The sequence below is a fragment of the Streptomyces sp. NPDC057565 genome, from assembly GCF_042801455.1.
GTDB classification, from domain to species: Bacteria; Actinomycetota; Actinomycetes; order Streptomycetales; family Streptomycetaceae; genus Streptomyces; species Streptomyces yanii.
The window spans coordinates 1-55,846 of record NZ_JBHVFU010000018.1 but is presented as its reverse complement, the minus strand read 5'-3'; the positions used below and the strand labels follow the sequence as shown (position 1 = coordinate 55,846).

The 55,846-nt window shown below is 69.9% G+C and carries 53 protein-coding genes (1 of these 53 cut by a window edge); 32 read left to right on the top strand and 21 right to left on the bottom strand.

The window, feature by feature from the left end; genetic code table 11:
• From ACFU8W_RS27595 to ACFU8W_RS27545, 11 genes are all read left to right on the top strand, one after another.
• Positions 1-875, top strand: partial view of an MraY family glycosyltransferase gene (locus tag ACFU8W_RS27595; protein ID WP_384042433.1) — the 3' portion only. 502 nt of this gene lie to the left of the window's left edge; only the last 875 of its 1,377 coding nucleotides appear in the window; the start codon falls outside the window, past its left edge; its stop codon occupies positions 873-875.
• Positions 876-1,137: 262 nt separating this feature from the next.
• Positions 1,138-1,575, top strand: coding sequence for a hypothetical protein (locus ACFU8W_RS27590; protein WP_384042430.1), 438 nt, complete (start codon positions 1,138-1,140; stop codon positions 1,573-1,575).
• A 210-nt stretch (positions 1,576-1,785) separates the two neighbouring features.
• Positions 1,786-2,622, top strand: coding sequence for a F0F1 ATP synthase subunit A (gene atpB, locus ACFU8W_RS27585; protein WP_266990472.1), 837 nt, complete (start codon positions 1,786-1,788; stop codon positions 2,620-2,622).
• A 72-nt stretch (positions 2,623-2,694) separates the two neighbouring features.
• Positions 2,695-2,922 (top strand): ATP synthase F0 subunit C, encoded by a 228-nt coding sequence (atpE, locus tag ACFU8W_RS27580; RefSeq protein WP_030386954.1) that lies wholly within the window; start codon positions 2,695-2,697, stop codon positions 2,920-2,922.
• Positions 2,923-2,960: 38 nt separating this feature from the next.
• Complete coding sequence (locus tag ACFU8W_RS27575; protein WP_384042427.1) at positions 2,961-3,506, top strand: F0F1 ATP synthase subunit B; 546 nt, start codon at positions 2,961-2,963, stop codon at positions 3,504-3,506.
• Entirely contained in the window at positions 3,503-4,318 is an 816-nt protein-coding gene (locus ACFU8W_RS27570; protein ID WP_384042423.1) for a F0F1 ATP synthase subunit delta, read from the top strand. The genes ACFU8W_RS27575 and ACFU8W_RS27570 overlap by 4 nt, the downstream gene beginning before the upstream one ends.
• Positions 4,319-4,451: 133 nt before the next feature.
• Positions 4,452-6,023, top strand: coding sequence for a F0F1 ATP synthase subunit alpha (gene atpA / locus ACFU8W_RS27565; protein ID WP_124716362.1), 1,572 nt, complete (start codon positions 4,452-4,454; stop codon positions 6,021-6,023).
• Positions 6,024-6,026: 3 nt separating this feature from the next.
• A complete protein-coding gene (locus tag ACFU8W_RS27560) occupies positions 6,027-6,941 on the top strand; it encodes a F0F1 ATP synthase subunit gamma (protein ID WP_384042411.1) in 915 nt (304 codons plus the stop codon).
• On the top strand, positions 6,941-8,383 hold the full coding sequence (atpD, locus tag ACFU8W_RS27555) for a F0F1 ATP synthase subunit beta (protein WP_384042408.1): 1,443 nt from the start codon (positions 6,941-6,943) through the stop codon (positions 8,381-8,383). The genes ACFU8W_RS27560 and atpD overlap by 1 nt, the downstream gene beginning before the upstream one ends.
• Positions 8,384-8,493: 110 nt before the next feature.
• Positions 8,494-8,868 (top strand): F0F1 ATP synthase subunit epsilon, encoded by a 375-nt coding sequence (locus ACFU8W_RS27550; RefSeq protein ID WP_345510301.1) that lies wholly within the window; start codon positions 8,494-8,496, stop codon positions 8,866-8,868.
• Between the two features lie 143 nt (positions 8,869-9,011).
• Complete coding sequence (locus tag ACFU8W_RS27545) at positions 9,012-9,458, top strand: DUF2550 domain-containing protein (RefSeq protein ID WP_345510299.1); 447 nt, start codon at positions 9,012-9,014, stop codon at positions 9,456-9,458.
• Between the two features lie 214 nt (positions 9,459-9,672).
• On the opposite strand, the gene ACFU8W_RS27540 is transcribed toward ACFU8W_RS27545, so the two are convergent.
• The 3 genes from ACFU8W_RS27540 to ACFU8W_RS27530 form a co-directional block, all read right to left on the bottom strand.
• The gene (locus ACFU8W_RS27540; protein ID WP_384042403.1) at positions 9,673-11,547 is read right to left on the bottom strand and encodes a glycosyl hydrolase family 18 protein; all 1,875 of its coding nucleotides are present in this window, start codon (positions 11,545-11,547) and stop codon (positions 9,673-9,675) included.
• A gap of 169 nt (positions 11,548-11,716) precedes the next feature.
• On the bottom strand, positions 11,717-12,367 hold the full coding sequence (locus ACFU8W_RS27535) for a response regulator (RefSeq protein ID WP_384042400.1): 651 nt from the start codon (positions 12,365-12,367) through the stop codon (positions 11,717-11,719).
• Entirely contained in the window at positions 12,364-13,560 is a 1,197-nt protein-coding gene (locus ACFU8W_RS27530) for a sensor histidine kinase (RefSeq protein WP_384042601.1), read from the bottom strand. The genes ACFU8W_RS27535 and ACFU8W_RS27530 overlap by 4 nt, the downstream gene beginning before the upstream one ends.
• 151 nt (positions 13,561-13,711) lie before the next feature.
• Here ACFU8W_RS27530 and ACFU8W_RS27525 point away from each other — a divergent pair, with 151 nt between their 5' ends.
• On the top strand, positions 13,712-14,254 hold the full coding sequence (locus ACFU8W_RS27525) for a hypothetical protein (protein ID WP_345510296.1): 543 nt from the start codon (positions 13,712-13,714) through the stop codon (positions 14,252-14,254).
• Between the two features lie 57 nt (positions 14,255-14,311).
• On the opposite strand, the gene ACFU8W_RS27520 is transcribed toward ACFU8W_RS27525, so the two are convergent.
• Positions 14,312-14,884: a cob(I)yrinic acid a,c-diamide adenosyltransferase gene (locus tag ACFU8W_RS27520; protein WP_266981430.1), complete on the bottom strand. Its 573-nt coding sequence runs from the start codon at positions 14,882-14,884 to the stop codon at positions 14,312-14,314.
• 312 nt (positions 14,885-15,196) lie between these two features.
• Here ACFU8W_RS27520 and ACFU8W_RS27515 point away from each other — a divergent pair, with 312 nt between their 5' ends.
• From ACFU8W_RS27515 to ACFU8W_RS27500, 4 genes are all read left to right on the top strand, one after another.
• Positions 15,197-15,838 carry a TetR/AcrR family transcriptional regulator gene (locus ACFU8W_RS27515; RefSeq protein ID WP_384042395.1) on the top strand — a complete coding sequence of 214 codons (642 nt, stop codon included), beginning with the start codon at positions 15,197-15,199 and terminating at the stop codon, positions 15,836-15,838.
• Positions 15,839-16,011: 173 nt separating this feature from the next.
• Positions 16,012-16,860, top strand: coding sequence for a 3-hydroxyacyl-CoA dehydrogenase family protein (locus ACFU8W_RS27510; protein WP_384042392.1), 849 nt, complete (start codon positions 16,012-16,014; stop codon positions 16,858-16,860).
• A gap of 237 nt (positions 16,861-17,097) precedes the next feature.
• Entirely contained in the window at positions 17,098-17,421 is a 324-nt protein-coding gene (locus ACFU8W_RS27505; protein ID WP_327244317.1) for an STAS domain-containing protein, read from the top strand.
• A gap of 212 nt (positions 17,422-17,633) precedes the next feature.
• On the top strand, positions 17,634-20,111 hold the full coding sequence (locus tag ACFU8W_RS27500; RefSeq protein ID WP_384042389.1) for an ATP-binding protein: 2,478 nt from the start codon (positions 17,634-17,636) through the stop codon (positions 20,109-20,111).
• A gap of 77 nt (positions 20,112-20,188) precedes the next feature.
• Here the strand turns inward: ACFU8W_RS27500 and nucS are convergent, their stop codons facing one another.
• A complete protein-coding gene (gene nucS / locus ACFU8W_RS27495; protein ID WP_030971518.1) occupies positions 20,189-20,860 on the bottom strand; it encodes an endonuclease NucS in 672 nt (223 codons plus the stop codon).
• A gap of 271 nt (positions 20,861-21,131) precedes the next feature.
• Between nucS and ACFU8W_RS27490 the strand changes: the two genes are divergently transcribed.
• Entirely contained in the window at positions 21,132-21,524 is a 393-nt protein-coding gene (locus ACFU8W_RS27490) for an SCO5389 family protein (protein WP_345510292.1), read from the top strand.
• Between the two features lie 77 nt (positions 21,525-21,601).
• Here ACFU8W_RS27490 and ACFU8W_RS27485 read toward each other — a convergent pair whose 3' ends face one another.
• Entirely contained in the window at positions 21,602-22,654 is a 1,053-nt protein-coding gene (locus ACFU8W_RS27485) for an LLM class flavin-dependent oxidoreductase (RefSeq protein ID WP_384042385.1), read from the bottom strand.
• A 198-nt stretch (positions 22,655-22,852) separates the two neighbouring features.
• Here ACFU8W_RS27485 and ACFU8W_RS27480 point away from each other — a divergent pair, with 198 nt between their 5' ends.
• Positions 22,853-23,182, top strand: a complete 330-nt coding sequence (locus tag ACFU8W_RS27480; protein ID WP_384042382.1) for an ATP/GTP-binding protein — start codon at positions 22,853-22,855, stop codon at positions 23,180-23,182.
• A 21-nt stretch (positions 23,183-23,203) separates the two neighbouring features.
• Here ACFU8W_RS27480 and ACFU8W_RS27475 read toward each other — a convergent pair whose 3' ends face one another.
• The 3 genes from ACFU8W_RS27475 to ACFU8W_RS27465 form a co-directional block, all read right to left on the bottom strand.
• Positions 23,204-24,076 carry an ABC transporter permease subunit gene (locus tag ACFU8W_RS27475; RefSeq protein WP_384042379.1) on the bottom strand — a complete coding sequence of 291 codons (873 nt, stop codon included), beginning with the start codon at positions 24,074-24,076 and terminating at the stop codon, positions 23,204-23,206.
• Positions 24,073-25,218: an ABC transporter ATP-binding protein gene (locus ACFU8W_RS27470; RefSeq protein ID WP_384042372.1), complete on the bottom strand. Its 1,146-nt coding sequence runs from the start codon at positions 25,216-25,218 to the stop codon at positions 24,073-24,075. Before ACFU8W_RS27470 ends, ACFU8W_RS27475 begins: the two co-directional genes overlap by 4 nt.
• 108 nt (positions 25,219-25,326) lie before the next feature.
• Positions 25,327-26,190 (bottom strand): hypothetical protein, encoded by an 864-nt coding sequence (locus ACFU8W_RS27465; RefSeq protein ID WP_384042365.1) that lies wholly within the window; start codon positions 26,188-26,190, stop codon positions 25,327-25,329.
• Between the two features lie 153 nt (positions 26,191-26,343).
• Between ACFU8W_RS27465 and ACFU8W_RS27460 the strand changes: the two genes are divergently transcribed.
• On the top strand, positions 26,344-27,327 hold the full coding sequence (locus tag ACFU8W_RS27460; protein ID WP_384042361.1) for a hypothetical protein: 984 nt from the start codon (positions 26,344-26,346) through the stop codon (positions 27,325-27,327).
• Here ACFU8W_RS27460 and ACFU8W_RS27455 read toward each other — a convergent pair.
• The 5 genes from ACFU8W_RS27455 to mce all read right to left on the bottom strand — a co-directional run bounded on the left by ACFU8W_RS27455 (position 27,308) and on the right by mce (position 34,738).
• Complete coding sequence (locus ACFU8W_RS27455) at positions 27,308-28,087, bottom strand: ABC transporter permease subunit (protein ID WP_266981409.1); 780 nt, start codon at positions 28,085-28,087, stop codon at positions 27,308-27,310. The genes ACFU8W_RS27460 and ACFU8W_RS27455 overlap by 20 nt on opposite strands.
• A gap of 5 nt (positions 28,088-28,092) precedes the next feature.
• Complete coding sequence (locus tag ACFU8W_RS27450) at positions 28,093-29,106, bottom strand: ABC transporter ATP-binding protein (RefSeq protein WP_384042357.1); 1,014 nt, start codon at positions 29,104-29,106, stop codon at positions 28,093-28,095.
• 86 nt (positions 29,107-29,192) lie between these two features.
• Positions 29,193-30,131, bottom strand: a complete 939-nt coding sequence (locus ACFU8W_RS27445; protein WP_345510284.1) for a cellulose-binding protein — start codon at positions 30,129-30,131, stop codon at positions 29,193-29,195.
• A 185-nt stretch (positions 30,132-30,316) separates the two neighbouring features.
• Positions 30,317-34,144 carry a polarized growth protein Scy gene (gene scy, locus ACFU8W_RS27440; RefSeq protein ID WP_384042354.1) on the bottom strand — a complete coding sequence of 1,276 codons (3,828 nt, stop codon included), beginning with the start codon at positions 34,142-34,144 and terminating at the stop codon, positions 30,317-30,319.
• 165 nt (positions 34,145-34,309) lie between these two features.
• On the bottom strand, positions 34,310-34,738 hold the full coding sequence (mce, locus tag ACFU8W_RS27435) for a methylmalonyl-CoA epimerase (RefSeq protein ID WP_384042351.1): 429 nt from the start codon (positions 34,736-34,738) through the stop codon (positions 34,310-34,312).
• Between the two features lie 135 nt (positions 34,739-34,873).
• Here mce and ACFU8W_RS27430 point away from each other — a divergent pair, with 135 nt between their 5' ends.
• The 4 genes from ACFU8W_RS27430 to ACFU8W_RS27415 all read left to right on the top strand — a co-directional run bounded on the left by ACFU8W_RS27430 (position 34,874) and on the right by ACFU8W_RS27415 (position 41,971).
• Complete coding sequence (locus tag ACFU8W_RS27430; RefSeq protein WP_345510280.1) at positions 34,874-36,076, top strand: acetyl-CoA C-acetyltransferase; 1,203 nt, start codon at positions 34,874-34,876, stop codon at positions 36,074-36,076.
• Positions 36,077-36,117: 41 nt separating this feature from the next.
• On the top strand, positions 36,118-37,077 hold the full coding sequence (gene meaB / locus ACFU8W_RS27425) for a methylmalonyl Co-A mutase-associated GTPase MeaB (RefSeq protein ID WP_266981398.1): 960 nt from the start codon (positions 36,118-36,120) through the stop codon (positions 37,075-37,077).
• Positions 37,078-37,245: 168 nt separating this feature from the next.
• Positions 37,246-39,732: a protein kinase gene (locus ACFU8W_RS27420; protein ID WP_384042346.1), complete on the top strand. Its 2,487-nt coding sequence runs from the start codon at positions 37,246-37,248 to the stop codon at positions 39,730-39,732.
• A 13-nt stretch (positions 39,733-39,745) separates the two neighbouring features.
• Positions 39,746-41,971 carry a protein kinase gene (locus tag ACFU8W_RS27415; RefSeq protein ID WP_384042343.1) on the top strand — a complete coding sequence of 742 codons (2,226 nt, stop codon included), beginning with the start codon at positions 39,746-39,748 and terminating at the stop codon, positions 41,969-41,971.
• A 32-nt stretch (positions 41,972-42,003) separates the two neighbouring features.
• On the opposite strand, the gene ACFU8W_RS27410 is transcribed toward ACFU8W_RS27415, so the two are convergent.
• On the bottom strand, positions 42,004-42,621 hold the full coding sequence (locus ACFU8W_RS27410; RefSeq protein WP_384042340.1) for a PepSY domain-containing protein: 618 nt from the start codon (positions 42,619-42,621) through the stop codon (positions 42,004-42,006).
• 120 nt (positions 42,622-42,741) lie between these two features.
• On the opposite strand from ACFU8W_RS27410, the gene ACFU8W_RS27405 reads away from it, so the two are divergent.
• Both ACFU8W_RS27405 and ACFU8W_RS27400 read left to right on the top strand, forming a co-directional pair.
• Positions 42,742-43,401: a response regulator transcription factor gene (locus tag ACFU8W_RS27405; RefSeq protein ID WP_345510276.1), complete on the top strand. Its 660-nt coding sequence runs from the start codon at positions 42,742-42,744 to the stop codon at positions 43,399-43,401.
• Complete coding sequence (locus tag ACFU8W_RS27400) at positions 43,398-44,888, top strand: sensor histidine kinase (RefSeq protein ID WP_384042336.1); 1,491 nt, start codon at positions 43,398-43,400, stop codon at positions 44,886-44,888. Before ACFU8W_RS27405 ends, ACFU8W_RS27400 begins: the two co-directional genes overlap by 4 nt.
• A 92-nt stretch (positions 44,889-44,980) precedes the next feature.
• Here ACFU8W_RS27400 and ACFU8W_RS27395 read toward each other — a convergent pair whose 3' ends face one another.
• The 4 genes from ACFU8W_RS27395 to ACFU8W_RS27380 all read right to left on the bottom strand — a co-directional run bounded on the left by ACFU8W_RS27395 (position 44,981) and on the right by ACFU8W_RS27380 (position 47,642).
• Positions 44,981-45,457, bottom strand: coding sequence for a MarR family transcriptional regulator (locus ACFU8W_RS27395; protein WP_327244300.1), 477 nt, complete (start codon positions 45,455-45,457; stop codon positions 44,981-44,983).
• Between the two features lie 138 nt (positions 45,458-45,595).
• Positions 45,596-46,363, bottom strand: coding sequence for an AIM24 family protein (locus ACFU8W_RS27390; RefSeq protein WP_327244299.1), 768 nt, complete (start codon positions 46,361-46,363; stop codon positions 45,596-45,598).
• A complete protein-coding gene (locus tag ACFU8W_RS27385; RefSeq protein ID WP_384042328.1) occupies positions 46,360-47,010 on the bottom strand; it encodes an AIM24 family protein in 651 nt (216 codons plus the stop codon). Before ACFU8W_RS27385 ends, ACFU8W_RS27390 begins: the two co-directional genes overlap by 4 nt.
• Entirely contained in the window at positions 47,010-47,642 is a 633-nt protein-coding gene (locus tag ACFU8W_RS27380; protein ID WP_345510593.1) for an AIM24 family protein, read from the bottom strand. The genes ACFU8W_RS27385 and ACFU8W_RS27380 overlap by 1 nt, the downstream gene beginning before the upstream one ends.
• A 211-nt stretch (positions 47,643-47,853) precedes the next feature.
• Between ACFU8W_RS27380 and ACFU8W_RS27375 the strand changes: the two genes are divergently transcribed.
• On the top strand, positions 47,854-48,204 hold the full coding sequence (locus ACFU8W_RS27375) for a DUF3817 domain-containing protein (protein WP_327244297.1): 351 nt from the start codon (positions 47,854-47,856) through the stop codon (positions 48,202-48,204).
• Positions 48,201-48,494, top strand: coding sequence for an MTH1187 family thiamine-binding protein (locus ACFU8W_RS27370; RefSeq protein ID WP_030971479.1), 294 nt, complete (start codon positions 48,201-48,203; stop codon positions 48,492-48,494). Before ACFU8W_RS27375 ends, ACFU8W_RS27370 begins: the two co-directional genes overlap by 4 nt.
• A 55-nt stretch (positions 48,495-48,549) precedes the next feature.
• Here ACFU8W_RS27370 and ACFU8W_RS27365 read toward each other — a convergent pair whose 3' ends face one another.
• Complete coding sequence (locus tag ACFU8W_RS27365; RefSeq protein WP_327244296.1) at positions 48,550-49,548, bottom strand: DUF5937 family protein; 999 nt, start codon at positions 49,546-49,548, stop codon at positions 48,550-48,552.
• A gap of 74 nt (positions 49,549-49,622) precedes the next feature.
• Between ACFU8W_RS27365 and ACFU8W_RS27360 the strand changes: the two genes are divergently transcribed.
• From ACFU8W_RS27360 to ACFU8W_RS27345, 4 genes are all read left to right on the top strand, one after another.
• Positions 49,623-51,104, top strand: coding sequence for an MFS transporter (locus tag ACFU8W_RS27360; RefSeq protein WP_384042323.1), 1,482 nt, complete (start codon positions 49,623-49,625; stop codon positions 51,102-51,104).
• Positions 51,105-51,114: 10 nt separating this feature from the next.
• Positions 51,115-51,624 carry a MarR family winged helix-turn-helix transcriptional regulator gene (locus ACFU8W_RS27355; RefSeq protein ID WP_384042320.1) on the top strand — a complete coding sequence of 170 codons (510 nt, stop codon included), beginning with the start codon at positions 51,115-51,117 and terminating at the stop codon, positions 51,622-51,624.
• 62 nt (positions 51,625-51,686) lie between these two features.
• The gene (locus tag ACFU8W_RS27350) at positions 51,687-52,019 is read left to right on the top strand and encodes a DUF3817 domain-containing protein (protein WP_037689368.1); all 333 of its coding nucleotides are present in this window, start codon (positions 51,687-51,689) and stop codon (positions 52,017-52,019) included.
• A 75-nt stretch (positions 52,020-52,094) separates the two neighbouring features.
• Positions 52,095-53,795 carry a methylmalonyl-CoA mutase family protein gene (locus ACFU8W_RS27345; protein ID WP_345510269.1) on the top strand — a complete coding sequence of 567 codons (1,701 nt, stop codon included), beginning with the start codon at positions 52,095-52,097 and terminating at the stop codon, positions 53,793-53,795.
• 19 nt (positions 53,796-53,814) lie between these two features.
• Here ACFU8W_RS27345 and ACFU8W_RS27340 read toward each other — a convergent pair whose 3' ends face one another.
• Positions 53,815-54,444: a TetR/AcrR family transcriptional regulator gene (locus ACFU8W_RS27340; RefSeq protein WP_384042316.1), complete on the bottom strand. Its 630-nt coding sequence runs from the start codon at positions 54,442-54,444 to the stop codon at positions 53,815-53,817.
• A 318-nt stretch (positions 54,445-54,762) separates the two neighbouring features.
• On the opposite strand from ACFU8W_RS27340, the gene ACFU8W_RS27335 reads away from it, so the two are divergent.
• Positions 54,763-55,740: a tetratricopeptide repeat protein gene (locus tag ACFU8W_RS27335; protein ID WP_384042313.1), complete on the top strand. Its 978-nt coding sequence runs from the start codon at positions 54,763-54,765 to the stop codon at positions 55,738-55,740.
• The last annotated feature ends 106 nt before the right edge of the window (positions 55,741-55,846 follow it).

Genomic DNA, 55,846 nt, shown 5'->3' with positions numbered 1-55,846 from the left:
TGGACGGTCTGGCGGCCGGCATGGTGTGCATCGCCTCCGCCGCGTTCTTCCTCTACACGTACCGGCTCTGGTACGGGCACATGATCGAGGCGGCCGCCCCCGCGACGCTCTTCACGGCGATCCTGATGGGCATGTGCCTCGGCTTCCTGCCGCACAACATGCATCCCGCCCGGATCTTCATGGGTGACTCCGGCTCGATGCTCATCGGTCTCGTGCTGGCCGCCGGTGCGATTTCCGTCACGGGGCAGGTCGACCCGGACGCGATGAAGCTCTTCGCGGGCAGTGAGCGAGAGGCCACGCACGCGATGCTGCCGGTCTTCATTCCGCTGCTGCTGCCGCTGACGATCATCGCGATCCCGGCCGCGGACCTGGTGCTGGCGATCGTCCGGCGCACCTGGAAGGGCCAGTCGCCGTTCGCCGCGGACCGCGGCCATCTGCACCACCGGTTGCTGGAGATCGGCCATTCGCACAGCAGGGCCGTGCTGATCATGTATTTCTGGTCGGCCCTGATCGCCTTCGGTGCGGTCGGCTACTCGGTGCACTCGGCGTCGCTGTGGATCGTGCTGGTGGTCATGGGGCTGAGCGCGGTGGGACTGGTCCTGCTGCTGATGCCCCGCTTCACGCCGCGCGCCCCGCGCTGGGCGGAGCGCTTCGTGCCGCCCCGCTACCGCCGCTGGGACCGGCGGGGCAAGAGGTCCTCAGCCGCGTACGAGGCAGAACGGGAGCCCCAGGAGGCGCAGATGGGGCAGCAGGACGAGCACGAGCCGCGGGAGCCGGCACGTGTCGTCGTCGGTGTCTCCGGCGTCAACGGAGCGACCGCGATCGGACCCCGTTCGCGGTCCTCGGAAAGTCGTAAGGCTGATTCCGCCCGCTGACAATTCGGATACCGAGGGGCAATACCGGACAGGATATGGAGTTGTCTTGCTCACACGCGCGGATTAACTCTCATGTGTGACAGCAAGCACACTTTCTTGGTAAAGACCTCATCAAATAGTTTGTGATACCGTTCACTAAGCCCGGTGACACAGCCGAAGGACCCTAGTGAGTCGGTCCATTGGCCCGAGGCATCGACTCGGACCGGGCCTACGCTCGTCCATGACGACACACTGCCCATCCCCTGCAAGCGGAGCTGCCGCCATGCCGTCCAACGACGTCCGGACTCTCCTTCAAGCCGCCGTACCCACCGCTGTCGCCGGCGCCGTCGCCGTTGCTGTCAGCGCTGGTGTCGCCGGTGGCAAGGGAGCCCTCGGGGCGCTCGTTGCGACCATCGTGGTGGTCCTCTTCATGGGGATCGGCCTCGTGGTTCTGCAACGGACCGCCAGGTCCCTGCCTCACCTGTTCCAGGCGATGGGGCTGATGCTGTATACGGCTCAGCTTCTCCTGCTGTTCATCTTTGTCGCCGCATTCAAGAACACGACGATGTTCAACCCGAAAGCTTTCGCGATCACTCTGGTCGCGCTGACTCTCGTGTGGATCGGCGCGCAGGCGCGTGCGCATATGAAGGCCAAGATCCTTTACGTCGAGCCCGAGTCCGACCAGGGCGACAAGCCCACGAACACGGGCCCGAAGGCGTGAAGGGTAGGGGCGGAATAAGTGCAGGTTCGAGACCCTGCTATCGTCCGGTTCCAACTGCGGCACTGCGGGCGCGGGCATGTGAGCTGACGCCTGCTCGATCGCGAGGCTCAATGCCTGACTGCCGCTCACACATCCGTAACACCAGTCCAGTGCCGAACCGCGGCTGCGCGCCGCGCCGACACAACGAGGTTGCCGTACCTATGCGCCACGCTGAAGGAGCCCGCGGTGAGTGCTGACCCGACACAGGTGCTCGCCTTCGAGACCGATTGCCACATCTTCTCCGGTTGTGGTTTCCCGGGTCCTGGCTTGCACTCTTTCCTGTTCGAGCCGATCTTCGGTGACGCGGACAGCAACGTCTACTTCAACAAGACGATGCTGCTGGCGCTCCTCGGTACGGTCATCATCGTCGGCTTCTTCTGGGCCGCCTTCCGCAAGCCGAAGGTCGTCCCGGGCAAGCTGCAGATGGTCGCCGAGGCCGGTTACGACTTCGTCCGCCGCGGCATCGTCTACGAGACGCTCGGCAAGCGCGAGGGCGAGAAGTACGTCCCGCTGATGGTGTCGATCTTCTTCTTCGTCTGGATGATGAACCTCTGGTCGATCATCCCGCTCGCCCAATTCCCGGTGACGTCGATCATCGCGTACCCGGCGGGCCTGGCGGCGATCGTCTACGTCCTCTGGATGAGCATCACCTTCAAGCGCCACGGTTTCGTCGGCGGCTTCAAGAACCTGACGGGCTACGACAAGTCGCTCGGCCCGGTGCTGCCGCTGGTCATGGTCATCGAGTTCTTCTCGAACGTCCTGGTCCGGCCCTTCACGCACGCGGTCCGACTCTTCGCGAACATGTTCGCCGGTCACACGCTGCTGCTCCTCTTCACCATCGCCAGCTGGTACCTGCTGAACGGTATCGGTATCGCCTACGCGGGTGTCTCGTTCGTGATGGTCATCGTGATGACCGCCTTCGAGCTGTTCATCCAGGCTGTTCAGGCGTACGTCTTCGTGCTCCTGGCGTGCAGCTTCATTCAGGGCGCTGTCGCCGAGCACCACTGATCGCGCCTCCCCTCCCCCCAGTCGTCCGGTGGCCAACCCCCACCGGTCCGTGAAAGAGAAGGAAGAACTGGCATGTCCCAGACCCTTGCCGCCGTCACCGGTTCCCTCAGCTCCGTCGGATACGGCCTGGCCGCCATCGGCCCCGGCGTCGGCGTCGGCATCATCTTCGGTAACGGCACGCAGGCTCTCGCTCGTCAGCCCGAGGCTGCCGGCCTGATCCGCGCCAACCAGATTCTCGGCTTCGCCTTCTGTGAGGCGCTCGCCCTGATCGGTCTGGTCATGCCGTTCGTCTACAGCTGACGAACTGCGACTAGTCCGTTCCGACGAAAGGCACTGATGTGAACCCCCTGGTTCAGCTGGCGGCCGAAAAGCCTGAGAATCCGCTCGTTCCGCCGCTCCCTGAGCTCGTCATCGGTCTGATCGCCTTCGTCATCGTCTTCGGCTTCCTCGCCAAGAAGCTCCTCCCGAACATCAACAAGGTTCTGGAAGAGCGCCGTGAGGCCATCGAAGGCGGTATCGAGAAGGCCGATGCGGCCCAGACCGAGGCCCAGAGCGTTCTTGAGCAGTACAAGGCTCAGCTCGCCGAGGCCCGCCACGAGGCCGCGCGCCTGCGCCAGGAGGCTCAGGAGCAGGGCACCGTGATCCTGCAGGAGATGCGGGCGGAAGGTCAGCGGCAGCGCGAGGAGATCATCGCCGCCGGCCACGCCCAGATCGAGGCCGACCGCAAGGCCGCGGCTTCCGCGCTGCGCCAGGACGTGGGCAAGCTCGCCACCGACCTGGCCGGCAAGCTCGTCGGCGAGTCCCTCGAGGACCACGCCCGGCAGAGCCGCACCATCGACCGTTTCCTCGACGAGCTCGAGGCGAAGGCCGAGGCTGTCCGATGAACGGCGCGAGCCGCGAGGCACTGGCTGCCGCACGTGAGCGTCTCGACGCGCTGACCGACAACACGTCGGTCGACGCGGCGAAGCTCGCCGAGGAGCTGGCCGCCGTCACGGCGCTGCTCCACCGCGAGGTCTCACTGCGACGGGTCCTGGTCGACCCGTCGCAGGGCGCCGAGGCCAAGGCGGAGCTGGCCGGACGACTGCTGCGCGGTCAGGTGGGCGGCGAGACCGTCGACCTGATCTCCGGCATGGTCCGCTCGCGCTGGTCGCAGTCGCGTGACCTGGTCGACTCGGTCGAGGAACTGGCGAGCACCGCAGATCTCACCGCCGCCCAGCGCAGCGGGGATCTCGACGACGTCGAGGACGAGCTCTTCCGGTTCGCCCGGATCGTCGCCTCCGACAAGGAGCTGCGCGCCGCGCTCACCAACCGGTCCGCGTCCGTCGCTGCCAAGGCTGAGCTGCTGCGCAGCCTGCTCGGCGGCAAGGCACGGCCCACCACCGAGCGCCTCGTCGTGCGGCTTGTGACCCAGCCCCGGGGACGTAGCCTGGAAGCGGGACTCGAGTCCCTCTCCAAGCTTGCCGCGGAGCGCCGGGACCGCATGGTCGCCGTGGTCACGTCGGCAGTGCCGCTGAGCGATCAGCAGAAGGAGCGCCTCGGCGCCGCACTGGCGACGATCTACGGTCGGCCGATGCACCTGAATCTCGATGTGGACCCGGCGGTCCTCGGCGGGATCGCGGTGCGGGTCGGTGACGAGATCATCAACGGCAGCGTCGCGGAGCGCCTCGACGAGGTGTCCCGCCGCATGGCCGGCTGACACAGCGCAGCAACAGAACAAGCAAGACCAGCGGCCCGGTTGGGCCGTGCAGAAATTGCAGAAGATTCCTGGGGGTCGGCCCCCAGACCCCCTTAAGAAACTTCGGGCCCAACAAGGAGAGCAGGGAACCCAGATGGCGGAGCTCACGATCCGGCCGGAGGAGATCCGGGACGCGCTGGAGAACTTTGTCCAGTCGTACAAGCCGGACGCGGCCTCGCGCGAGGAGGTCGGTACGGTCAGCGTTGCCGGCGACGGCATCGCGAAGGTCGAGGGTCTTCCCTCGGCCATGGCGAACGAGCTGCTGAAGTTCGAGGACGGAACCCTCGGTCTCGCCCTCAACCTTGAGGAGCGCGAGATCGGTGCGATCGTTCTCGGCGAGTTCAGCGGAATCGAGGAGGGCCAGCCGGTGCAGCGCACCGGTGAGGTGCTCTCCGTCGGCGTCGGCGAGGGTTACCTCGGCCGCGTCGTCGACCCGCTCGGCAACCCGATCGACGGTCTCGGCGAGATCGCGACCGACAGCCGCCGCGCCCTCGAGCTGCAGGCCCCTGGCGTCATGGTCCGTAAGTCGGTGCACGAGCCGATGCAGACCGGCTACAAGGCCGTCGACGCCATGGTGCCGATCGGCCGCGGCCAGCGTCAGCTGATCATTGGTGACCGTCAGACCGGTAAGACCGCTCTGGCCGTCGACACGATCATCAACCAGCGCGACAACTGGCGCTCGGGCGACGTGAACAAGCAGGTGCGCTGCATCTACGTCGCCATCGGTCAGAAGGGCTCCACCATCGCCTCCGTGCGCGGTGCCCTGGAAGAGGCCGGCGCGCTCGAGTACACGACCATCGTCGCCGCCCCGGCGTCCGACCCGGCCGGCTTCAAGTACCTTGCGCCGTACACCGGTTCGGCCATCGGTCAGCACTGGATGTACCAGGGCAAGCACGTCCTGATCATCTTCGACGACCTCTCGAAGCAGGCCGACGCCTACCGCGCCGTGTCGCTTCTGCTGCGCCGTCCGCCGGGCCGCGAGGCCTACCCGGGCGACGTCTTCTACCTCCACTCGCGTCTGCTGGAGCGCTGCGCCAAGCTCTCCGACGAGATGGGCGCCGGTTCGATGACGGGCCTCCCGATCGTCGAGACCAAGGCGAACGACGTGTCGGCGTTCATCCCGACCAACGTCATCTCCATCACCGACGGCCAGTGCTTCCTGGAGTCCGACCTGTTCAACGCCGGTCAGCGTCCGGCCCTGAACGTCGGTATCTCGGTCTCCCGTGTCGGTGGCTCCGCCCAGCACAAGGCGATGCGCCAGGTCTCCGGCCGTCTCCGTGTCGACCTCGCCCAGTACCGCGAGCTGGAGGCGTTCGCCGCCTTCGGTTCCGACCTGGACGCGGCCTCGAAGGCGTCGCTGGAGCGCGGTAAGCGCATGGTCGAGCTGCTGAAGCAGCCGCAGTACTCCCCGTACCCGGTCGAGGAGCAGGTCGTCTCCATCTGGGCCGGCACCACCGGCAAGATGGACGACGTCCCGGTCGAGGACATCCGTCGCTTCGAGAGCGAGCTGCTGGAGTACCTGCGCCGTGAGCGCAAGGACCTCCTGACCAGCATTGCCGAGGGCGCCAAGATGTCCGACGACACGCTGCAGTCGGTCGCCGACGCGGTGGCCGCCTTCAAGCAGCAGTTCGAGACCTCGGACGGCAAGCTTCTGGGCGAGGGCTGATCGATGGGCGCTCAGCTTCGCGTTTACAAGCGCCGCATTCGCTCCGTCACCGCCACGAAGAAGATCACCAAGGCGATGGAGATGATCGCCGCTTCGCGCATCGTCAAGGCGCAGCGTCAGGTGGCGGCGTCGACGCCGTACGCGACCGAGCTCACCCGTGCGGTGACCGCGGTGGCGACCGGCTCCACCACCAAGCACCCGCTGACCACCGAGGCCGACGCACCGGCACGGGCCGCGGTCCTGCTCATCACGAGCGACCGCGGTCTGGCCGGCGGTTACTCCTCCAACGCCATCAAGGCGGCGGAGCGACTGACCGAGCGCCTGCGCGGTGAGGGCAAGGAGGTCGTCACGTATGTGATCGGCCGCAAGGGTGTCGCCTACTACGGCTTCCGTGAGCGCAAGATCGCGGAGTCGTGGACCGGCTTCACCGACAGCCCGACGTATGCGGATGCGAAGCGGGCTGCGGCCCCGCTGATCGAAGCGGTCACCCAGGAGACCGCCGAGGGCGGCGTGGACGAGCTGCACATCGTCTTCACCGAGTTCGTCTCGATGATGACGCAGAACCCGGTGGAGAGCCGGATGCTGCCGCTCAGCCTCGACACCGCGAAGGACGAGGACGGCAAGGGCGAGCTCCTGCCGCTGTTCGACTTCGAGCCGTCGGCGGAGGACGTCCTCGACGCCCTGCTTCCGCGGTACGTCGAGAGCCGGATCTACAACGCGCTGCTGCAGGCCGCTGCTTCCGAGCACGCTGCCCGCCGTCGCGCGATGAAGTCGGCCACCGACAACGCCGGTGAGCTCATCAAGAGCCTCTCCCGGCTTGCCAACGCGGCCCGACAGGCCGAAATCACCCAGGAAATCAGCGAGATCGTCGGTGGTGCCAGTGCGCTGGCCGACGCGACCGCGGGGAGTGACAAGTAATGACGACCACAGTTGAGACGGCCGTTGCCACGGGCCGCGTCGCCCGGGTCATCGGCCCGGTCGTCGACGTGGAGTTCCCCGTCGACGCAATGCCGGAGATCTACAACGCGCTGACCGTCCAGGTGGCCGACCCGGCCGAGAACGGCAAGCTCAAGAAGCTGACGCTCGAGGTCGCCCAGCACCTCGGCGAAGGCGTGATCCGTGCGATCTCGATGCAGCCCACCGACGGTCTGGTCCGCCAGGCCCCGGTGACCGACACGGGTACCGGCATCACGGTGCCGGTCGGCGAGATCACCAAGGGCAAGGTGTTCAACACCCTCGGTGAGATCCTGAACAAGCCCGAGGCCGAGGCCGAGGTCACCGAGCGCTGGCCGATCCACCGCAAGGCGCCCAACTTCGACCAGCTCGAGTCGAAGACCGAGATGTTCGAGACCGGCGTCAAGGTCATCGACCTTCTCACCCCGTACGTCAAGGGTGGAAAGATCGGTCTGTTCGGTGGTGCCGGTGTCGGCAAGACCGTTCTGATCCAGGAAATGATCTACCGCGTGGCCAACAACCACGACGGTGTGTCGGTGTTCGCCGGTGTCGGCGAGCGCACCCGTGAGGGCAACGACCTCATCGAGGAAATGGCCGACTCGGGCGTCATCGACAAGACGGCGCTTGTCTTCGGTCAGATGGACGAGCCCCCGGGCACCCGTCTCCGTGTCGCGCTTGCCGGTCTGACCATGGCGGAGTACTTCCGCGATGTGCAGAAGCAGGACGTGCTCTTCTTCATCGACAACATCTTCCGGTACACCCAGGCCGGCTCCGAGGTGTCCACCCTGCTCGGCCGTATGCCGTCCGCGGTGGGTTACCAGCCGAACCTGGCCGACGAGATGGGTCTGCTGCAGGAGCGCATCACGTCGACCCGCGGTCACTCGATCACCTCGATGCAGGCGATCTACGTCCCCGCGGACGACCTGACCGACCCGGCCCCGGCCACCACCTTCGCCCACCTCGACGCGACGACGGTTCTCTCCCGTCCGATCTCCGAGAAGGGCATCTACCCGGCCGTGGACCCGCTGGACTCCACGTCCCGGATCCTGGACCCGCGCTACATCGCGCAGGACCACTACGACGCCGCCATGCGCGTCAAGGGGATCCTGCAGAAGTACAAGGACCTCCAGGACATCATCGCGATTCTCGGTATCGACGAGCTGGGCGAGGAGGACAAGCTCGTTGTCCACCGTGCCCGTCGCATCGAGCGCTTCCTCTCCCAGAACACCCACGTCGCCAAGCAGTTCACCGGCGTGGACGGTTCGGACGTTCCGCTCGACGAGTCGATCTCCGCGTTCAACGCGATCGCCGACGGTGAGTACGACCACTTCCCGGAGCAGGCGTTCTTCATGTGCGGTGGCATTGAGGACCTCAAGGCCAACGCCAAGGAGCTCGGCGTCTCCTGAGCCCATGGCTCACCGAGGGGGGCGGGTGCGTCCCGTCCCCCTCACCACGCCCCGTAGAATTGACCCAACACCCGGCTCCAACGGCCGGGTGGTGACCCGAGGAGCCACTCTTGGCTGCTGAGCTGCACGTCGAGCTGGTCGCCGCGGACCGCAGTGTCTGGTCCGGCGAGGCCACCCTGGTCGTCGCGCGTACCACGTCCGGCGACATCGGCGTCATGCCCGGTCACCAGCCGCTTCTCGGTGTGCTGGAGTCGGGCCCGGTGACGATCCGTACGAGCGAGGGCACAACCGTAGTCGCGGCTGTGCACGGCGGTTTCCTCTCGTTCGCGGATGACAAGCTTTCGCTGCTGGCGGAGATCGCCGAGCTGGCGGACGAGATCGATGTCGAGCGCGCCGAGCGTGCGCTCGAGCGTGCGAAGTCGGACGCGGACGGCGCCGCCGAGCGTCGCGCCGATGTGCGAATTCGCGCGGTGGCGGTGCGTTAGGCACCCCGCCGAATGTCTTTACCCTCAGCCGCGGCCCGAGCTGGAACTCTCCAGACCGTGCCGCGGCTGAGGCGATGCAGGTGCAGTTGCAGGTGCAGTCCGGGTGGTATCCGTTACTCGACGATGCGAGGAGGTCGGTGGAGATGGTCCTCGCTTTGTGGGTGTGCGGCCTGGTCGTCGTACTGGTTGCGGTGGGTCTCTTCGTCTTCGGTCTGCGCCGGCGGCTGATCCAGCGCTCCGGTGGGACCTTCGACTGCAGCGTGCGGTGGAACGTGTCGGCCGAGCCCGATCTCTCGGGCAAGGGCTGGGTGTACGGCGTTGCGCGCTACAGCGGCGACCGTATCGACTGGTTCCGCGTCTTCTCGTACGCTCCCCGGCCCCGCCGGGTCCTTGAGCGTTCCGCGATCGAGGTGCTCGACCGGCGGCTGCCCGAGGGCGAGGAGGAGCTGGCACTGCTCTCCGACGCCGTCGTGCTCGGCTGTCTCCACCGGGAGACGCGCCTGGAGCTGGCGATGAGCGAGGACGCCCTGACCGGTTTCCTCGCCTGGCTGGAGGCGGCTCCGCCCGGCCAGCGGGTCAATGTTGCCTGAGAAGGGCCTCGCTCGAAGGGGGGCCCGGTCCTCCCGGACTGTGTCCGGGGGAGGGTGAGCGTCGGCTGAGGCCCGTAACGGCACACGCGGCACGGACACCACACGCGGCACGGGGAGGACCACAGCACGGCGAAAACCGGGGAGACAGGGGGCGGACCTGTCTCCCCGGCTGCTTTCCGGGGTCGTGCGCCGATCCCCAAGGGGACCGTGGGGGTTACTTCAGACCGTTGTTGATCGCGCTCACGAGCTCACCGTTGCTGGTGTCGCCGCTGAACTCCCAGAAGAACGCGCCTCCCAGGCCCTGGCTCTTCGCCCAGGTCATCTTGGACGCGATGGTGGCCGGGGTGTCGTAGCTCCACCAGTTGGTGCCGCAGTGCGCGTACGCCGTGCCGGCGATCGTGCCGGTGGCGGGGCAGCTGGTCTTGAGGACCTTGTAGTCCTCGATGCCCGCCTCGTACGTACCGGTGGCCGCACCGGTGGCGGTGCCGCCGGGCGCGTCCTGGGTGACGCCGGTCCAGCCGCGGCCGTAGAAGCCGATGCCGAGCAGCAGCTTCGAGGCGGGGACGCCCTGGGCCTTCAGTTTGGCGATCGCGTCGGACGCGTTGAAGCCGGCCTGCGGGATGCCGTTGTACGAGGTGAGCGGGGAGTGCGGGGCCGTCGGACCCTTGTCCGCCCATGCGCCGAAGAAGTCGTACGTCATCACGTTGTACCAGTTCAGGGACGTGGCGGCGCCGGCGTAGTCAGCGGCGTCGATCTTGCCGCCGCTGGAGCCGTCGGCGGTGATGGCGGCCGTCACCAGGTTGTTGCTGCCGAACTTCGAGCGCAGTGCGGTGGTGATGTTCTTCAGCGCGGCAGGACCGCTGGTGTCACAGGTCAGACCGCAGGCGTTGGGGTACTCCCAGTCGATGTCGATGCCGTCGAAGACATCGGCCCAACGGGGGTCCTCCACCAGGTCGTAGCAGGACTGGGCGAACGCGGCCGGGTTCTTCGCCGCCTCGCCGAAGCCGCCGGACCAGGTCCAGCCGCCGAAGGACCACAGGACCTTGATGTTCGGGTACTTCGCCTTGAGCTTGCGCAGCTGGTTGAAGCTGCCGCGCAGCGGCTGGTCCCAGGTGTCGGCGACCCCGTCGACGGACTTGTCGGCGGTGTACGCCATGTCGTAGTCGGCGTAGGCGTCACCGATCGCGCACTTGCCGCCCGTCACGTTGCCGAAGGCGTAGTTGATGTGCGTGATCTTCGCGGCGGAACCGGACGTGTCCAGGTTCTTGACGTGGTAGTTCCGGCCGTAGACGCCCCAGTCGGTGAAGTAACCGAGGCTGACCTTGCCGCCGGTGCCCGGGTCGGGGGTGCCGCCGCCGGTGGTGTGGACCTTGACCGCACCGCTGGCCGGGCCGGTCTGGTCGGCCGTGTCACGGGCCTGGACGGTGTACGAGTAGTCGGTGCCCGCGGTGAGACCGGTGTTGGTGTACGTCGTACCGGTGACCGTGGCGACCACGGCGCCGTCACGCAGCACGTCGTAGTTCTTGATGCCGTTGTCGTCGGTGGCGGCGGTCCAGCTCAGCTTCACCGAGGTGTCGGTGATCGAGCTCGCCGTGGGGGTGCCGGGAGCGGAGGGCGCGTTGTCGCCGGGAACGCTGCCGCCGTCACAGGAGGCACCGTTCAGCTTGCAGCCGGTGGGGGCGCCGGGACCGGCGCCGTTGAAGCCGAAGCTGACGCTGGCTCCGGGGGCGACCGAACCGTTCCAGCCGACGTTCTTGGCGGTCCAGTGGGTTCCGGAGTTGGTGACGGTGGCGTCCCAGGCGGATGTGACCGACGTGCCGGAGGGGAAGTCCCACTCGATGGTCCAGGAACTGAGCGCGGTGGTGCCGGTGTTCTTCACCGTCCACTGGCCCTCGAAGCCGGTGCCCCAGTCGGACTTCTTGAGGTACGTGGCAGTCGCGGAGGTGGCGGCCTGGGCCGGGGCGGCCAGTCCGACCATCGCGGCGAGGGGGAGCAGCAGCGCGGTGAGGCCTGCCATCACTCTCGTACGGGTGGTGGTGGCCGGACCGAATCTGAATCCGGTTCGGCGTAGGGGGGTTTCGGTGCTCAACGGTGCTCCTCGGGTGAGGTCCGGACAAACGGGGGTGGTCCGTGGACTGCAAACCCTGCGCCGCCCTGAGCCCGCCTTGTCATGGCGTGCTCATCGCAGTGTGCTCGGTGAGATTAGGAAGGTCTGGACCAATCGTCAAGAGGTCTGGACCATGGATCGCTGCTCGACCTCAGATGCCCAACTCCTGTGCCAGCACCGCGGCCTGGACCCGGCTGCGCAGATCCAGCTTCCCCAGCAAGCGGCTGACGTGCGTCTTCACCGTCGCCTCCGCCATCGAGAGCCGCACCGCGATCTCGGCGTTCGACAGCCCCTGGCCCAGACATTCCAGCACCTCGCGCTCGCGTCGCGTCAGCGCGTCGAGGACCGCAGGATCGGGTGCGCCGGCCGCTCGCGCCGGGGCGGTCCCGGCGAACTCCGCGATCAGACGACGCGTCACGGCCGGGGCGATCATGCCCTCGCCGCGCGCCACCGTACGTACCGCTTGGAGCAGTTCATGCGCCTCGGTGTTCTTCAGCAGAAAACCCGCAGCGCCCGCACGCAGAGCGCCGAAGACGTACTCGTCCAGATCGAACGTCGTCAGCACCAGCACATCGGCCAGCCCCTCCGCCACCACCTGCCGCGTCGCCGACACCCCGTCCAGCCGGGGCATCGACACGTCCATCAGCACCAGATCCGGGCGCAGTTCACGGGCCAGCCGCACAGCCGCCTCGCCGTCCGGTGCCTCCCCGACCACTTCGACATCGGGCGCGCTGCGCAGAATCAGTACCAGCCCCGCCCGCACGGCCGACTGGTCCTCCGCCACCAGTACCCGGATCGTCATCCCTTCACCGTCCTTTCCTCGACGGGCAGTTCGGCCCGCACCCGCCAGATCTTCGGCCCGTCCCCGATGGTGACGGGTCCCGCCGCGATCCCGCCGCCCAGCAGCGCGACCCGCTCCTGCATCCCGACGAGGCCTGCCCCCGCCCCCGGTGCGCGCGGCCCCGGGCGGTCCGCGAGCATGCTCGTGACCTCCACCGTCAGCAGCCGTCCGGCCCGCCCGAGCCGCACCCCCACCGGGCCCGGCGCGGCATGCTTGAGCGCGTTCGTCAGGGACTCCTGGACGATCCGGTACGCGGCCAGCTCGACCGGCGTCGGCAGCGCCCCCTGCTCGCTGCGCGTGTCCTCAAGGGTGCAGGTCAGCCCGCTCGACGCGGCGACCGTACGGGTCTGCTCGATCAGTGCGTCCAGGGCAGCCAGGGTCGGCGCGACGCTCGGTTCGGCCCTCTTGCTCCCGGTACGGAGCAGCCCGATCAGCCGTTGCATCTCGGCCAGTCCCTCGACGCTGTTCTGCCGGATGACGCCGAGCGCGTCCCGGGAGGTCGAGGGCTCGTCGATGGAGAGCGCCGCGGTGGAGTGGATGGCGATCGCGGAGAGATGGTTGGCGACCATGTCGTGCAGTTCACGGGCCATCCGGGCACGTTCGGCGGTCACCGCCTGCGTCCGGTCCATCTCGGCCAGCAGCGCCGTCTGTTCGGCGCGCAGCTGTGCGGTCTCCGCGGCGTCCCGGTGGTTCCTTACGCTGACCCCGGTGATCGCGGGCCCGAACGAGACCAGGCCGGAGACGATGCCGATGAGCAGCGCCTCGGGGCTGCGGAACCAGGCCAGGAACCCGATCGTGACCGCGACCGTGATGAGGAACGTGGTCACCGGGATACGCCGGGCGGCGGCCGGGGACCCGTACACCACCGCCGCGTACACGAGGTCCGTGAACATCAGCACGGTCGCCAGGTTCCCCGGCGTGAACTGATCGGCCGCCAGTGCGAGTGTGCCGATGACCAGCGCCGTTCGGGGCGCCGATCTGCGCAGCAGCTCCAGGGACGACATCACCGCGAGAGGCGGCAGGGTGGCCCACACGGAGTCGAAGAGCCGGCCGGTCTGCGTGGCCAGACCGACGGCCGCCAGGGATACACCGCTGAACAGCCCGATGACCGCGATGAGTACGTCGTGGCGGTGCGGGCGGGCAGGAAGGAGCACCTCCCCATCCAACACGGCTGTCGCGCCTCGGGCCTCCGTACCCGGGGTGATACGCGACTACATCGAAGGATGCAGTCGCAGTTCGTCACCGGCGACGACGAAGTGCGCAGGTGGAGCAGGCAGGATGAAGGGGATCGGGAGGAGAAGTGCCGTGATCGTCACGCTGATCGTGCTCTGCGAGATCGCCTTCTGGGTGCTGCTGGCCGCGGGACTCGCGCTGCGGTACCTGGCGAAGAAGCCGAGGCTCGGGGCTGCACTGCTGCTGTGCGAGCCGCTGCTGGAGCTCGTGCTGCTGGTGGTGGCGGCCATCGACCTGAAGAACGGCGCCGAGCCGGACTGGAAGCACGGACTGGCCGCGGTGTACATCGGCTTCACCGTCGGACTCGGGCACTCGACCATCACGTGGGTCGACGCCCGCGTCGCCCACCGGTTCGCAGGTGGCCCGCCGCCGGTGAAACCGCCGAAGTACGGGATGCCGAGGGCGGTCCACGAGTGGCGGGTGGCGGCGCGGTGGGTGGTCGCGGCGGTGACCGCGCTGGCGCTGCTGGAAGGGGCGATCCTGTACGTGGGCGGGGACGGGGACGTGGGGTCGCTGCGGTCGTGGCAGCAGACGATGCTCTTCGTGATCGGGATCAATCTGATCATCGCCGCGAGCTACACGGTGTTCCCCAAGCGGGCGAAGGCGGAGCGGTAGGCACCGGTCCCGTCCGGCCGGCGTTGTCCTCGAACGCCGGACGGGACCAACCCTGGCCTACCGCTCCCCGCCCGGTACCCACAGCACGTCGCCGACTTCCTTGTTCGCCGTCCTCGCGAGGATGAACAGCAGGTCGGAGAGGCGGTTGAGGTACGTCGCGGTCAGCGCGTTCATCACCTCGCCGTGCACCTCCAGCGCCGCCCAGGTGGACCGCTCGGCCCGCCGGACCACCGTGCACGCCTGGTGCAGCAGCGCCGCCCCCGGCGTACCGCCCGGCAGGATGAAGGACCGCAGCTTCTCCAGCTGCTCCAGGAAGTGGTCGCAGTCCGCCTCCAGCCGGTCGACGTAGTGCTGCTCGACCCGCAGCGGGGGGTACTTCGGTTCCTCGACGACCGGCGTCGACAGATCCGCACCCACGTCGAACAGGTCGTTCTGCACACGGACGAGGACCTTCACGACCTCCTCCGGCAGCTGCCCGAGCGCGATCGCCGTACCGATGACGGCATTGGCCTCGTTGGTGTCGGCGTACGCCGAGATCCGCAGATCGGTCTTGGCGGTGCGGCTCATGTCGCCGAGGGCGGTCGTGCCCTGGTCGCCGGTACGGGTGTAGATGCGCGTCAGATTGACCATGCGGCCGAGCCTAGTGCCGCGACCGGAAAGGTTCACCGGCTCGCGGCGTCCGTCACGGCACCTGGCTGCGTTGTCGCCTCACCCGGGTTTCCGGTCGCAGTACTGGCTCCACCACCCCGTACTGCCTCTCGCCGATGATGCCGAATCCGCAGAACGAAGCGCCGAAGAGGGCGAGTTGGAGGACCGGTCCACGTGCCGGCGCCGACCGGCCCGGTTGCGGTGAGGGTCGGCACGGCACCAGAAAAACAGGGTCCCTGAAACTTTGCGGTGACACCAAAATTTAAGTGACATCAGAAAAGCTAGGATGGCGGTATGGCAGAGGGGCTCAGGGAGCGGAAGAAGCGGCAGACCAGGCAGCACCTCTCGGACGTGGCCACAGCACTCTTCCTGGAGCGCGGCTTCGACGCGGTCACCATCGCCGAGATCGCGCAGGCCGCCGAGGTCTCCGTGAACACGGTCTACAACTACTTCCCGACCAAGGAGGACCTGTTCCTCGACCGCAGCAGCGATGTCGTCGGCCTCCTTTCGCGGTACGTGCGCGGCCGCCACCGGGGCGAGTCCGCCGCCGACGCCGTCCTGCGCGAGCTGCGCATCCAGGTCGAAAGCGTCTCGTCGACGGTCGGCCTGATCGAGGGGTACGAGCGCTTCATGCGGGTCGTCCACGAGGCCGACAGCCTCAAGGCCCGCCACTGGTACATCCAGCAGGATGCGCTCGTCCATCTGGAGACGACCCTGCGCGAGGAGGCCGGCGCAGGCCCCGGCGACCCGCTGCCCCTGCTGGTGGCCGGTCAGCTCTCCTGGGTCCACTCCACCCTGCTCGGCCACATCGGGCGCGAGATGGTCGCCGGCCGCAAGCCCGCCGAGGTGTCCCGCGAAGCCCTCGTCCTCCTCGACGAGATGGAGGACGTGCTCGGGGACAAGGTGCTCAACTACGCGCGACGCGCTGCGGAATGATGCGTGCCGGTGTGATGTCCGTCATGTGAGACGTGACGCGCATCTCTTCGCCGCCCCAGCGCGCCTCACGGGTACTAATCTCCGCCGGAGAGCATGTGAACAACCGTTAAGAATCCGTCCGGACCGTCGTCGCGGACGACGGCCGTCGGGGCCGAACACAAAGGGGTGCGAACGTGGCCAGGAAGCTCGCCGTCATCGGCGCCGGACTCATGGGGTCCGGTATCGCGCAGGTCTCCGCCCAGGCGGGCTGGGACGTCGTGCTGCGCGATGTCACCGACGAGGCCCTGACCCGTGGTCGCGACGGCATCAAGGCCTCGTACGACAAGTTCGTCTCCAAGGGGAAGCTGGAGGCGGCCGACGCCGACGCCGCGCTGGCCCGCATCACCACGACCACCGATCTCGACGCGGTCGCCGACGCCGACGTCGTCGTCGAAGCCGTCTTTGAGAAGCTCGAGGTCAAGCACGAGATCTTCCGGGCCCTCGACAAGATGGTGCGGGACGACGCCGTCCTCGCCTCCAACACCTCCGCCATCCCGATCACCAAGATCGCGGCTGTCACGGAGCGCCCGGAGCGCGTCGTCGGTGTGCACTTCTTCTCGCCGGTCCCGATGATGCAGCTCTGCGAGCTCGTACGCGGCTACAAGACCAGCGACGAAGCCCTCGCCACCGCGCGTGAGTTCGCCGAGTCCGTCGGCAAGACCTGCATCGTGGTCAACCGTGATGTCGCCGGCTTCGTCACCACCCGGCTGATCTCGGCGCTCGTCGTCGAGGCCGCCAAGCTGTACGAGTCGGGTGTTGCCTCGGCCGAGGACATCGACATCGCCTGCAAGCTGGGCTTCGGCCACGCCATGGGCCCCCTCGCGACGGCGGACCTGACCGGCGTGGACATCCTGCTGCACGCCACGTCCAACATCTACACCGAGTCGCAGGACGAGAAGTTCGCGGCGCCGGAGCTGATGCGCCGGATGGTCGATGCAGGTGACATCGGCCGCAAGAGCGGGCAGGGCTTCTACACCTACTGATTGTTTTTGCGCCCGCGGGTGCCTGATCTGCCGTCGATCAGGCCCGGGGGAGCCGGGGGAGCCTCCCGGCTGCGGTGGACCTTCAGCGAGCCGATGTCACTCCACGGAGTGAATTCGGTATCGGTTCGCTTACAGACGGCAACTTCCCTGTGGCCGGCACCGTCAGTTGTGGCAGAGACGGAGCAGGGGCAGGAACAGACAGACGGACCGTCCATGGAGTATTCCCGGGGAGCGCATATGCACATCAGGGGCGACCACACCGAGCTGGTCGTCGGGGGCCGCCTCGACGTCCGGAGCGCGGCGGACGCCCGTACGGTCCTGCACTCCGCCCTCGACGACGGAGCCGGCGACCTGGTGCTCGACCTGACCGAGCTGGACTCCTGGGACGCCACCGGACTGGGTGTCATCATGGGCGCACACCGCAGGGCCGGGCGGGCCGGCCGACGGCTGGTGCTCCGCGGCGTGCCGCCGCAGATGCAGCGCCTGCTGGTGGCGACCCGACTGCACCGCATTCTGGCCATCGAGGGCGGAATTGCCGCAGACTCCCTGCCGCGGGTGTAAAGGGCGTCCATCCGAACACGCACAATCCTCACGAGACCATGACGTCCTGGGCGGCGTGACACCCCGATGGTTTGTACATGCTGTGCGAAGGTTTAGGGTTCGGCCGTCCCCCGAATGACGGATCCCTTGGGGCGGACACCGGACCAGAAGCGACAGCGGTGCGTGCGAGGCCGGGAGGGGCAACCGCGCGACGCGTCTGGGGGACTTTGGCGATGGACCCGATACACCGGGGGCCGGAAGACTTCGGCCATGACAATGACGGGCACGGCGAGGAAAAAAGTCGTCGAACGCAGCCCCGCGCGCCGCTGACCAGCGATTTCGGTCAGCAGCCGACACAGCAGGCGCGTGTCGTACAGGTCGTCTCCGGCGACTTCCTGCTCACCGTCAACCCGGTCGACGGCAGCGAGGTCGAGCTCTGCCCGCCGGGGGAGCAGCCCCCCGTGCCGGTCCGCCGCACCGCCGCCGAGCGCACCGACCGCGAGCGTGCCGCCACACCGCCCGTACCTCCGGGCCCGCCCGCCCCCCAACTGCCGCTCCTGGAGCGCCAGGAGGAGCGCGAGCGGCTGGTGCGTCTGCTGGCGCGCGGCCGCTCGGTACGGCTCACGGGGCCGGCCGGATCCGGCCGCACGGCGCTGCTGGGCGCCGTCGCCGCCGACTGCGCGGACCTCGCACCCGACGGAGTCGTCCGGCTCTCCGGCCTCAAGCGCACCGTCACGGACCTGCTGTACGGGCTCTTCGAGGCGGTCTACGACGCACCGCTGCTCCGCCCCGACCGCGCCCTGCTTCTCGAAAAGCTCCGGTCCATCGGCGCCGTCGTCGTCCTCGACGACCTGGAGTTCGGCGGGGTCGCGCTGGACGAGCTGCTCGACGCGACGCCCGAGTGCGCCTTCCTGATCGCCACCACCCCCGACGTCCCGGCGCCCACCGCCGACGCGCACCTGGAAGAGGTCTTCCTCGCAGGACTGGGCCGCGGCGCCTCCGTCGCGCTGCTGGAACAGGTCGTCGAGCGGTCGCTCACCGACGACGAGGCGAACTGGGCGGGTGACCTCTGGTTCGAATCCGAGGGGCTGCCGCTGCGCTTCGTCCAGGCGGGCGCCCTGCTGCGCCAGCGCGACATGCTGCGCGCCGACCCGACCGCCTACGACGAGCGGGGCTTCGCCGAGGGCCGGCCCGTCGACGACGTCTTCGCGAAGGGCGCCGACGCCGACGGCGAGGACGTACCGCTGCCCAGCCTCGGTGAGGGCGCGGCACCCGCCGCGCTGCTCGCCTCCCGGCTGAGCGGTCCGGCACGCGACACTCTGCACTTCGCGGTCGCACTCGGCGGCGAGGTGCCGCACCAGGCGCATCTGCCGGCGCTCGTGGGGGACACCCACGCCGATGCCGCGCTCGGTGAGCTGGCCGGGTGCGGACTGCTCTCCCCGGCCGGTTCCCGCTACCGGCTGGCCCCCGGAGTCGTCGCCCAGCTGGAGGCCGCCGGATACGGCGAGGACGCGGACGACCGGGCCCGCACCGCCGCCCAGCACTACGCCTGGTGGGCCGGGCACCCGTCGGTCACCGCCGCCCGTGCCGTCGCCGAGGCCGACGCGATCGTCTCGGCCATGACCCGGCTGGTCCCCGGTGAAGGGGCCGGACAGGCCAGCGCCGCCGTGCTGCTGGCCCGCAGCGCCGCCCCCGCCTTCGCGGCCGGGCTGCACTGGAGCGGCTGGGAGAAGACCCTGCGGCTGGGGCAGGAGGCCGCCAGGATTGCCGGTGAGGTCGCGGAGGAGGCCTACTTCCACCACGAGTTGGGCGTCCTCGCGCTCTGCAACGGGAATCCGGACCGGGCCAGGGCAGAACTGGAGACCTCGATCGGCATGCGCGGCGCGCTCGCCGACAAGCCCGGGGCGGTGGCCGGACGCCGGGCACTCGCCCTGGTCGCGGACCGCGCCGGCATGTTGCCCGGCGGCCGCACACCGGCAGGCGAGGAGATACCGGCCGCGCGGTACGACGAGTCCGTGTCGCCGCCCGGCGGCATACCCGCGGCCGGGCCGATGGTGCTGCCGCGGATGTCCGAGGACGACACCGCGCTGATATCCCGGGTCGTCCCGGCGTCCGGCACCGATGGATTCGACGGCCGCAAGGCGGTGCTGGGCGGCGCCCGGCGCAATCTGGTCGCGGCGGGCGCGGGCGTCCTGCTGGCCGCGGTGCTCGGCACCGTGGTGACGCTCGGCATGACGTCCAGCAGCGACGCCCGGGACGGCGGAAGCGTCTCGACCGAGCAGACGGCGGGCGAGGACGACAGCGAGAACGGGCTCCCGGCCGACGAGTCGGCGGACGATTCGACACCGGGCGGAGCCTCGTCGAGCGGCTCGCCCTCGACGCCGGGACCGTCCGGCAGCCAGGTCACCCCGAGCGGCAGCGGTGCACCGTCCTCGGAGTCGAGCGGGCCGAGCGACAGCCCGAGTCCGGGCCGGCCGACGAGCGGGAGTTCCAGTTCCCCGGGCACGCCCACCAAGTCGCCGACCAGGACACCCACGAAGACGCCGACCAAGACGGCCACTCCGACCCCGACGGAGCCGGAGCCGACCGACACCCCCACCCCGACCGACCCCTCGACGGAGCCGACCCCCCCGGGCATCTCCGACTCGGCGAGCGGCCCGTCCACGACGGCGAGCGCCTCCGGCACCTCTGCGGAACCGGTCGTGGCCTGAGCGCACGTCGCACAGACGTGGAAGGCCCCGGACCGCACAGCGCGGGTCCGGGGCCTTCCGTGGTGCGGTGACCGCCGTCAGAACAGGCGGAGCTTGTCGTCCTCGATGCCGCGCATGGCGTCGTAGTCGAGCACCACGCAGCCGATTCCGCGGTCCGTCGCCAGTACCCGGGCCTGCGGCTTGATCTCCTGCGCCGCAAAGATGCCCTTCACCGGGGCGAGGTGGGGATCGCGGTTGAGCAGCTCCAGGTAGCGGGTCAGCTGCTCCACGCCGTCTATGTCACCGCGGCGCTTCAGCTCCACGGCCACGGTTTTCCCGTCCGCGTCCCGGCACAGGATGTCGACCGGGCCGATGGCGGTGGGGTATTCGCGGCGGATCAGGGTGTAGCCCTCGCCGAGGATCTCGATCCGGTCGGCGAGGAGTTCCTGCAGGTGCGCTTCCACGCCGTCCTTGATGAGGCCCGGATCGACGCCCAGTTCGTGCGAGGAGTCGTGGAGGATCTCCTCCATCGTGATAATCAGTTTTTCGCCCGCTTTGTTCACCACGGTCCAGACGCCCTCGGTGTCGTCGGCGCCCTCCTTCAGTGTGCAGGGCGGTGACATCCAGTTGAGGGGTTTGTACGCCCTGTCGTCGGCATGGATGGAGACGCTCCCGTCCGCCTTCACCAGGATGAGACGGGGAGCGGAGGGCAGGTGGGCCGTGAGCCGGCCCGCGTAGTCCACGGAGCAGCGGGCGATGACGAGACGCATGGTCCGCAACGCTACTCGACGACGGGTGCCCGGCGCGATTCTCCCTCCGCCGCCCCACCACCATCGCCCACCACAGCGCTTCGGGACCTCGGGCTTGCCCCTCTTTGCGCACCTTCGTTATTGGCCGGTTGTGTTCCCAATCTCCTGGTGCGGCCCGGACTGCGCCCTTACCGTGGAAGCAGGAGGTCGCCGTGTGTGTACGCTGCGTCGCCGTCCTCCTTCCCTGCCCGTAAGGCCCCGGCCGTCCGTCGGGGTCGCGAGAGGAGAACCCATGTCGCTCGACGTCTCACCGGCGCTGTTGGAACAGGCCGAGCGAGGCGAGGTCGACGAAGCCGACTTCGTCGACTGCGTCCGGACCTCCCTGCCCTACGCATGGGAGATGATCAGCTCTCTGGTGGCCCAGCTGAAGGTCGACGGCGGCGAGTTCGCCGACAACCGGACGCCCCCGCCGGACGAGCAGGCACGTGGTCAGCTGCTGCGTGCGCTCGCGAGTGATGCGATACGCGGTGCGCTGCAGCGGCACTTCGGGGTGCGCCTGGCATTCCAGAACTGCCACCGCGTCGCGGTGTTCCCGCTGGACGCCTCGGTCGACGAGCGGCTGGCCCGATTCACTTCGGTGAGGGGCCAGTTGCTCAACCAGTCGCCCGAACTACGGGACTGCTGAACGCTTCCGCTGCCGCTCCGGGCTGCGGGAGGTGCAACTGGCTCCGGGGCGGCAGTTCCCCGAACTCCTACGGGTGTTCATGTCAGTAGTGGCAGTACCTCGGTGCCCAGCCGCGCTACGTTCTCCTCCGTGGCCGCCAGATCTCCCGAACCCTCCACCAGGAGCGCGAACCTGGTGATGCCTGTCCGCTCGGCGGTTGCGGCGAGCCGGTCGGCGGCGAATCCGGGCGGGCCCACCGGATGAAGGCCGCAGAGCAACTCCGTATAGGCGACCGGGTCGCGCATCACGCGGTGCCTGCCGTCGACCGTCACATGGGCGTCCAGTCCCTGTCGCAGCCACCCCGGCATCGCCTTCACGAGTGTCTCCACGGCCTCCTCGGACCGGTCCGCGATCTGGGCGACGCCCGCGGAGACATGGCCCGCCCCCCGGACACTCTCGGGCGACCGGCCCGCGGCGAGCGCGGTGGAGCGCCACAGGGCGACCATCTCGGCTTTCTCCACGTCGCCGCAGTGCATTCCGAGGAGCATCGGCAGGCCGTTCTCTGCGGCGAGTTTCACACTCTTCGGCGATGTGCACGCGACGATCACCTCGGGGCCGCCCGGCCCTTGCGCGCCGTTCCCGTCGATCTCGTCGAGCAGCTCGTCGGCCCGGGGGACCACCGCGACCTCACGGAAGCCGAATCGCTCCCCGTTGCCCGCCACGCGTGGTTCGCGCAGCCAGTCGAGCAGCAGGTCCAGCGACTCCGGGAAGCCCTTCTCGTACGCCTCCAGGCCCCCTCCGAACACCTCCAGGTCCACCCAGGGGCCGCCCCGTCCCACGCCGAGGGAGAACCTGCCCCCGCTGGTGAGATGGAGCAGCGCGGCCTGTTCACCGAGGGCGACCGGATGCTGGTTCGGCAGCACGCTGACCGCCGTACCGACCCGGATCCTGTGGGTGCGGCCGAGCAGCAGCGCGGCCAGCGTGACGGCGGACGGGCAGACCCCGTACGGCACGAAATGATGTTCTGCCAGCCAGACCGAATCGAGCCCGGACTTCTCCGCGACCTCGGTGGACCGGATCGCGCGATGCAGCGCTTCCCCCGGCCCCTGCCCCGGAAACTGGGCTGCCAGTACGAACGTTCCCACGCGCATCGCCAATTACCTCCTTGTGGCCGACGCGGCTCTCCCCTACTGGCAACAACGCCTGACACGTGCCAAGGGCACGGTCCACGGCGAAGTTGTTGCGATTTTCCGGTAACCCGTCCTGTTCTGGGCGGTACCGGACGCCTGCCCCGCCCGAATGGCCCTACGCTTGACGGGAACTGCCCAGCCTGCCCCGTGAGGTGTCACGTGTCCCCGCGCCGTAACCGTCCCCGAGGCGGCGAGAGTCCTCCCGACAGCGCGAGCGTGTCGGGGGAGCGCTACGGCGGGGGCGGGCGCGCCGAGGAATGGCAGGGCGAGCAGTGGTCGGTGCGCCCGGTCAGCGGTGCGAGCGCGGCGGGAAAGCGGTATCGCTGCCCCGGCTGCGACCAGGAGATCCCGTCCGGCGTACCGCACCTCGTCGCCTGGCCCGAGTACGGCGGGATCGACGACCGCAGGCACTGGCACAAGGCGTGCTGGAACGCGAAGGACCGCCGCACCACGAGGGTGCAGCGGTCCAGGAACGCGCCGCGCTATTGAGCTCCGCAGGACGGGAACCGGTCAGACGTCGCGGCTCTCCAGTGACGCGAAGGCACCGATCATGGTCACGGCCGTGACGCCGATCATGATCCACAACGGCTCCCAGCCGGACGGCCCCGACGTGGAGACCGAGGCGTCGTACAGCCCGCCGAGCTGGCTGGGGATCGAGTACTCGAAGAGGGCCTGCTGCACATCGGCGAGCGACTGCGAAAACATGAACATGGCCAGCACCAGCGGCAGCAGTACCACCGCGATCATGATCGTGATCGCGCCGGCGGAGTGCCGGATGAGGGCGCCGACCGCGAGCGACAGCAGTCCCAGGGTCGCGATGTAGAGACCGACGCCGACCGTGGCCCGCAGCCAGTCGTCCCCGCTCGCGGTACCGCCGTCCAGGATGGCCGTCTGCAGCACGGCGACGAGCGTGGTCATCACGGTCGTGATGGTGAAGGTGAGCAGGAAGAAGACGATCGCCTTGGCGCTCAGCACCCGGGCGCGGCTGGGGCAGGCCGTCAGCGTCGTACGGATCATGCCGGTGCCGTACTCGGTGGCGATGGTCATCACACCGAGTGTGATCACACAGATCGAACCGAGGAGCACCCCGAAGAAGCCGAAGCTGAGCACCTTGGTGGAGCCGATCTCGGAGTCGGACGCGTTGACGGCGACGGCCGACAGCAGTCCGATGCCGAGCAGCAGCACGATCATGATGCCGAGCGTCCACATCGTGGAGCGCACGGAGCGGATCTTGGTCCACTCGGAGGCGAGCGCGTCGGCGAGGGTGGCACGGCGCTGCGGGATGGGCGAGGTGTACAGATCGGTGGGCGCCGGCGCCCAGTTCTGCTGCGGGTGCTGCTGCGCCTGCTGGTACGGCGCCTGCGGGGTCGGCGGCGTTGTCATCGGGCGTCCTCGCTGGTGTCGCGCTTGGTCAGGTCTGCGGGGCCGGCTGCGGGCGCGGCGGGCGCGGGCACGGCCGGGGGGGCGGCCACGGGGGGTGCCGCGTACGGGTTCTGTCCGGGCGGTGGCGGGGCGTACCAGCCCTGCTGCGGCACCTCCGGGACGGTCGGCAGCGGCGGGGCGTATCCGCCGCCCGGCACGGGCTGCTGCAGCCCGGCCTTCTGGTCCACCGTGGAGCGGTAGTCCACGGCGCCCTGCGTCATCCGCATGTACGCCTCCTCCAGCGAGGCCTGGTGCGGTGAGAGCTCCCACAGCCGCACATCCGCCCCGTGCGCCAGGTCACTGATCCGCGGCAGCGGCAGCCCGGTGACCCGCAGGGCCCCGCCCGGCTCCGACATGACCTGGCCGCCCGCCTCGGTGAGCGCGGCGGTTAGCTTCTCCCGCTGCTCGGGTTGCGTATCCGGGACCCGTACCCGTGCGAAATCGGCCGAGTTGGCGGAGATGAAGTCCTTGACGCTCATATCGGAGAGCAGCTGACCGCGCCCGATCACGATCAGATGATCGGCGGTGAGCGCCATCTCGCTCATCAGATGGCTGGAAACAAAGACCGTACGGCCCTCGGACGCCAGCAAACGCATCAGATTGCGGACCCAGAGGATGCCCTCCGGGTCGAGGCCGTTGACCGGCTCGTCGAAGAGCAGCACCTGCGGGTCGCCCAGCAGCGCCGCCGCGATCCCGAGCCGCTGCCCCATGCCGAGCGAGAATCCCTTGGACCGCTTCCTGGCGACGTCCTGGAGGCCCACGACACCGAGCACCTCGTCGACCCGGGCGGCCGGGATACCCGAGAGCTGCGCCAGCGAGAGCAGGTGGTTACGGGCGCTGCGGCCTCCGTGCACCGCCTTGGCGTCCAGCAGCGCACCCACCTGGCGCGGCGCGTTCGGCAGGCTGCGGAAGGGATGCCCGCCGATCGTCACATGGCCGGACGTCGGCCGGTCCAGGCCGAGCATCATGCGCATCGTGGTGGACTTGCCCGACCCGTTGGGACCGAGGAATCCGGTGACGGCGCCGGGCCGCACCTGGAAGGAAAGGTTGTACACGGCCGTCTTCGCGCCGTAGCGCTTGGTCAGGCCGACTGCCTCGATCATGCTCCAGCCCCATCGACTTATCTGTCGTCGGGGCACAGGCCGTCAGGCCGCACGCCCCCCGTAAGAGTTAGGAGGATATCCAGGCCTTGACGGTTCCGGCCAAGCCGTTCAGGACAGCGAGTCGCCGAGAGGCGGCAGGTCGTCGTAAAGCCGCAGGTCGGCGGAAGCGTCGAGGTACGGCAGGAAGTCGGTCTGCGGGAGTACCCATCCCTCCTCGCCGAAGATCCGGGTGCCTTCCTCGCGCAGGCCGGGATCGATGCCCGCCTTCTTGACCCAGGACGACGGGTCGGGGCCGAGCAGTTCACCGAGACGCGGCGAAGCGGCGAGCAGGGCGGCGAGGAGCTCGGACTGGTCGCCGCCGCCGGGACGCGGCGTGCCGTCCGGGCCGGCCAGTACACCGTGCGAGCTGAAGTAGATGTACGCGCCGCCGAGCCGTTCCCCCGACGGCATGGTCATCGGGAATTCGTCGCCGGGCAGTATCGCCCGCCGGTAGTCGGGGAACTCGGTGGCATCGACGGCTTCCAGCTGCTCGGCGTCCAGCCAGGCGACGACGAGGACCGCGCTCGCGCCCCGGTCCACGTACGGCGTGCCCGCGACATAGCCGGCCGGACTGATGTGCCCGGAGCAACCGACGCCGATGCCCTCCACCCGCACCGGCACCATCGGTACGGTGACGGGGATGCCGAGCCGGGTGAGTTTGTGGCTGACCTGGCCGGGGGACGCGTTGGAGCCGACCGCGATGACCGGATGCCGACTGCCGGTCACGACCTGGCCGCGTTGCCGCAGTTCCTCGTCGAGCTGCCGCTTCTCCTCGACGTACCAGTCGCCGAGCCGCATCGGGCGGACGCCCAGCTGAAGCAGTTCGTCGCCGTCGAGCAACGAGGGCTCGGTGGTCGGGCGGCCGGGATAGGTCAGCGGTTCCTTCGCCGGAACGTCGTCCAGGCCCAGCGCGGCGAGGCTTCGGTCCTTCATGGGGACGTCCTTCGATAGGTCACGGGTACGGGCAGAGCCTTCCACACCCGGTCTACCCGCGGCGAGCACCAGGGGCACTCCGCGCGCGGGGTTCGCCGTAGCCGAATGCGGGCAAGGAGCCCTTCGCACGAGGTTCTGAATGGGGGCGAACCGATGTGGATACCCGTGCGACGGCGGAGCGAGAGATCGCATCCGCGTCACCGGACGTCCGTCCGCTGGTGGGTCGCGGGCCGTTCCGTGCACGTGCTGATGCTGATGGCGCTGAGCGCACTGGTCTGTCTCGCCGTATTCATCGCGGCCGTCTGGACCCTGACCGAGCACTCCTCCCGGAGTGTCGGCGACCGCTTCCGCGACGGAGAGGGGCTGTTCAACCTGACCCTGGGGGCACTGCGGGCCTGCGTGGGCACGGACAGCCTCAACCCCGAGCAGGACAGCCTCGCCCACCAGCTGCTGGCCACCCTTGCCTCATTGACGGGCGCACTGGCACCCGCCGTGGTGCTCGGCATCGTCCTGATCAAGTTGTTCGCGCTGCGCCCGTTCGTCTGGCGGCAGCGTGCGAGCGTCTCGCCGACCCGTACCGCCGACTTTCCCGTACCCGCGGGCGCAGCAGCGGACCATGCCGTCATCGCGGTGCGCTTCTACAACTACTTCGACAACCTCTCGGTCGTCGATCTCAGAGCCCGGGTGCATCTGCGCTACCTGGAGACGTCGCCCTTCGACGGCAGCCGTGTCATCTACAAGAAGTGGCTCAAGGTCCTGGACGAGAAGGGGCAGCGGGCCGACGAGCGTTCGTGGCTCGCCGTGGAGCGAGGGGCGCCCTTCACCGTATGGATCCCGGTGGACGCCACCGTGGGGCAGCTGCCTCTTGCCAGTATTCAGGGCAAGGATCTGTCCGCGTCGGAGGACGCCAAACTCATGGTGAGGCTGACGGCGCGGGCGGTGGGCCTCGGCAGTGAGGTGGCTGACGAGCGGTGGTTCGACCTGGATGCGGCGCGGGGCGACTTCGAGCTCGGCCGGTTCGTCCCGCTCAAGGCGGACCCTGAGCGGGACGTCTGGCAGTGGGAGGGCTGGGAGGACTTCGACTCGATACTGACCGAGTCCGAGTCGGACCTGCCGGCTACGCGTCCCGCTTCTTGAGCACGAGGTACCCACCGATCAGCGCGGCCACCACCCATGCGGCCAGAATGCCGAGCCCGCCCCACGGCCCGTACGGCGCCGGTTCGCTGTTCATGGCGGCCGGAACCACCTGCATGATCTTGGAGCCCGCCTGGTCGGGAAAGTAGCGGGCCACGTTCTTGGCGCCCGGGACCGCCGACAGGATCTGCGAGACGAGGAAGAAGAACGGCATCAGGATGCCGAGCGACAGCATCGAGCTGCGCAGCATCGTCGCCACACCCATGGAGAAGATCGCGATCAGCCCCATGTAGATGCCGCCGCCGAAGACCGCCCGCAGGACATTCTCCGCACCGATGTCCGTGCGATGGTCGCCGAGGAGTGCCTGGCCGAGGAAGAACGTCGCGAAGCTGGTGGCCAGCCCGACCACCAGCGACAGCACGCCGGCGACCAGGATCTTGCTGAAGAGGAACGAACCGCGCTGCGGCACGGCCGCCAGCGAGGTACGGATCATGCCGGAGCTGTACTCCGTGCTGACCACCAGGACACCGAAGACCACCATCGCGAGCTGGCCCAGGACCATCCCGGAGAAGCTGAGGAGGGCCGGGTCGAAGGTGGCCTGCTCCGCCGCGGGGAGTTCGTCGAACTGGGAGTTCATCAGTGCGCAGAGCGCCGCGCTCATCGCCGCGGTGACGGCGAACGCGGAGATCAGGGTCCAGGTGGTGGAGGAGACCGTACGGATCTTGGTCCACTCGGAGGTCAGGACCGCGGGTACCGATGCCATCGTCGTCACGCCCCCTTTCCGGGGCCGGAGGTGCCGGACGTGAAGCTGTCGTGCTGCTGGTTCCACTGCTCGCCCCACTGGGGGCCCGCGGGCGGTGGCGGCCACCCGGCGTGGTCCGCATGGGCGTGGTACTCCACGGAGTCCGCTGTCATCTGCATGAACGCCTCCTCCAGCGAGGCCCGCTGGGAGCTCAGCTCGTGCAGCACGATCTGGTGCTGCGCGGCCAGCTCGCCGAGCTGTTCGCTGGTGGAGCCATCGATCTCCAGCACGCCGCTCCCCGATTCGACCGCGACGAAGCCCGCCTCGTGCAGCACATCGCGCAGCCGTTCCTGCTGCGGGGAGCGCATCCGCACATAACTGCGCGAGTTCTGGTGGATGAAATCGGCCATCGAGGTGTCGGCGAGCAGGCGGCCCTGGCCGATGACGATCAAGTGTTCCGCGGTGAGCGCCATTTCGCTCATCAGATGCGAGGAGACGAAGATCGTCCGGCCTTCCGCCGCGAGCGTCTTCATCAGATTGCGGATCCAGTGAATTCCCTCGGGGTCCAGACCGTTGACGGGTTCGTCGAACATCAGGATCTCGGGATCACCGAGCAGCGCGGCCGCGATTCCGAGCCGTTGGCCCATTCCGAGGGAGAACGACTTGGACTTCTTCTTCGCCACCGCGGTCAGGCCGACGGTGTCGAGGACTTCCGGGACGCGGCTCTCCGGGATGCGATTGCTCTGCGCGAGACAGAGCAGATTGTTGTACGCGCTGCGTCCTCCGTGCATCGACTTGGCGTCGAGCAGCGCACCGATGTGTTTCAGGGGCTCCGACAGCTCACGGTAGTGCTTGCCGTCGATCCGCACCGATCCGCTGGTCGGGTTGTCGAGATCGAGCATCATCCGCATCGTGGTGGACTTGCCCGCCCCGTTCGGGCCCAGAAAGCCCGTCACCATTCCAGGCCTGACCTGGAACGAAAGGTGGTCGACGGCAATCTTGTTACCGAAGCGCTTGGTGAGGCCATCAAGCTCGATCATGCGCTCACGCTAGAACGGCCACGCGCCCGGCGCCACCACAAGGGCGGAACCGGGCGCGCAAAAGGTACAGCTGAGGTACCGAGGCGTCAGCGGGTCTGCTGAGCCGGGACACCACGGGTGACGGGCTCGTCGTCCACCGGCGAACCGGCGGCGGCCACCGCGGCACCGGTCAGCGTCGCCAGCATCTCGCGGACGTTGGTCAGCTGCGCGTTGATGGAGTCGCGGCGGTTGGTGAGCGCCGCCAGCTCGCGCTCCGATTCGCTGCGGATCCGGTCGGCCTTGGCGTTCGCGTCGGCCACGATGTCCTCGGACTGGCGCTGCGCGGTCTCCACGGTCTGACGCGCCCGGCGCTCGGCGTCCGTACGGAGCTTCTCGGCCTCCAGGCGGAGCTGCTCGGCGCGGTGCTCGATCTCGGCGAGGCGCTTCTCGGCCTTGGCCTGACGGGACGCGAGGTCGCGCTCCGACTGGTCGCGGCGCTTGGCCAGGTTGGTCTCGAAGTCCGCGGCGGCCTGGGCGGCCTTGGCGCGGGTCTCCTCGAAGAGGGCGTCGGCCTCCTCGCGCTTCTGCGCCGCGTCCTTCTGGGCCTCGGTACGCAGCGCGTTGGCCTCACCCTTGGACTTCTCGACGATGCGGACGCCCTCGTCCTCGGCCTTCGCCTTGCGCTCGGCGGCGAACGACTCGGCGTCGTTGCGCACCTGCTGGGCGGCCGACTCGGCGAGCTCGCGGTGCTGCTCCGCGGCGCGACGGGCCTCCTCGCGCAGGTCCTTCGCCTCCTCCTCGGCGAGGCGGAGAATCTTCTCCACACGCGCACCGAGACCCGCGTACGACGGCTCTGCGTCGTTCACCTGGGCCTGGGCGTTCTGCGTTTCGAGGTGGAGCTCCTCGATGCGCTTTTCCAGAGACGTGATGCGGGTCAGAGCGCTATCACGGTCGGCGACCAGCTTGGTAATGCGGTCATCCACCTGACCGCGGTCGTAACCACGCCGCACGAGCTCGAAGCCGAAGGGGGAGGAAGGGTCACTCATGGGGTTCCTGTCGAAGTAAGACCGGTGAGATGATAGAGGGAATCCTAGGGGCCCGGGCGGCGTGTCATCGAGTGGATGCCCGTTTGATCTGGAGAATGACACCCCTTTTGAGTGGCTGACCCCCGGAACCCTTGCCACTCGGAGGGTTGAACGTTCTTGTCGCAGCACGTGACACGGTCGGTCGACTACCCATCGGACGACTTGCCACTCGATCGAGTGCCTGCCGAGGCTCCGGCTTTGACACCGGTGGACCCGCCACCCGCACCCTTTCCGCCGCCCGTCGGTGCCTCGAAGGACTCCAACGCCTCCAATACGTCCTGGACGCGGGAGATCTCCGTGTTGATGTCCTCGCGCCGGCGCACCAGGACGTCGAGCTCGCGCCGTCCCTCGTCGACCGTCCGCTTCGCCTCCTGCTCGGCGTCGGCCCGCAGCTTCTCGGCCTCGCGGACCATGGTGGCCTTCTTCTGCTCGGCCTCCTTCAGCAGCGACTCGGCCCGCTTGACCGCGGCGATCCGGACCTTGCTCGCCTCCGAATTCGCGTCCGCCAGCAGCTCCTTCGCCTTCGCCGCGGCCTCCTCGCGCTGTTCGGTCGCCGCCTTCATCAGCTTGTCGACGCGCTCGCCCGCCGTCTTCATCTGCTCGGAGGTCTCCCGCCGGGCACGGTCGTGCAGCTGCTCGATCTCGCTCTCCAGACGCGTCCGGAGCTCCTCCGCCCGCTCCCGAATGGCCGTGGCGTCCCGGCGCGCACCGACCAACAGCTCGTCCGCGTCCGTACGCGCCCGCTCCACCAGGGTGTTGCCCTCGACGGTCGCCTCGGACGTGATCCGCATGGCCTCCTTGCGGGCCGCGCCGACCATCGTGTCGGCCTGCTCCTCGGCCTCGGTGGCGGCGCGCAGCGCCTCCTCCTGGGCCTTGTTCATGAGCTGGTCCGCCTGTTCCGCGGCGTCCGCACGGCGCTTCGCCGCCGCCTCGCGCGTCTCGTCGAGCAACCGGTCCGCCTCCGCGCGGGCCTCGCCGCGCAGCTGCTCGGCCGCCGCCTCCGCATCGGTGCGTACCCGCTCCGACTCCTCACGGGTGCGTGCCGCGTGCTCCTGCGCCGAGCCGACAGTGGTCGCCGCCTCCGCGCGCAGCCGCTCCGCCTCGTCGGTCGCCTCACCGAGGAGCCGTTCGGCCCGTTCCGTGGCGTCGCTGACGAGGGTCGTCGCCTGCTCCGTCGCCTCGGTACGGATCCGCTCGCTCTCGCCCGTCGCCTCGCCGACGAGCCGGTCGGCCTGCGTCGCGGCATCCGAACGCATCCGGTTGGCGTCCTCGCGGGCCTCCGCACGGCTGCGGGAGGCATCCTGCTCGGCCGAGGCCAGCGCGTCCGAAGCCTCGGTGCGCATTCGCTGGCTGTACTCCGCGGTGTCCGAGCGCAGCCGATCCGACTCGTTGATCGCGTCGCTGACGGTCCGTTCGGCCATCGCCTTGGCGGCCTCGGCCTCCTCCTGCGCCTCCCGGCGGATCCGGCTCGCGTCCTCGCTCGCCCGCTCCCGCTCCGCGTACGCATCGGCGCGGACCCGGTCCGCCTCCTCCTGCGCCTCGGCCTTCGTCCGCTCCGCCACGTGCTCGGCGGTGGAACGCAGCCCGGCGATCTCCGCCTCGGCCTGCTCCTGGAGCCCGGAGACCGAGTCCCGCACCTGCTGGGCGGTCTGCTCGGCCGCGGAGACCAACTCGGTCGCCCGCGCGTCCGCCTCCTCGACCAGGCGGTGCGCCTCGGCCTGCGCCTCCTCGACCCGCTTGCGGGCGGAGGCGAGCAGCTCCTCGCTCTGCTCGCGGGCGCGCTCGCGCTCCTGGTTCGCCTCGGTGCGCGCCGCGTCGAGGGTCTCCTCCGCCTCGCGGCGGCGCCGGTTCGCCTCCTCCTGCGCGGCGGCCAGCGCCTCGGCGGCCTCGGTGCCCACGCGTTCGGCGGCGGCCGCGGCCTCGGCCCGTACCCGGTCGGCACTGTCCTGGGCCTCGGACTTGAGCCGCTCCGCCTCGGCGGCCGCCTCGCTGCGCAGCCGTACGGCGACGGACTCGCCCTCGGCACGCGACTGCGACGCATCCGCCGCGGCCTCGTCGCGCAGCCGCTCGGCCTCGGTCTCCGCCTGTGTCTGCAGGACGCGCAGCCGCTCGGCGGCCTCCGCGCGCAGTCGCTCGGACTCCTCGTTGGTCTCGCGGCGGATGCGCTCCGCCTCGCCGCGCGCGTCCGTCAGCGTCTGCTCGGCGGCGGTGACCCGGTCCGCGGCCTCGGTGCGCAGCCGGGTCAGCTCGTCGGCGGCCTCGGCCTGGCGGGCGGCGACCGCACGCTCGGTCTCCTCCCGGAGCGCGGCCGCCGCCTCCTCGGCCGCGGCCGTGGTGGACTCCGCCTGCTCCTCGGACTCCGTACGCAGCCGGTCGGCCTCGGCACGGGTCCGCTCCAGCGCCTCCTCGGCCTGGCTGCGCAGGGCCGTGGCGCGCTCGATGGCCTCGGTACGGACCCGGTCGCTCTCGGTGCCCGCGGCGGTCCGCAGTTCCTCGGCGTCCGCCTTCGCCTTGGACAGCAGCTCCTCGGCGGTCTTCGCGCCTTCCTCGATCTGCTGGACGGCCTCGCGGCGGGCCTCGCCCCTGATCCGCTCGCCCTCGGCGACCGCCTCGGAGCGCAGCTGCTCGGCCTCGCCGCGCAGCCTGCGGGCCTCCTCCTGCAGCTCGACGGTCCTGGCCCGGTACTCCTCGGTGTCGTCCTTGGCCGCGCCCTTGAGCTGGTCGGCCTGTTCGGCGGCCTCGCCGTGCAGCCGGTCCGCCTCGGCCTCGGCCTCGCGGCGGATCCGGTCGGCCTCCTCGCTCGCCGCCCTCGTGGTCGACCGCGCGTCCTCGGACGCCTTGGTCAGCACCTCCTCGGCGGTCCTGGCCGCCTTGGCGAGCTGGGCCGCGGTGTCCTCGGCGGCCGCCGTGCGGGCCTTCTCCGTCGCCTCGGACTTGATCCGGTCCGCCTCGGCGCGGGCGTCGGCGAGCGCCTGCTCGGCTTCCGCCTTCAGCGCCTCGGCGTCCTTCGTGGCCTCGCCGACCAGCCGGGCGATCTCCGACTTGGCCGTACGGGTGCGCTGCTCGTTCTGCGACTCGGCGCCGGCCAGCCGCTTGACCGCGGCCTCCTTCGCCTCGGCGAGGACCTTTTCCGCCTCCAGGCGGGCCTCGCGCAGCTGCGTCTCGGCCTCCTGCATGCGCTGCTCGGCGGCCCGGTTCAGCTCGGCCGTCTGCTGCCGGGTCTGTTCGGTCTCCGCGGTCGTGGACGTACGCAGCTGTTCGGCGTGGCTGGTGGCCTCCTGCGCCTGGCTGGAGGCGGCGCCCAGCAGCCGCTCGGCGTCCTTGCGGGCGCGCAGCAGGATCGCTTCGGCCTCGGAACGGGCGGACTCCGCCTCGGAGCCGAGCCGCTGCCGGGTCTCGTCGGCGAGCCGGGCGGCCTCGGCGCGGGCGCCCGCCAGGGACTGCTCGGCCTCGGCCCGGGACTCGTCGAGCAGCCTGCGGGCCTGGGACTCGGTCCTGGCCCGGAGCTGCTCGGCCCAGGCGACGTTCTCGTTGACATGCGACTCGACGGTCTGGCGGCGCTCCGCCAGCTCCTGGTCGAGGCGCTGCCGTCGCTGCACGGCCTCGTTGTGCAGCTCGGCCTGCAGCCGCGCCTGGTGCTCGGCGTGTTCCTGCAGGATCCGCTGCGTCTGCGCCCGGGCGTCCCGGAGCTCACGCTCGGCATCGGTGCGCAGCTGTTCGGCCTGGATCTGGGCATTACGGAGCAGCTGTTCGGCCTGGTAGCCGATGTCCGCGCTGTCGTAGGCGGGACGGGTCGCGAGATTGCGCCGAGCCTCGTGCAGCTTGGCGCGCAAGACCTCGACCTGGTAACCGAGGTCCTCGGCGTGCTGGACGGCCTTCTCCCGGTCGGTCTTCAGCCGGTCCATCTCGGCTTCGAACCGCGAGAGATGGTCGTCTTCAGCTCGGTGGCTCTCCTGGCGTTCGTAGCCCCGCACTGCGCGGTCCCATCCGTCCCCTGGTCGCAACTCTCCAAACGAGTACCGCTCGCCGGCGAACGGTCCCCCGGGGAATGGTGACAGATCAACGGCTGAGGACGCGGTGCGACCCCGACCCGGCCCCGGCCCGGAACCGCCCACTCTACCGGGCCGGGTATCCGGAGGTCAGTGCTCCGCTCGCGACGTGACCAGTTCGGTGAGAACGCCGTGGCAGTCCTTGGGGTGCAGGAAGGTGATCCGCGACCCCATCGACCCGGTCCTGGGCTCGTCGTAGAGCACCCTGACCCCCTTGGAACGGATGTCCGCGGCGTCCTCGTCGACGTCTGCGGTGCCGAAGGCGATGTGGTGGACCCCTTCACCGTTCTTGGCCAGCCATTTGCCGACGGCGGAGTCCTCGCGGGTGGGTTCCAGGAGCTGGAGGTACGAGGCACCACCGTCCGAGGTCTCGTTGATCTTGAGCATGGCCTCGCGCACGCCCTGCTCCTCGTTGACCTCGGAGTGGAAGACTTCGAAGCCATAGGTCGAGCGGTAGAACTCGACAGTTTTGTCGAGGTCGAAACAGGCGATTCCGATGTGGTCGATTCGCGTCAGCATGGACAACAGTGGAGCGCTCCACCCATGGTTACGCAACGTGCGCGCGATCACACCCGCTGCAGGATGACGGGCGCGGTACCGCTCAGTACATTCGAGTAAACCCTCGTTCACATCTAATCCAAGGGGCCGTGCCTCATGTCTGGAACGACCGGTACCACCTCAGTGATCGTCGCGGGCGCCCGTACGCCCATGGGCCGTCTTCTCGGCTCCCTGAAGAGCTTCTCCGGAGCCGATCTCGGCGGCTTCGCCATCAAGGCCGCGCTGGACCGGGCCGGTATCGGCGGCGACCAGGTCGAGTACGTGATCATGGGCCAGGTGCTCCAGGCCGGGGCGGGGCAGATCCCGGCACGCCAGGCCGCGGTCAAGGCCGGTATCCCGATGAACGTTCCCGCGCTCACCGTCAACAAGGTCTGCCTCTCCGGTCTCGACGCGATCGCCCTGGCCGACCAGTTGATCCGTGCGGGTGAGTTCGACGTCGTCGTCGCCGGCGGCCAGGAGTCCATGACCAACGCCCCGCACCTGCTCCCGAAGTCCCGCGAGGGCTACAAGTACGGCGCGATCGAGATGCTCGACTCGATGGCGTACGACGGTCTGACCGACGCCTACGAGAACATCCCGATGGGCGAGTCCACCGAGAAGCACAACACCCGCCTCGGCCTGAGCCGCGCCGACCAGGACGAGATCGGCGCCCTGTCCCACCAGCGCGCCGCCGCCGCCCAGAAGAACGGTCTCTTCGAGGCCGAGATCACCCCGGTCGAGATCCCGCAGCGCAAGGGCGACCCGATCCTCTTCTCCAAGGACGAGGGCATCCGCGCCGAGACGACCGTCGAGTCCCTCGGCAAGCTCCGGCCCGCCTTCACCAAGGACGGCACGATCACCGCGGGCACCTCCTCGCAGATCTCCGACGGCGCCGCAGCGGTCGTCGTGATGAGCAAGGCCAAGGCCGAGGAGCTGGGCCTGGACTGGATCGCCGAGATCGGCGCCCACGGCAACGTGGCGGGCCCGGACAACTCGCTCCAGTCGCAGCCGTCCAACGCGATCAAGCACGCGCTGAAGAAGGACGGTCTGAGTGTCGAGGACCTCGACCTCATCGAGATCAACGAGGCGTTCGCGGCCGTCGCCGTCCAGTCGATGAAGGACCTCGGCGTCTCCCCGGAAAAGGTGAACGTCAACGGCGGCGCCATCGCGCTCGGCCACCCGATCGGGATGTCCGGCGCCCGCGTGGTGCTGCACCTGGCGCTGGAGCTGAAGCGGCGCGGCGGCGGCACGGGTGCGGCGGCGCTGTGCGGTGGCGGCGGTCAGGGCGACGCGCTGATCATCCGCGTCCCCGGCAAGTAGTCCTCGTAACGCACGCACAGAGTGAACCGAACGGAGCGGTGATGGTGGACGTCCCCACCCTGGTCGAGCAGGCCCGTGAAGGCCGGCCGCGGGCCGTGGCCCGGCTGATCTCCCTGGTGGAGGGGGCGTCACCGCAGCTGCGCGAGGTGATGGCGGCCCTCGCGCCACTGGCCGGCAACGCGTACGTCGTCGGCCTCACCGGTTCACCGGGTGTCGGCAAGTCGACCTCGACGTCGGCGCTCGTCTCGGCATACCGGCGGGCCGGAAAGCGGGTCGGCGTCCTCGCCGTCGACCCGTCGTCGCCGTTCTCCGGCGGCGCGCTCCTCGGCGACCGGGTCCGGATGTCGGAGCACGCCTCCGACCCCGGCGTCTACATCCGCTCCATGGCCACCCGCGGACATCTGGGCGGCCTCGCCTGGTCGGCGCCGCAGGCGATCCGGGTGCTGGACGCGGCGGGCTGCGACGTGATCCTGGTGGAGACGGTCGGCGTCGGCCAGTCGGAGGTGGAGATCGCCTCCCAGGCCGACACCTCGGTGGTGCTCCTCGCGCCCGGCATGGGCGACGGCATCCAGGCGGCGAAGGCCGGAATCCTGGAGATCGGCGACGTGTACGTCGTCAACAAGGCCGACCGGGACGGCGCGGACGCCACCGCGCGCGAGCTCAACCACATGCTGGGGCTCGGGGAGTCGCGCGGCCCCGGCGACTGGCGGCCGCCGATCGTGAAGACGGTCGCTGCCCGGGGCGAGGGCATCGACGAGGTCGTCGAGGCCCTGGAGAAGCACCGGGCGTGGATGGAGGAGCACGGCGTCCTGGCCGAGCGCCGTACGGCGCGCGCGGCCGGCGAGGTCGAGACGATCGCGGTCACCCGACTCCGCGAACGCATCGGCGACCTGCACGGCGACCGCCGCCTCGGCGCCCTGGCCGAACGCATCGTGGCGGGCCGCCTGGACCCGTACGCGGCGGCGGACGAACTGGTGGCGGGGATCACGGGCGAGTCCTGACAGGCAGGTAACGACGGGCGGGGGGCGGCGTGCGGGCTGCCCCCCCGCCCGCTCGCCCTCGTCAGCCGTTCGGGTGAGTCGTCCGCATCGCCGCCCCGTGCGGGCCGTGATCGGCGCATGGCAGGATGCCGTACCGGACGTGTCATGCACACCGGGGGGAAGCGACACATGCTGGGGCCGCTGCGTGAGGACTCGCCCGAACGGATCGGACCGTACGCGATCCGGGCCCGGCTCGGCGCGGGCGGCATGGGGGAGGTCTTCCTCGGGGACCCGGGCGACGGCGGGGATCCCGTTGCTCTCAAGACAGTGCGTCGCGATGTGGCTCAGGACCCCGGCTTCCGTCACCGTTTCCGCCGCGAGATCGCGGTTGCCCGCTCCGTCACCAGCCCCTTCCTCGCTCCGCTGCTCGACGGGGACGCGGACTCCGAAGTGCCCTGGCTGGCCACCGGATACGTGGCCGGGCCGACCCTGTCCGCCGCGATCCGCCGGGCCGGTGCGATGGACGAGGGCGAGGTACGGATGCTCGGCGCCGGGCTCGCCCGCGCGCTCGCGGCCGTCCATGCGGCCGGGGTCGTGCACCGGGATGTGAAGCCCAGCAACGTGATGCTCGCCGAGGACGGTCCGCGGGTCATCGACTTCGGGATCGCACGGGACGGAAGCGCCGCCCCACTGACCACCACCGGCCGGATGGTCGGCAGTCCCTCCTTCATGTCTCCGGAACACGTGGCGGGCAGCGGGCGCGTCACCTTCGCCTCCGATGTCTTCTGTCTCGCTTCCGTGCTCTGCTTCGCCGCCACCGGCCGCGATCCCTTCGGTGACGGGCCGGTCGCCGCCGTGCTGTACCGGGTCAAGTACGTCGAGGCCGATCTCGAAGGCGTGCCGGACGCGCTGCGCGCCGTACTCGCCGACTGCCTGGCCGCCGACCCCGCCGACCGCCCCACCGCTGCCGGACTCGCCGAGCGGCTCGCCCCGGGCGCAGCGCTGCAGTGGCCCGAGCCGGTGCGGCAGCACATCGCCGAGTACGGCAGGGAACTGGCCCGGGTCCGGGCCCTCGACGGACCGCTGCTGCCCGGCTACACGCCGACCGAGGCGGCCACGGGCAGTCGCACCCCCGTTGCTCAACTGCCCACGCAAGGAACCGACTTCGCGCCGGGTCTGCACATGGTGCAGACCCAGGGCCCCGGCCTTGCCCGGCCGGAACGACCCCGACGAGGCCGCCGCGCCCTGATGGTGTCCCTGGCTCTGCTCGTCATCGGGGGCGCGGCGACCGGCGGACTCCTGGCGCTTCGGGACCGCAACGGCGACAACAACACCGCATCCCCGGGCGGCAGTCCGGCGCGGACCACAGTGATGGTCACCGGGGTGGACGACCAGGGCGGCCCGGACGGTTCCGGAACTGTTCCGTACGGCCGGGAGGTCCGCCCGAAGAAGTGGAAGCCCTGGAAGTCCTCGACCGGCAGCAGAGGGCCCTTCGGCTGCGCGGCCAACAGCACGGTCGTGGTCTGCCGCGACACCGCCGGTGCCTATCAGGCCCTGTCCGCGGTGGACGGCCGGAAGCTGTGGAACCTCGACACCCAGGAGGAGGTGGTCGGGGCCGGAGTCAGTCCCACCGGACAGTTCTTCATGCCGTCCGACTCCAGCCGTCCGACCGTGTACGGGGACACGGTGTTCATGGCGAGCGGTGACCGGCTTCTCGCGGTGGACGCGGCCACCGGTGAAACCCGCTGGCAGCAGCGCGCGGGCGGAGCGCACACCATCGAGAGCAGGCCGATTGTCTCCGACGGGCTCGTCTTCGCCTCGACGACCACCACGTCGTACGGGTCCCAACTGGCTGCCTTCGACACGAAGACCGGCGACCCCAAGTGGACCGCGCCCCTCGCCCCGAAGGACATTTCGAAGGCCGAAGCACGCAACTACTGGCCGCTCGCCGCGGTCGAGGGCGTGCTCTACGCGCTGGGCCACGACGGCATCAAGGCGTTCCGGGCCAAGGACGGCAAGGTGCTCGGCCAGGCGAACGTCAACAGGACAGGGGTAGGGGAATGCGAGGACGCCCGCGTGCAGGGCTCCTTCCTCTACTGCTCCACCTTCACCTCCGAACAGAGCGGGAACGACTACACCTACAGCCTCATCGTCCACCGCCTCAGGACTCCGTCGCTCGCCGACGCCGGCCGGCAGGCGGTGGACCCGAAGATGGTCATGTCCCTGAACGCAGGTGGAATCGACGGACGAGTGATCGCCTTCCGCCGTGGTGGGAGGAACATGGGCCTGCCGGACCCGGCTGGCATCCGGCCGGAGATCGTACTGGTGAGTCAGGACAGCGGCCGGGCCCTGGGCCGGTATCCGGTCACCGAGACGTTCTCCGGCGGGCGCCTCAACCCGGTTTCCAGCCCGCTGATCGATGCGGGCACGGTGGTGTGGGCGGACACGTCCACGCTCTACTCGGTGAAGCTGGACAAGGACGGAACACCCGGGAAGCTGCGCCGTACCGCGCTCAAGGGGGCTCCCGGCCCGTCCGTCCCACCGTCCTACGATCTGGCGCAGGACGGCTACTCGTACGGTCTCGACCTCCTTCCCCCCTATGTCGTGCCGGCCGGCGGGGTCGTGCATGTGTTCTTCGACAACGGCACGGCACTCTCCGTGCCGCTGCCGGAATGAGGATGCGTCACCGGTGATCGAACCGCTCCCCGCCGGACCGCTCCGGCACATCGGCCCGTACCGGCTGCTCGGGCTGCTCGGCGCGGGCGGCATGGGCGAGGTGTATCTGGCCCGGCAGAGCGGCGCGCCGGAAGGCCGGCTCGTCGCGCTGAAGACGGTGCGGGTCGATCTCGACCTCGACGACGGCTTCCGGACCCGGTTCCGCCGGGAGATCGACACGGCGGGCGCGGTACGCAGCGCGTACACCGCGACGCTCGTCGGCGGCGACGCGTCGGGGCGGCAGCCCTGGCTGGCCACCGAGTATGTCCCCGGGCCCTCGCTTGCCGAGGCCGTCACCCGCGGCGGCCCGCTGCCCGAGCCGGTGGTCCGGGCCATGGGCGCCGATCTGGCCCGCGCCCTCGCCGACATGCATGCCGTGCGCGTCCTCCACCGCGACCTCAAGCCCGGCAATGTCCTGCTCGGCCCGGACGGGCCGAAGGTGATCGACTTCGGGATCGCCCAGGCCTTCGACGCCACTCAGCTCACCCGGACCGGCGTCGTGGTCGGCAGCCCCGGCTACATCTCGCCGGAGCACGTCAACGGCTCCCGGGCACTCGTGCCCGCCTCGGACGTGTTCTGTCTGGGGGCGGTGCTCGCCTTCGCGGCCAGTGGACGGGGGCCCTTCGACGACTCGGACATGGCAGCGGTGATTTTCCGGATCGCCCAGGGCGAGGCCGAACTCTCCGGTGTACCGGCGCAGTTGCGTGAACTGATCGCCCAGTGCCTGCATGCGCGCCCCGAGGACCGCCCGACGCCGGGGGAGCTGGCCGGACTGCTGCTCCACGGGCAGCCGCCGACCTCGTCCTTCCCTTGGACAGGAGGGGTGCGGGAGCAGCTGGCCGGGTACGAGCAGGCGGCCCGGGACTGCCTCGCCGCGGCCCCGCCCATGGCCGTCGTGCCCCCGGTCCCTGACCGGCCGCCGACACCGGTGCCCCTTTCCGGGGCCGTCCCGGGGCGCGGCCGTCGCCGCAGGGCGCCCCCGGTGGCGCTGGCGGCCGTTGCGGTGACGGCGTGTCTGCTCCTCGGTCATGTGCTGTGGCCCGGTCTCTTCCCGCCGGACAAGGGCACCGGGGGCGGTTCGGGTGCCACCGGTCCCACGGCCGGTCCGTCCCCGGCGGCCGCGCGCAGCACGGTACGGGCGATTCCGCGGGCCGACGGCGGCCGTACCGGTGACTTCGGCGAGGCTGCCACCGATTCCTCCGTCCGGCCTGCCGGCTGGAAGGCGTGGAAGTCCACGGTCGACGGGGTCGAAGGCGGGTGCAGCTTCGCCGAGTCGACACTGCTGTGCGCGGGCAGCAAGGGCGTCACCGCACTCGACGCGTCCGACGGAACCAGGCGCTGGCAGGCCCCGAAGGGGCGGGCGGGGGCAACCGGTTCGGCCGTGGCCGGGTTCGCCTCCGGGACGGTGTACGCCTTTGTCGGCCAGGCGCTGGTCGCCTACCGGATCACGGACGGCCGGGAGTTGTGGCGCTCGGCGCTGCCCGACGGCGCCGTGGGCGCAGGTGCTGTCCAGGACGGCGACATTCTGTACTACGTCGCCCGGGCCAAGGGCGGTGGAACGGGCAAACTGATCGCCCGCCGGCTGACCGGCGACCGCGGCGAGCTGTGGAGCCTGGACCTGGCCGACGCGCGGTTCGGTCTCCTCGCCGACGACGGACGGCTGGTCGTGGTGGGCAACGACACCCGGATCATCGACGGGGTGAAGGGGACCGTGGAACAGCGGCTCACGGCCGCCGACTTCCCCTGCCGGGGGCCGGTACTGAGAGGCCGGCGGCTGGTCTGCCGGGGAGCGACCGGGCTGCTCGTCATGGACGATGTGACCCGGCCCGGGCAGACCCGCACACTCGCCGAAGAGATCACGCCCGCCCACCCGCCGGCCCTGGTCGGCGACGACACCGTGGTGGTCTCCGACAACGAGCACGCGTACGCCTACGGGCTGACCGACGGACAGCGGAAATGGACGACGTACGAGGACCTCAGCGAGTTGGGTGGCGAACCGTCCCTTGCGGGTTCTCAGGTGCTGATTGCCGGGCGCACCGGAGTGGGTGCCTTCGGCCCGGCCGACGGCGAGTCGGCGAACGTCAAGTCGTACACCGGGTGGCCCGACGCCGGACCGGGCGTGCCGGATCTGCTCGCCGTCGGGGACCTCGTGTTTCTCACCTTCAAGGACGGCACGGTCCTGTCGGGATACGCCCCCTGAGCGACAGGGGCGCAGACGGGGAGAAAGCCGGATCAGTCGTCGTCCCCGTGGCGGCCGTCGTCCGGGCGGTCCGCGGTGACCGCGGCGGTCTTCGCGTCCACGTTCAGCTCGTGACGGTTGCCGTCCTTGCCCGTGATGTCGACCTCCCAGTGCAGCGCGCCGCTCCGGCCGACGGTGTCGTCCAGCTCGATCGAGGTGACCGTGCCCGGCACCGCGCGCAGTGCCGCGTCCACCGCCGCGCCGAGCGGGACCGGCGCCGAGCGGGGGGCGTGCCGGCTGCGGTCGTCGTTGTCGTCGGAGGCGTGCGTGCCGAGTACCTTCGCGCTGCGCGCGTCGACCGTCACGTCGTGCCAGGTCCGGTCGGAGCCGTACACGTCGAGCTCCCAGACGGGCTTGTCGTCCTCGTCGTCCCGCTCGGCCTCGGTGACCGTGCCGGGGACCGCCTTGACGGCTGCCTCTACGGCGTCGTCCAGGCCGACGTGGGCGGTGGCATTGCGGCTGCTGTCGTCGTGGCCGACGTCGGTGGTGGCGCGGCTGCTGTCGTCATGGCTGTCCCGGCCGTGGCCGTCCGCGAAGGCGACGGCCGTGGCGGTCCCGCCGCCGATGAGTACGGCCGCGGTGACGGCGGCGACGACGATCTTGCGCTTCATGTGGGTTCCTCCCCTGTCGGGTGGCCGGTGTGCGATGTCCTCCACACTGCGGCGTCGATGCTGAACGCAGGCTGAAGCCACCTGAAGCCGCCTTCAGGTTCGGTTTGCGACTCTGTGTGTATGCGCCTGTTGATCGTGGAGGACGAGAGACGGCTGGCGATGTCCCTGGCCGGGGGACTCACTGCCGAGGGCTTCGCCGTGGATGTCGTGCACGACGGCCTCGAAGGGCTGCACCGCGCGAGCGAGGGGGTGTACGACCTCGTGGTCCTCGACATCATGCTGCCCGGGATGAATGGCTACCGGGTCTGCGCCGCCCTGCGCGCTGCCGGTCACGAGGTGCCGATCCTGATGCTGACGGCGAAGGACGGGGAATACGACGAGGCGGAGGGGCTCGACACCGGCGCCGACGACTATCTGACCAAGCCGTTCTCGTACGTGGTGCTGGTCGCCCGGATCCGGGCGCTGCTGCGACGCCGCGGCGGTTCCGCCTCGCCCGTGATCGCCGTCGGCGCGCTGCGGATGGACACCGCCGCCCGCCGCGTTCGTCTCGGCGAGGACGAAGTCGCGCTCACGGTCAAGGAGTTCGCCGTGCTGGAGCAACTGGTCCTGCGGGTGGGCCAGGTGGTGAGCAAGGCGGACATCCTGGAACACGTCTGGGACTTCGCGTACGACGGGGACCCGAACATCGTCGAGGTGTACGTCAGCGCACTGCGCCGCAAGCTCGGCGCGGCGTCCATCCGTACGGTGCGGGGCGCCGGCTACCGGCTGGAGGCGCTGTGAGGTCGGTACGGGCCAGGGCCGCGGCCGGCGCGACGGTCGTGGTCGCCGTCGCGCTGATCGGTGCGGGGGTCGCCGTACTCCTCGTGCTGCGTGCCAACCTGACCGATCAGGCGGGCCTGCAGGCGGAGGTGGCGGCCCGGGAGGTTGCCGGGCAGCTGGCCCTCGATGTGCCGTACGGGCGGCTGGACCTGCCCGACGAGGAGGAGCACCCCGTCCAGGTGACCGACGAGGACGGGCGGCTGGTCGCCGCGTCCAAGGACCTGCAGGCGGTCTCCGGGACCGGCACCGACCGGGTCACGCCCAACGCGTTGCCGGCGCCGGGAAGTTCCAGTAGCGGCAGCGGCAGCGACGACGACGGAAGCGGCGACCGCCACGGCGGCGACGACAACCGCGACGACGACGCGCACGCCCCTGCCCGCGGTGAGGTGTCCACCGACGACCCGGACTTCACCAACGGCACCGCCACCGTCGACGGCGACACGGCCGACTACCGCTTCGCCGCCGTCTCCGCGACCACGAGCACCGGCGTGACCCTGACCGTCCACGCGGGCGCCCCGCTCGCCACCGAACAGAAGGCGGTGGGCAGTGTGCGCGCGGCGATGCTGATCGGGCTGCCCGTCATGCTTCTCGTCGTCGCCGCGGTGACCTGGCTGGTGACGAGGCGCGCGCTGCGGCCCGTCGAGGGCATCCGGGCGGAGATGGCCGCGATCACGGCGTCCGAGGACCTGTCCCGGCGGGTGCCGGAGCCCGGTTCGCGCGACGAGATCGCCCGGCTGGCCCGTACCACCAACGAAACCCTGACCGCGCTGGAAGCCTCCGTCGGCCGGCAGCGCCGCTTCGTCGCGGACGCCTCGCACGAGCTGCGCAGCCCGATCGCCTCGCTGCGCACGCAGCTGGAAGTGGGCGCGGCCCATCCGGAGCTGCTGGACCTGCGCGGCGCGGTCGCCGACACCGTGCGACTCCAGGCGCTGGCCGCCGATCTGCTGCTGCTGGCCCGGCTGGACGCGGGGGAGCGGCCGGGGAACACCCCGGTGGACCTGGGAGCTCTGGTCCACGAGGAGGTCTCGCAGCGTACCGGCGACCGGATCCCGGTGGTGATGTCCGTACCGGAGTCGGGGCACCTCGAAGTCTCCGGATCGCGCGGACAGCTGGCGCGTGTGATCGGCAACCTGCTGGACAACGCGGAGCGTCACGCGGAGAGCTCGGTGGCCGTGTCCGTCTTCAGGGATCATGGCAGCGTGGTCGTCGCGGTCACGGACGACGGGGCAGGCGTCCCGGAATCCGAACGCGAGCGCGTCTTCGAACGCTTCGTCCGCCTCGACGACGCCCGGTCCCGGGACGAGGGCGGCGCGGGTCTGGGACTCCCCATCGCGAGGGACGTGGCCCACCGACACGGAGGCACCCTGAGAGCGACCCGAGCCGCAGAGGGCGGCGCCCGCTTCGCACTGCGCCTGCCCGGAAGGGAATCAAGTCCGTCGGGCGACTGAGCCGGAGCCCGCGTCCCCCGTGCAACGCCGCATCCCCGAGCAACACCGCACCCCCGTGCAACGGCGCGCCCCGCACACGCGCCCGGGGCGTGCTACGGCTTGCCCCGCCGCCCCCGCAAGTGCTCCGCAACCGGCGTCAGCGCCGCATGCAGGTCCGCCAGTGCCTCCGGCGTCAAAAGGTCCATGAAGTGCTTGCGCACCGATGCGACATGGTGCGGTGCGACCTTCTGCATCGTCTCCGCGCCCGCCTCCGTGAGCACCGCGAACAGACCGCGCCGGTCGGATTCGCAGTTCTCCCGGCGGACCAGCCCCGCCGTCTCCATGCGGGTGATCTGGTGCGAGAGCCTGCTCTTGGACTGCAGTGTGGCCGCGGCCAGGTCGCTCATCCGCATGCGCTGGTCCTCCGACTCCGAGAGGTTCACCAGGATCTCGTAGTCGTTGTTGGTCAGGCCGAACGGCTGAAGGTCCTTCTCCAGCTGGTGCATCAGCAGCCTGCTGACGTCCAGGTGGGTGCGCCAGGCGCACTGCTCCGCGTCGCTCAGCCACTGGGTGGCTGTCTCGGTCTCCATATGTGGATTCTACCTAAGATGTTGAAAGCCGGACGAAGTGGAGTGCTGTGATGCCCGGCACCGGCCCGGGATTCCGGTTCCGGAAACGGCTCCGGCGCTGGGCGCGGACGTTCGATGTCACACTCCGTAGACTACCGTTCACAAACCGAAGCGACGCTGGAGGTCCCCCAGCTGGCCGGGCAGACGGGGATTGGCGCCGGGTTGACCCGCACCGCCGCCCGGGACCCCTGCCTGCTGCGGCGTCGCCCCCGTCGGCTGCTCCGCCATCAGGACCTCGGTCGACTGGAGCAGCACCGTGCCCGCGCCGACGAACTCGAACTGGTGCTCCTCGCCCGAGGTCCCGCCGATCCCGGTCAGCGACCGGAGACCGCCCATCACGCCCGTCATGTAGCCGTGGTCGTAGTGGTGGCACGGCGAGGGGCAGTCCGCCCAGCCCACCAGGGCCTGCGGATCGACCCGCAGCGGCGGCTCCATGAAGACCACCGGACCGTTGGACGCGGCCACGAACTTCCCCGTACCGATCAGCGTGAGAAAGCCCGGCACGATCGACTGCTTGAGTGCCAGTGTCGGCTGGTACGCGAGGAGGTTGCCGGACCGGATGGTCAGGTTCCCGTCGTCCAGGTCGTACGAGTTGACGTCGAAGGCCCGGTCGGCGAGCAGCATCTTGCCGCTGCCCTCGGCCACCACCCAGTCGCTCGCGTGCAGCGGCGAGTGGAAGCTCGTCCGGATCAGCCGTTCGAAGCGTCCGTGGCCGATGCCGTTGAACTCGATCCGCCCGTAGTAGGCGATCATCTTGCCCTTCTGCAGGAACCACTGGCTCCCCTTGAGCTCCACGCAGAAGGTGTACGCATTGACGTTGTCGTCCGACGGCAGCGTCATCGGGTCAAAGATCACGGGCGTGCTCACAGCTTCTCCTCCGACGCCTGGACGTACACCGCGCCACTGCCGCTCAGTTCCAGCTGGAACGCCTCGCCGGAGCCGCGCCCCACCATGTCGCGCCAGCCGAGCGCGGTGGAGAGCTTGTTGCGTACGTCGCCGTGGTGGGCGACATAGGCCTGCGGGTCCACATGCACCTCGCGGCCCGGCGTGATGGGCAGCTCGATCACCCCGCCGTGAGCCATCACCGCGACCGAGCCATGACCCTTCAGCGTCGTGGTGAACAGGCCCTGCCCGGTCACCTGGCCGCGCACCATGCCCATGACCCCGCCCTGCGACCCCATGAACATCGTGCCCTGTTGCAGCGTCCCGTCGAAGGCGAGCAGCCGGTCGGCCTCCACGTACAGCGTGTCGCCGGCCAGGTTGATGACCTGGATGTGATGGCCGCCGTGGCCGAACATCACCGTGCCGCTGCCTTCGACGGTCATCAGTGGCGTCGCCTCATTGGCCATCCGGCGGCCGATCATCGACATCACGCCGCCCTGGCCGCCCTGGATGTTCGGGGTGAACGACACCTCGCCGCGGTACGCGAGCATCGCGCCGCGCTGGCTGAACATCTTCTGGCCGGGGACCACCGTCGCCTCGACCATCTTCGAGTTGATCTCACGGAACGGCATCAGACATCGCCCCCGATGGTGTTCCGCTCGCTCGGCTGTACGTAGACGAGCCCCTCGCCCTCGAATCTGATCTGGAACGACTCTCCCGAGCCCTCGCCCATCAGCGTCCGGAAGTTGACCCCGGACTGGAAGTGCTGCTGCAGATTGCCCTGGTGGGCGATGTACGCGCCGGGGTCGACGAACAACGGGTACTGGGCGGTCACCCGCAGCACCACGGCCGAACCGTCCGACATGATCGCCGCCTGACCGGTGCCCTCGACGGTGGTGGTGAACAGGCCGTTGCCGGTCGCCCCGCCGCGCAGCCCGGTGAAGGTGGTCCCGGTGCGCAGCCCGGCATCGGTGCAGAGCAGGTTGCTCGCCTCCACGTAGAGCTTCTCGCCGCGCAGTGAGACGAGGTTGATCTCGCTCGCGCGGTCGGCGAAGTAGCAGGTGCCCTGCCCGCTCACCTCCATCACGGTCATCTGCTCGCCGGTCAGCCGACGGGTCACCATGCCGCGGATGCCCTCACCGCCGCCGGACATCTTCTTGAACGCCATCCGGCCGTCGTACGCCACCATCGAGCCGTTCTTCGCCTTGACTGCGTCGCCGGCCAGATCGACGGCGAGCGTCTTGCTGCCTTGCAATCGGAACATTGCCACCCAGTGACGGTAACGGCAGGAGGCCTGGGCCCGACAGGGTCTCTGGGCCTATCCGGACCCTGAGTCCACCCTGATATGCGCCGATACGTTCCCCGGAGTGTCACCGGGCCCCCGCCCCCGGGCCCGGTGGATGCCGATGCCACAATGGGACACGCTTGTGCCTGTATTCACAAGCTGTGACGACCCTCCCACCGAAGGTGCCCTTGTGGACATCAAGACCGCTACCGCCCTGCACCGGCTGCGCCTCATCTCGATTCCCGAGGCGCTCTCCTTCCCCGCGCTGATCATCTTTGGCTCGATCCTCAGCCGCGTCTCGGACATCGACTTCCTGATGATGCCGCTCGGCATCCTGCACGGCGTGCTCTTCGTGATCTACGCCGTCCTGCTGCTGGACGTCTGGTCCAAGACCAAGTGGCCGTTCAAGCGCGTCGCGTTCTTCTTCCTGCTGGCGCTGCTGCCGTTCGGCGGGCTGTACGGCGACAAGGTGCTGAAGCGCTACGAGGCCGACGGCGTCATCGCCGCCCGCGCCCGCCGGGAAGGCGTGGTCAGCGCGTGATCGTCGCCTTCTCCGTCAGCCCGCTGGGGGTCGGCGAGGACGTCGGCGAGTACGTCGCCGACGCCGTCCGGGTCGTCCGCGAGTCGGGCCTGCCCAACCGTACGGACGCCATGTTCACCTCCATCGAGGGTGAGTGGGACGAGGTCATGGACGTCGTCAAGCGCGCGGTCGCGGCCGTCGAGGCCCGTGCCGGACGTGTCTCCCTCGTACTGAAGGCCGATATCCGGCCCGGTGTCACCGACGGGCTGACCTCCAAGGTCGAGACGGTCGAGCGGTACCTCGCCGACTGACGTCCCCCGCCACCACCCGGAGACCCCCCGCGCCGCACGGCGAGGGGGGTCTTTGTCACCCGGGGCGCGTCTCGGGCTCCACCGCCAGTGCGATCCCGAGCGGCGTCCGCTCGTACAGCACCTGGTGCCCGTACCGGCGCGAGGTCAGCAGCCCCGCCGCCCGCAGCACCGACAGATGTTCCGACACGGAGGACGGCGCGAGGCCGAGCCGATGGGCGAGGGCGCTCGTCCCCGCCGGTTCGTCGAGCATGCACAGGAGATCGGCCCGCGCCCGCCCGACCAGCCGCGCGAGCGTCTGCGGCGTACGGTCGGCGGGCTCCGTCCACAGGCCACCGATCCCGCGCGCCGGATAGATCACTGCGGGCTGGTAGGGCGGCTCGTACCCGCTGACCACATCCGGCCAGGCGAAGACGCTCGGCATCAGGACGAGGCCCTGCCCACCGAGCACCCGGGAGTGCCGGCCCCGCATCCCGACGAGCGTGAGCGTCGAGTCCGCCCAGCTCAGCTGGGGACTCAACTCGCCGAGCAGCCGCGCGAAGCCGACCGCGGCGAGCCGGCGCGAGTGGTACGCGATGTCCGCCTCCAGCAACGCGCGCAGCCGCGGCCAGTCCGGCTCGACCAGGACCCGCCACGCCTGTTCCAGAAGCGCGGACAGCTCCCGTTGCGCGCGGGCGGGGTCGTCGAGCATCGCCCGTCCTGCGGGGGAGTCCAGTGCCCCCGGCACACATGCGAGCGTCAGCGCCAGATCCTCACGGACGAGCTCGGGGTCGATGGCGCGTACCCCGGCGATCTCCTCCTCGAACGAGGCATAGGGCCCGAGCGGCGGCGGGCAGAGAAAATCCGGATTGTGTCCGCCCGTCGGCATCAGCGACCAGAGCGGCCCGAGCTCGAGCCCGGTGGCGGCGCTCCGGATGCGCCGCAGCCACGGCTCGTGGTAGCCGTGGTTCCCCGGGCGCAGGAGGGTGCGCACCGCCTGTTGCGTCTCCCAGAGCGGGGAGAGGGCGAACCTGCAGCGCAGCAGATCGCTCTCGTCGAAATGCAGATGGAACGGCATCGGCGCACCTCGCGAAGATTCGGTGTCAGCCGAAAGTTTATGGAGCGCGGGCCGCGCTCCTCCACGCTGCGTCCATGCCGAGCAACAGCCCCGCCCCTGCCGGCGGCCCCCGCGATGCGGTGGACCCCCCGAGCGGCCCTACGGGCCCATCACCCCAGGCACCGTCAGCCGCACGCCGCACAGCGAACGTCGACCCCACGGGAGCGGCGCCGTCCCCGGCCCGGTCCCCGGAGCGCGCCGACCCCATTGACCCGAACCCGTCGCCCGCGCTCCGGACACCGGCTTCCGTCCCGGACCCCGGCACACCCCGCGGCTACCGCGCCGTCTTCGCCGTACGGGAGTTCCGTGCCGTCTTCGCCGCGCACCTGCTCTCCCTCCTCGGCGTCGTCGTCAGCGAGCTCGCGCTCACCGTCCTCGTCTACGACCTCACCGGCTCGCCCCTGCTCAGCGCCCTCACCTTCGCGCTCGGCTTCCTCCCGTACCTCGTCGGCGGCACGCTCTTCGCCGGGGTCGCCGACCGCTACCCCGCCCGCCGGGTCCTGGTCGCCTGCGATTTGATCTGCGCGGGCTGTGTCGCCGTCATGGTGCTGCCCGGCACCCCCGTCGGCGGGCTCCTCGCGCTGCGCTGTCTCGTCGCCTCCGTGTCGCCCGTCTTCACCGGGACGCGTATGGCCGCGCTCACCGACATCCTCGGCGAGGGCGACCTCTATGTACTGGGCCGCTCCCTGCTGCGGATCGTCTCGCAGAGCGCACTGCTGATCGGCTTCGGGGTGGGCGGTGTGCTGCTCGCCGCGGTCTCCGCGCGCGGGGCGATCGCGATCACCGTCGGGACCTTCCTCTGCTCGGCCGCGCTGCTCCGTTTCGGCACCCGCAACCGGCCCGCCCGGAGCGGCCGCGACGGAGGCGGCGCCCTGCTCAAGGACTCGCTCGCCGGAGCCCGTACCGTCCTCGCCGACCGCAGGATCCGCGCGCTGATGCTGCTCTTCTGGCTGCCGGCGATGTTCGTCGTGGCGCCGGAGGCGCTCGCCGCACCGTACGCGGACGAGATCGGTGTCGGTCCGGCCGCGCTCGGACTCCTCATGTGCGCGATGCCGGTCGGTCACATCGGTGCCGAGCTGTACGCGGGCGCCGTGCTCGCCCCGCGCCTGCGCTCCAGGATCGTGCTGCCGGTCGCCGCCGCAGGGCTGCTGCCCCTCGTGCTGTACGGGTTCCGTCCCGGCATGGTTGCGAGCGTCGTCGCGCTCGCGCTGGCCGGGGTGGGGGCGGCGTACGTCATCGGCCTCGACCAGTGGTTCGTCGACGCCGTCCCGGAGGAGCTGCGGGGCCGGGCCATGACCCTGCTCACCGCCGGGCTGATGACGGTCCAGGGCATCGGCATGGCACTCGCCGGGCTCGCCGCCGAATTCGTCCCCGTGCATCAGGTGGTCGCCGGGGCCGCTGTGATCGGTACGGTGTGCACGCTCGTCCTCGTCCGCGAGGTCAGGAGCACGGAACCCGCGCACGGTCCTCGGACCGAAGTTCGAGACGGGGCTGACCGGCATATGACCAGTGGGTAAGGTCGATGCCGTGCCGAAGCCGCTCAGTCTCCCGTTCGATCCCATCGCCCGCGCCGACGAACTCTGGCAGCAGCGCTGGGGGCCTGTCCCCTCGATGGGGGCGATCACCTCGATCATGCGTGCGCAGCAGATCCTGCTCGCCGAGGTCGACGCGGTCGTCAAACCGTACGGGTTGACTTTCGCGCGGTACGAGGCGCTGGTGCTGCTCACCTTCTCCAAGGAGGGTGAGCTGCCGATGTCCAAGATCGGCGAGCGGCTGATGGTCCACCCCACCTCCGTCACGAACACCGTGGACCGGCTGGTCAGGTCCGGGCTGGTCGACAAGCGCCCCAATCCGAACGACGGCCGCGGCACCCTCGCCTCGATCACCGACAAGGGCCGCGAGGTCGTCGAGGGGGCCACCCGGGACCTGGTGGACATGGAGTTCGGGCTCGGGGTGTACGACGCCGAGGAGTGTGCGGAGATCTTCGCGCTGTTGCGCCCACTGCGGATCGCGGCCAAGGACTTCGAGGAGAAGTAGAGGCGCGCGTGACCCCCGGCCCGCTGCAAGATCGCCCCCGGCGCCCGGTTACGCTCGACGTCATGAAACGCAGCGTGCTGACCCGGTACCGGGTGATGGCCTACGTCACCGCCGTCATGTTGCTGGTGCTCTGCACCTGCATGGTCTTCAAGTACGGCTTCGACACCGGTGCGGGGCTGACGCTCGTCGTCTCCCAGATCCACGGTGTGCTGTACATCATCTATCTGATCTTCGCCTTCGACCTGGGCTCCAAGGCGAAGTGGCCGCTCGGCAAGCTCCTCTGGGTGCTGATCTCCGGCACGATCCCGACGGCCGCGTTCTTCGTCGAGCGCAAGGTCGTCCAGGAGGTCGAGCCGCTGATCGCGGACGGCTCCCCGGTGACGGCCAAAGTCTGACCCGAACCGCCCCGTGCGAAGCACCGGGCGGTTTGTCATCGACATTTACTAGGACGTCCTAGTAAATTGGGGTGCATGGACGCTGACGCGATCGAGGAAGGCCGCCGACGCTGGCAGGCCCGTTACGACAAGGCCCGCAAGCGTGACGCGGACTTCACCACGCTCTCCGGGGACCCGGTGGAGCCCGCGTACGGGCCCCGCCCCGGGGACACGTACGAGGGGTTCGAGCGGATCGGCTGGCCCGGTGAGTACCCCTTCACCCGGGGCCTCTACCCGACCGGCTACCGCGGCCGCACCTGGACCATCCGCCAGTTCGCCGGCTTCGGCAACGCCGAGCAGACCAACGAGCGGTACAAGATGATCCTCGCCGCGGGCGGCGGCGGGCTCAGTGTCGCCTTCGACATGCCGACGCTGATGGGCCGCGACTCCGACGAGCCGCGCTCGCTCGGCGAGGTCGGGCACTGCGGTGTCGCCATCGACTCCGCCGCCGACATGGAGGTCCTCTTCAAGGACATCCCGCTCGGCGACGTCACGACGTCCATGACGATCAGCGGACCCGCCGTCCCCGTCTTCTGCATGTACCTGGTCGCCGCCGAGCGCCAGGGCGTCGACCCGGGGGTGCTCAACGGCACGCTCCAGACCGACATCTTCAAGGAGTACATCGCGCAGAAGGAGTGGCTCTTCCAGCCGGAGCCCCATCTGCGCCTCATCGGCGACCTCATGGAGCACTGCGCGCGCGACATCCCCGCGTACAAGCCGCTCTCGGTCTCCGGCTACCACATCCGCGAGGCCGGGGCGACGGCCGCGCAGGAGCTCGCCTACACCCTCGCCGACGGCTTCGGCTATGTGGAGCTCGGCCTCTCCCGGGGGCTCGACGTCGACACCTTCGCCCCCGGTCTCTCCTTCTTCTTCGACGCGCACCTCGACTTCTTCGAGGAGATCGCCAAGTTCCGTGCCGCCCGCCGGATCTGGGCCCGCTGGATGAAGGAGGTGTACGGGGCGAAGACCGACAAGGCGCAGTGGCTCCGCTTCCACACCCAGACCGCCGGGGTCTCGCTCACCGCTCAGCAGCCGTACAACAACGTCGTGCGGACCGCGGTCGAGGCCCTGTCCGCCGTCCTCGGCGGTACCAACTCGCTGCACACCAACGCCCTCGACGAGACCCTCGCGCTCCCGTCCGAGCAGGCGGCGGAGATCGCCCTGCGCACCCAGCAGGTGCTGATGGAGGAGACCGGCGTCGCCAACGTCGCCGACCCGCTGGGCGGTTCGTGGTACGTCGAGCAGCTGACCGACCGGATCGAGGCCGATGCCGAGAAGATCTTCGACCGGATCAAGGAGCGCGGCATCAGGGCGCACCCGGACGGGCAGCACCCCATCGGGCCCATGACCTCCGGCATCCTGCGCGGCATCGAGGACGGCTGGTTCACCGGTGAGATCGCCGAGTCCGCGTTCCGGTACCAGCAGTCGCTGGAGAAGGGCGACAAGCGCGTCGTCGGCGTCAACGTCCACCACGGCTCGGTCACCGGCGATCTGGAGATCCTGCGGGTCAGTCACGAGGTCGAGCGCGAGCAGGTCCGCGAGCTCGCCGTCCGCAAGGCCGCCCGCGACGACGCCCGGGTCCGCGCCTCGCTGGACGCGATGCTGGCCGCCGCCCGCGACGGCTCGAACATGATCGGACCGATGCTGGACGCCGTCAGGGCCGAGGCGACGCTCGGTGAGATCTGCGGGGCCCTGCGGGACGAGTGGGGCACGTACACCGAGCCGCCCGGCTTCTGAGGGCCTCCGGGGCCGCCCGCTACGTGGCGGCTGCCGCGCCCAGCCCCGCAAGCAGCAGAACGGTGAAGCGCCGGGCCCAGTCCTCGTCGACGGGCTCGGCGCTCACCAGCGTCCGGTGCACGACCGCACCGGCGATCACATCGAAGATCAGGTCGGCGGTCGAGGCCGCCGACGCCTCGTCCGGTTCGACGGGCAGCTCGCCGCGCTGCTGCGCCCGTTGCCGTCCCAGCAGCACGAGCCGCTTCTGCCGGTCCACGATCGAATCGCGGATCCGGGTCCGCAGCGCGTCGTCACGGGTCGACTCGGCGACCACGGCCATCAGCGACGTCCTGGTCTCCGGACGGTCCAGCAGCGCCGCGAACTGCAGCACCACGCCCTGCACATCGGCCGACAGGCTGCCCAGGTCCGGCAGTTCCAGTTCGTCGAAGAGGACCGCGACGGCGTCCACGACCAGTTCGTTCTTGCCTGCCCAGCGCCGGTAGAGCGTCGTCTTGGCGACCCCGGCCCGCGTCGCCACATCGCCCATCGTCAGCTTCGACCAGCCGAGGTCGACCAGGGACGCGCGGCAGGCCTCCAGGATCGCCTCATCGGCCGCGGTGCTGCGCGGTCGTCCCGTTCGCGCGGGTTTGGGGTGGCCGTGGCTCAGCATGCCGTGACCATACCCGTCAGTAAGGAGAACCGACCGGTCGCGTTCGCCGTGAGACAGATCACCTGACACTCCTGTGCTGGAGGGGTGCGGGACAGTTACGCTACGGGTCGTAGCGTAAGGACGACGGCCAGGCCGTCGTCACGCCACGAGCGAACGACAACCACAGGCGCCGGGTGGGGACCCGGCGCCGAAAACAGGCCCTTCGAGGGGCATTGGACCGTGCAGGTCCGCGCGTCCCGCACGCCGGCGGGTACCACGGACGGATGCGGTTCCCGGATCGCTTTCCGGAACGGCGTGCCGAGGGGGGAGGATGTACGTATGCAGCCTAGGAACATGTCCATGAGCGGCGTCGTCGACCTCGCCGCGGTGAAGGCGGCCGGCGAGGCCAAGGTGAAGGCGGAGCAGGCCCGTGCCGAGGCCGCCCGGCAGGGTGGCGGCGGTGCCGTCCCCCCGTCCTCCCTGGTGATCGATGTCGATGAGGCGGGCTTCGAGCGCGACGTCCTCCAGCGCTCCGTCGAGGTTCCCGTCGTCATCGACTTCTGGGCCGAGTGGTGCGAGCCGTGCAAGCAACTGGGCCCGCTCCTGGAGCGCCTGGCCCGCGAGTACAACGGCCGCTTCGTGCTGGCCAAGGTCGATGTCGACGCCAACCAGATGCTGATGCAGCAGTTCGGCATCCAGGGCATCCCGGCGGTCTTCGCCGTCGTTGCCGGGCAGGCCCTCCCGCTCTTCCAGGGCGCGGCCCCCGAGACCCAGATCCGGCAGACGCTCGACCAGCTGATCCAGGTCGGTGAGGAGCGGTTCGGGCTCACCGGGATCGCGGTCGACCAGGAAGCCGCCGGCCCGGACGCCGAGCAGGCTCCGGCCGAGGTGCCCGCGGGACCGTACGACGCACTGCTCGAAGCGGCCGTACAGGCGCTGGACGCCAATGACTTCGGCGGCGCCGTCCAGGCGTACAAGAACGTGCTCGTCGACGACCCGGCCAACACCGAGGCCAAGCTCGGCCTCGCCCAGGCCGAACTGCTCGGCCGGGTGCAGGACATGGACCCGCAGCAGGTCCGCAACGACGCCGCCGAGAAGCCCGCCGATGTGGCGGCGCAGATCGCCGCCGCCGATCTGGACCTGGTCGGCGGTCATGTCGAGGATGCCTTCGGGCGCCTCGTCGAGACCGTGCGCCGGAATTTCGGTGACGACCGGGACGTGGCGCGGCTGCGGCTGCTGGAGCTGTTCGACGTCATCGGCCCCGACGATCCGCGTGTCGTCGCGGCCCGCACGGCACTGGCGCGCGTCTTGTTCTGATGTGACAACGCGGCCGTGGGGGCCCCCCCGGGGGCCCCCCCCCGGGCGCCCCCGCCTCCGCGACCGGGAGCCGGGGGCTGAACGCCCCTCCCGGTCCGGCTATTCG

Excerpts from the sequence above, each read along its gene's own strand:
- ACFU8W_RS27385 (WP_384042328.1), bottom strand. The coding sequence starts at position 47,010 with ATGCCGTTCCGTGAGATCAACTCGAAGATGGTCGAGGCGACGGTGGTC.
- ACFU8W_RS27395 (WP_327244300.1), bottom strand. The coding sequence starts at position 45,457 with ATGGAGACCGAGACAGCCACCCAGTGGCTGAGCGACGCGGAGCAGTGC.
- ACFU8W_RS27560 (WP_384042411.1), top strand. The coding sequence starts at position 6,027 with ATGGGCGCTCAGCTTCGCGTTTACAAGCGCCGCATTCGCTCCGTCACC.
- nucS (WP_030971518.1), bottom strand. The coding sequence starts at position 20,860 with ATGCGTCTCGTCATCGCCCGCTGCTCCGTGGACTACGCGGGCCGGCTC.
- ACFU8W_RS27445 (WP_345510284.1), bottom strand. The coding sequence starts at position 30,131 with ATGAGTGACCCTTCCTCCCCCTTCGGCTTCGAGCTCGTGCGGCGTGGT.
- ACFU8W_RS27350 (WP_037689368.1), top strand. The coding sequence starts at position 51,687 with ATGAAACGCAGCGTGCTGACCCGGTACCGGGTGATGGCCTACGTCACC.
- ACFU8W_RS27470 (WP_384042372.1), bottom strand. The coding sequence starts at position 25,218 with ATGATCGAGGCAGTCGGCCTGACCAAGCGCTACGGCGCGAAGACGGCC.
- ACFU8W_RS27420 (WP_384042346.1), top strand. The coding sequence starts at position 37,246 with ATGCTGGGGCCGCTGCGTGAGGACTCGCCCGAACGGATCGGACCGTAC.
- ACFU8W_RS27535 (WP_384042400.1), bottom strand. The coding sequence starts at position 12,367 with ATGACGATCCGGGTACTGGTGGCGGAGGACCAGTCGGCCGTGCGGGCG.
- mce (WP_384042351.1), bottom strand. The coding sequence starts at position 34,738 with ATGCTGACGCGAATCGACCACATCGGAATCGCCTGTTTCGACCTCGAC.
- atpD (WP_384042408.1), top strand. The coding sequence starts at position 6,941 with ATGACGACCACAGTTGAGACGGCCGTTGCCACGGGCCGCGTCGCCCGG.
- ACFU8W_RS27490 (WP_345510292.1), top strand. The coding sequence starts at position 21,132 with ATGTCGCTCGACGTCTCACCGGCGCTGTTGGAACAGGCCGAGCGAGGC.
- ACFU8W_RS27545 (WP_345510299.1), top strand. The coding sequence starts at position 9,012 with ATGGTCCTCGCTTTGTGGGTGTGCGGCCTGGTCGTCGTACTGGTTGCG.
- ACFU8W_RS27430 (WP_345510280.1), top strand. The coding sequence starts at position 34,874 with ATGTCTGGAACGACCGGTACCACCTCAGTGATCGTCGCGGGCGCCCGT.
- meaB (WP_266981398.1), top strand. The coding sequence starts at position 36,118 with ATGGTGGACGTCCCCACCCTGGTCGAGCAGGCCCGTGAAGGCCGGCCG.
- ACFU8W_RS27365 (WP_327244296.1), bottom strand. The coding sequence starts at position 49,548 with ATGCCGTTCCATCTGCATTTCGACGAGAGCGATCTGCTGCGCTGCAGG.
- ACFU8W_RS27520 (WP_266981430.1), bottom strand. The coding sequence starts at position 14,884 with ATGGTCAATCTGACGCGCATCTACACCCGTACCGGCGACCAGGGCACG.
- ACFU8W_RS27460 (WP_384042361.1), top strand. The coding sequence starts at position 26,344 with ATGTGGATACCCGTGCGACGGCGGAGCGAGAGATCGCATCCGCGTCAC.
- ACFU8W_RS27380 (WP_345510593.1), bottom strand. The coding sequence starts at position 47,642 with ATGTTCCGATTGCAAGGCAGCAAGACGCTCGCCGTCGATCTGGCCGGC.
- ACFU8W_RS27570 (WP_384042423.1), top strand. The coding sequence starts at position 3,503 with ATGAACGGCGCGAGCCGCGAGGCACTGGCTGCCGCACGTGAGCGTCTC.
- ACFU8W_RS27505 (WP_327244317.1), top strand. The coding sequence starts at position 17,098 with ATGCACATCAGGGGCGACCACACCGAGCTGGTCGTCGGGGGCCGCCTC.
- ACFU8W_RS27515 (WP_384042395.1), top strand. The coding sequence starts at position 15,197 with ATGGCAGAGGGGCTCAGGGAGCGGAAGAAGCGGCAGACCAGGCAGCAC.
- ACFU8W_RS27485 (WP_384042385.1), bottom strand. The coding sequence starts at position 22,654 with ATGCGCGTGGGAACGTTCGTACTGGCAGCCCAGTTTCCGGGGCAGGGG.
- ACFU8W_RS27465 (WP_384042365.1), bottom strand. The coding sequence starts at position 26,190 with ATGAAGGACCGAAGCCTCGCCGCGCTGGGCCTGGACGACGTTCCGGCG.
- ACFU8W_RS27340 (WP_384042316.1), bottom strand. The coding sequence starts at position 54,444 with ATGCTGAGCCACGGCCACCCCAAACCCGCGCGAACGGGACGACCGCGC.
- ACFU8W_RS27410 (WP_384042340.1), bottom strand. The coding sequence starts at position 42,621 with ATGAAGCGCAAGATCGTCGTCGCCGCCGTCACCGCGGCCGTACTCATC.
- ACFU8W_RS27500 (WP_384042389.1), top strand. The coding sequence starts at position 17,634 with ATGGACCCGATACACCGGGGGCCGGAAGACTTCGGCCATGACAATGAC.
- ACFU8W_RS27405 (WP_345510276.1), top strand. The coding sequence starts at position 42,742 with ATGCGCCTGTTGATCGTGGAGGACGAGAGACGGCTGGCGATGTCCCTG.
- ACFU8W_RS27335 (WP_384042313.1), top strand. The coding sequence starts at position 54,763 with ATGCAGCCTAGGAACATGTCCATGAGCGGCGTCGTCGACCTCGCCGCG.
- ACFU8W_RS27455 (WP_266981409.1), bottom strand. The coding sequence starts at position 28,087 with ATGGCATCGGTACCCGCGGTCCTGACCTCCGAGTGGACCAAGATCCGT.
- ACFU8W_RS27475 (WP_384042379.1), bottom strand. The coding sequence starts at position 24,076 with ATGACAACGCCGCCGACCCCGCAGGCGCCGTACCAGCAGGCGCAGCAG.
- ACFU8W_RS27360 (WP_384042323.1), top strand. The coding sequence starts at position 49,623 with ATGCCGAGCAACAGCCCCGCCCCTGCCGGCGGCCCCCGCGATGCGGTG.
- atpE (WP_030386954.1), top strand. The coding sequence starts at position 2,695 with ATGTCCCAGACCCTTGCCGCCGTCACCGGTTCCCTCAGCTCCGTCGGA.
- ACFU8W_RS27345 (WP_345510269.1), top strand. The coding sequence starts at position 52,095 with ATGGACGCTGACGCGATCGAGGAAGGCCGCCGACGCTGGCAGGCCCGT.
- atpA (WP_124716362.1), top strand. The coding sequence starts at position 4,452 with ATGGCGGAGCTCACGATCCGGCCGGAGGAGATCCGGGACGCGCTGGAG.
- ACFU8W_RS27450 (WP_384042357.1), bottom strand. The coding sequence starts at position 29,106 with ATGATCGAGCTTGATGGCCTCACCAAGCGCTTCGGTAACAAGATTGCC.
- ACFU8W_RS27590 (WP_384042430.1), top strand. The coding sequence starts at position 1,138 with ATGCCGTCCAACGACGTCCGGACTCTCCTTCAAGCCGCCGTACCCACC.